Annotated in this window: 46 protein-coding genes and 3 pseudogenes; 27 read left to right on the forward strand and 22 right to left on the reverse strand. The window is 70.6% G+C overall.

Annotation, left to right across the window (positions count from 1 at the left end; all coding sequences use genetic code 11):
- A pseudogene (locus Acor_RS34560) lies at positions 1-933 on the forward strand (acetate--CoA ligase family protein); the annotation flags it as partial.
- Positions 920-1,669, forward strand: a complete 750-nt coding sequence (locus Acor_RS34565; RefSeq protein ID WP_155340982.1) for a glucose 1-dehydrogenase — start codon at positions 920-922, stop codon at positions 1,667-1,669. The pseudogene Acor_RS34560 and the gene Acor_RS34565, both read left to right, overlap by 14 nt.
- On the opposite strand, the gene Acor_RS34570 is transcribed toward Acor_RS34565, so the two are convergent.
- Complete coding sequence (locus tag Acor_RS34570; protein WP_155340983.1) at positions 1,663-2,304, reverse strand: PaaI family thioesterase; 642 nt, start codon at positions 2,302-2,304, stop codon at positions 1,663-1,665. The two genes, Acor_RS34565 and Acor_RS34570, sit on opposite strands and share 7 nt — an antisense overlap.
- A gap of 171 nt (positions 2,305-2,475) precedes the next feature.
- Between Acor_RS34570 and Acor_RS34575 the strand changes: the two genes are divergently transcribed.
- On the forward strand, positions 2,476-3,975 hold the full coding sequence (locus Acor_RS34575) for a CHAP domain-containing protein (RefSeq protein ID WP_170317226.1): 1,500 nt from the start codon (positions 2,476-2,478) through the stop codon (positions 3,973-3,975).
- A 178-nt stretch (positions 3,976-4,153) separates the two neighbouring features.
- On the opposite strand, the gene Acor_RS34580 is transcribed toward Acor_RS34575, so the two are convergent.
- The 3 genes from Acor_RS34580 to Acor_RS34590 all read right to left on the reverse strand — a co-directional run bounded on the left by Acor_RS34580 (position 4,154) and on the right by Acor_RS34590 (position 7,238).
- Entirely contained in the window at positions 4,154-4,978 is an 825-nt protein-coding gene (locus Acor_RS34580) for a TIGR03619 family F420-dependent LLM class oxidoreductase (RefSeq protein ID WP_155340985.1), read from the reverse strand.
- Positions 4,978-6,033 (reverse strand): acyl-CoA dehydrogenase family protein, encoded by a 1,056-nt coding sequence (locus Acor_RS34585; RefSeq protein WP_170317227.1) that lies wholly within the window; start codon positions 6,031-6,033, stop codon positions 4,978-4,980. The genes Acor_RS34580 and Acor_RS34585 overlap by 1 nt, the downstream gene beginning before the upstream one ends.
- A gap of 71 nt (positions 6,034-6,104) precedes the next feature.
- Positions 6,105-7,238, reverse strand: a complete 1,134-nt coding sequence (locus Acor_RS34590; RefSeq protein ID WP_155340987.1) for an acyl-CoA dehydrogenase family protein — start codon at positions 7,236-7,238, stop codon at positions 6,105-6,107.
- A gap of 99 nt (positions 7,239-7,337) precedes the next feature.
- Here Acor_RS34590 and Acor_RS34595 point away from each other — a divergent pair, with 99 nt between their 5' ends.
- The 5 genes and pseudogenes from Acor_RS34595 (at position 7,338) to Acor_RS34610 (ending at position 14,682) form a co-directional block, all read left to right on the forward strand.
- The gene (locus Acor_RS34595) at positions 7,338-8,495 is read left to right on the forward strand and encodes an alcohol dehydrogenase catalytic domain-containing protein (protein ID WP_155340988.1); all 1,158 of its coding nucleotides are present in this window, start codon (positions 7,338-7,340) and stop codon (positions 8,493-8,495) included.
- Between the two features lie 281 nt (positions 8,496-8,776).
- The gene (locus Acor_RS34600) at positions 8,777-10,345 is read left to right on the forward strand and encodes a DUF11 domain-containing protein (protein ID WP_246239532.1); all 1,569 of its coding nucleotides are present in this window, start codon (positions 8,777-8,779) and stop codon (positions 10,343-10,345) included.
- A 213-nt stretch (positions 10,346-10,558) separates the two neighbouring features.
- Positions 10,559-10,975: pseudogene (locus tag Acor_RS44990) on the forward strand (ATP-binding protein); the annotation flags it as partial.
- Positions 10,976-12,970: 1,995 nt separating this feature from the next.
- Positions 12,971-13,186 carry a response regulator transcription factor gene (locus Acor_RS45000; protein WP_246239534.1) on the forward strand — a complete coding sequence of 72 codons (216 nt, stop codon included), beginning with the start codon at positions 12,971-12,973 and terminating at the stop codon, positions 13,184-13,186.
- 170 nt (positions 13,187-13,356) lie between these two features.
- Positions 13,357-14,682: an alkyl sulfatase dimerization domain-containing protein gene (locus tag Acor_RS34610; protein WP_155340991.1), complete on the forward strand. Its 1,326-nt coding sequence runs from the start codon at positions 13,357-13,359 to the stop codon at positions 14,680-14,682.
- Here the strand turns inward: Acor_RS34610 and Acor_RS34615 are convergent, their stop codons facing one another.
- Entirely contained in the window at positions 14,683-15,498 is an 816-nt protein-coding gene (locus Acor_RS34615; protein WP_155340992.1) for an LLM class F420-dependent oxidoreductase, read from the reverse strand.
- A gap of 75 nt (positions 15,499-15,573) precedes the next feature.
- On the opposite strand from Acor_RS34615, the gene Acor_RS34620 reads away from it, so the two are divergent.
- The 3 genes from Acor_RS34620 to Acor_RS34630 are packed head-to-tail and all read left to right on the forward strand — an operon-like array spanning position 15,574 to position 18,481.
- Entirely contained in the window at positions 15,574-16,368 is a 795-nt protein-coding gene (locus tag Acor_RS34620; protein ID WP_155340993.1) for an alpha/beta fold hydrolase, read from the forward strand.
- Positions 16,365-17,615: an LLM class flavin-dependent oxidoreductase gene (locus Acor_RS34625; protein ID WP_155340994.1), complete on the forward strand. Its 1,251-nt coding sequence runs from the start codon at positions 16,365-16,367 to the stop codon at positions 17,613-17,615. The genes Acor_RS34620 and Acor_RS34625 overlap by 4 nt, the downstream gene beginning before the upstream one ends.
- Positions 17,615-18,481, forward strand: coding sequence for a TIGR03619 family F420-dependent LLM class oxidoreductase (locus Acor_RS34630; protein WP_155340995.1), 867 nt, complete (start codon positions 17,615-17,617; stop codon positions 18,479-18,481). The genes Acor_RS34625 and Acor_RS34630 overlap by 1 nt, the downstream gene beginning before the upstream one ends.
- A gap of 1 nt (position 18,482) precedes the next feature.
- On the opposite strand, the gene Acor_RS34635 is transcribed toward Acor_RS34630, so the two are convergent.
- Positions 18,483-19,325 (reverse strand): GNAT family N-acetyltransferase, encoded by an 843-nt coding sequence (locus Acor_RS34635; protein ID WP_155341026.1) that lies wholly within the window; start codon positions 19,323-19,325, stop codon positions 18,483-18,485.
- 66 nt (positions 19,326-19,391) lie between these two features.
- Positions 19,392-20,975: an alpha/beta hydrolase gene (locus tag Acor_RS34640; protein WP_155340996.1), complete on the reverse strand. Its 1,584-nt coding sequence runs from the start codon at positions 20,973-20,975 to the stop codon at positions 19,392-19,394.
- Positions 20,976-21,412: 437 nt separating this feature from the next.
- On the opposite strand from Acor_RS34640, the gene Acor_RS34645 reads away from it, so the two are divergent.
- Together Acor_RS34645 and Acor_RS34650 are read left to right on the forward strand one after the other, a co-directional pair.
- Positions 21,413-22,582 carry a lytic polysaccharide monooxygenase gene (locus tag Acor_RS34645; RefSeq protein WP_155340997.1) on the forward strand — a complete coding sequence of 390 codons (1,170 nt, stop codon included), beginning with the start codon at positions 21,413-21,415 and terminating at the stop codon, positions 22,580-22,582.
- 79 nt (positions 22,583-22,661) lie between these two features.
- Positions 22,662-23,342 carry a hypothetical protein gene (locus Acor_RS34650; protein WP_155340998.1) on the forward strand — a complete coding sequence of 227 codons (681 nt, stop codon included), beginning with the start codon at positions 22,662-22,664 and terminating at the stop codon, positions 23,340-23,342.
- Here the strand turns inward: Acor_RS34650 and ispG are convergent.
- Positions 23,339-24,505 (reverse strand): flavodoxin-dependent (E)-4-hydroxy-3-methylbut-2-enyl-diphosphate synthase, encoded by a 1,167-nt coding sequence (gene ispG / locus Acor_RS34655; protein ID WP_155340999.1) that lies wholly within the window; start codon positions 24,503-24,505, stop codon positions 23,339-23,341. The two genes, Acor_RS34650 and ispG, sit on opposite strands and share 4 nt — an antisense overlap.
- 146 nt (positions 24,506-24,651) lie before the next feature.
- Complete coding sequence (gene dxr / locus Acor_RS34660) at positions 24,652-25,797, reverse strand: 1-deoxy-D-xylulose-5-phosphate reductoisomerase (RefSeq protein WP_422664854.1); 1,146 nt, start codon at positions 25,795-25,797, stop codon at positions 24,652-24,654.
- A gap of 192 nt (positions 25,798-25,989) precedes the next feature.
- Here dxr and Acor_RS34665 point away from each other — a divergent pair, with 192 nt between their 5' ends.
- Both Acor_RS34665 and Acor_RS34670 read left to right on the forward strand, forming a co-directional pair.
- Entirely contained in the window at positions 25,990-27,024 is a 1,035-nt protein-coding gene (locus Acor_RS34665; protein WP_155341001.1) for a trypsin-like serine peptidase, read from the forward strand.
- Positions 27,025-27,075: 51 nt separating this feature from the next.
- The gene (locus Acor_RS34670; RefSeq protein WP_246239530.1) at positions 27,076-27,978 is read left to right on the forward strand and encodes a trypsin-like serine peptidase; all 903 of its coding nucleotides are present in this window, start codon (positions 27,076-27,078) and stop codon (positions 27,976-27,978) included.
- 1 nt (position 27,979) lies between these two features.
- On the opposite strand, the gene ppk2 is transcribed toward Acor_RS34670, so the two are convergent.
- Together ppk2 and Acor_RS34680 are read right to left on the reverse strand one after the other, a co-directional pair.
- Entirely contained in the window at positions 27,980-28,900 is a 921-nt protein-coding gene (gene ppk2 / locus Acor_RS34675) for a polyphosphate kinase 2 (RefSeq protein WP_155341002.1), read from the reverse strand.
- A 36-nt stretch (positions 28,901-28,936) separates the two neighbouring features.
- Complete coding sequence (locus tag Acor_RS34680) at positions 28,937-30,382, reverse strand: aldehyde dehydrogenase family protein (RefSeq protein WP_155341003.1); 1,446 nt, start codon at positions 30,380-30,382, stop codon at positions 28,937-28,939.
- Between the two features lie 228 nt (positions 30,383-30,610).
- On the opposite strand from Acor_RS34680, the gene Acor_RS34685 reads away from it, so the two are divergent.
- The gene (locus Acor_RS34685; protein ID WP_155341004.1) at positions 30,611-31,237 is read left to right on the forward strand and encodes a TetR/AcrR family transcriptional regulator; all 627 of its coding nucleotides are present in this window, start codon (positions 30,611-30,613) and stop codon (positions 31,235-31,237) included.
- On the opposite strand, the gene Acor_RS34690 is transcribed toward Acor_RS34685, so the two are convergent.
- Positions 31,224-32,666: a PucR family transcriptional regulator gene (locus Acor_RS34690; RefSeq protein WP_155341005.1), complete on the reverse strand. Its 1,443-nt coding sequence runs from the start codon at positions 32,664-32,666 to the stop codon at positions 31,224-31,226. The two genes, Acor_RS34685 and Acor_RS34690, sit on opposite strands and share 14 nt — an antisense overlap.
- 100 nt (positions 32,667-32,766) lie before the next feature.
- On the opposite strand from Acor_RS34690, the gene gabT reads away from it, so the two are divergent.
- On the forward strand, positions 32,767-34,122 hold the full coding sequence (gene gabT / locus Acor_RS34695; RefSeq protein WP_155341006.1) for a 4-aminobutyrate--2-oxoglutarate transaminase: 1,356 nt from the start codon (positions 32,767-32,769) through the stop codon (positions 34,120-34,122).
- Positions 34,123-34,297: 175 nt separating this feature from the next.
- Positions 34,298-34,510, forward strand: a complete 213-nt coding sequence (locus tag Acor_RS34700) for a hypothetical protein (protein WP_155341007.1) — start codon at positions 34,298-34,300, stop codon at positions 34,508-34,510.
- Between the two features lie 4 nt (positions 34,511-34,514).
- Here Acor_RS34700 and Acor_RS34705 read toward each other — a convergent pair whose 3' ends face one another.
- Positions 34,515-35,717 (reverse strand): saccharopine dehydrogenase family protein, encoded by a 1,203-nt coding sequence (locus Acor_RS34705; protein WP_155341008.1) that lies wholly within the window; start codon positions 35,715-35,717, stop codon positions 34,515-34,517.
- A 246-nt stretch (positions 35,718-35,963) separates the two neighbouring features.
- Positions 35,964-37,142, reverse strand: a complete 1,179-nt coding sequence (locus Acor_RS34710; RefSeq protein WP_155341009.1) for an extracellular solute-binding protein — start codon at positions 37,140-37,142, stop codon at positions 35,964-35,966.
- 98 nt (positions 37,143-37,240) lie between these two features.
- Here Acor_RS34710 and Acor_RS34715 point away from each other — a divergent pair, with 98 nt between their 5' ends.
- Both Acor_RS34715 and Acor_RS34720 read left to right on the forward strand, forming a co-directional pair.
- Positions 37,241-38,656, forward strand: coding sequence for an MFS transporter (locus Acor_RS34715; RefSeq protein WP_155341010.1), 1,416 nt, complete (start codon positions 37,241-37,243; stop codon positions 38,654-38,656).
- Positions 38,657-38,710: 54 nt separating this feature from the next.
- Entirely contained in the window at positions 38,711-42,013 is a 3,303-nt protein-coding gene (locus Acor_RS34720; RefSeq protein ID WP_155341011.1) for an ATP-binding protein, read from the forward strand.
- Here Acor_RS34720 and Acor_RS34725 read toward each other — a convergent pair.
- The 3 genes from Acor_RS34725 to Acor_RS34735 are packed head-to-tail and all read right to left on the reverse strand — an operon-like array spanning position 41,985 to position 46,256.
- Complete coding sequence (locus Acor_RS34725) at positions 41,985-43,460, reverse strand: CoA-acylating methylmalonate-semialdehyde dehydrogenase (RefSeq protein ID WP_155341012.1); 1,476 nt, start codon at positions 43,458-43,460, stop codon at positions 41,985-41,987. The genes Acor_RS34720 and Acor_RS34725 overlap by 29 nt on opposite strands.
- Complete coding sequence (locus Acor_RS34730) at positions 43,457-44,740, reverse strand: aspartate aminotransferase family protein (protein WP_155341013.1); 1,284 nt, start codon at positions 44,738-44,740, stop codon at positions 43,457-43,459. The genes Acor_RS34725 and Acor_RS34730 overlap by 4 nt, the downstream gene beginning before the upstream one ends.
- Before the next feature lie 40 nt (positions 44,741-44,780).
- A complete protein-coding gene (locus Acor_RS34735) occupies positions 44,781-46,256 on the reverse strand; it encodes an MFS transporter (protein ID WP_155341014.1) in 1,476 nt (491 codons plus the stop codon).
- A gap of 53 nt (positions 46,257-46,309) precedes the next feature.
- Here Acor_RS34735 and Acor_RS34740 point away from each other — a divergent pair, with 53 nt between their 5' ends.
- Positions 46,310-47,089 carry a TetR/AcrR family transcriptional regulator C-terminal domain-containing protein gene (locus Acor_RS34740; protein WP_155341015.1) on the forward strand — a complete coding sequence of 260 codons (780 nt, stop codon included), beginning with the start codon at positions 46,310-46,312 and terminating at the stop codon, positions 47,087-47,089.
- Here the strand turns inward: Acor_RS34740 and Acor_RS34745 are convergent.
- Genes Acor_RS34745 through Acor_RS34760 form a run of 4 tightly spaced genes read right to left on the reverse strand, consistent with a single transcriptional unit; the run spans position 46,972 to position 49,949 of the window.
- Complete coding sequence (locus Acor_RS34745; protein WP_155341016.1) at positions 46,972-47,454, reverse strand: hypothetical protein; 483 nt, start codon at positions 47,452-47,454, stop codon at positions 46,972-46,974. The two genes, Acor_RS34740 and Acor_RS34745, sit on opposite strands and share 118 nt — an antisense overlap.
- Positions 47,412-48,632, reverse strand: coding sequence for an ABC transporter ATP-binding protein (locus Acor_RS34750; RefSeq protein ID WP_155341017.1), 1,221 nt, complete (start codon positions 48,630-48,632; stop codon positions 47,412-47,414). The genes Acor_RS34745 and Acor_RS34750 overlap by 43 nt, the downstream gene beginning before the upstream one ends.
- Positions 48,633-48,687: 55 nt before the next feature.
- Entirely contained in the window at positions 48,688-49,443 is a 756-nt protein-coding gene (locus Acor_RS34755) for a cupin domain-containing protein (RefSeq protein WP_155341018.1), read from the reverse strand.
- The gene (locus tag Acor_RS34760; RefSeq protein WP_155341019.1) at positions 49,440-49,949 is read right to left on the reverse strand and encodes an RNA polymerase sigma factor; all 510 of its coding nucleotides are present in this window, start codon (positions 49,947-49,949) and stop codon (positions 49,440-49,442) included. Before Acor_RS34760 ends, Acor_RS34755 begins: the two co-directional genes overlap by 4 nt.
- Before the next feature lie 76 nt (positions 49,950-50,025).
- Between Acor_RS34760 and Acor_RS34765 the strand changes: the two genes are divergently transcribed.
- The 6 genes and pseudogenes from Acor_RS34765 (at position 50,026) to Acor_RS34790 (ending at position 55,545) form a co-directional block, all read left to right on the forward strand.
- Positions 50,026-50,307 carry a hypothetical protein gene (locus Acor_RS34765; RefSeq protein WP_155341020.1) on the forward strand — a complete coding sequence of 94 codons (282 nt, stop codon included), beginning with the start codon at positions 50,026-50,028 and terminating at the stop codon, positions 50,305-50,307.
- Positions 50,252-50,871, forward strand: a pseudogene (locus tag Acor_RS45005) (nucleoside hydrolase). Before Acor_RS34765 ends, Acor_RS45005 begins: the two are co-directional and overlap by 56 nt.
- A gap of 38 nt (positions 50,872-50,909) precedes the next feature.
- Complete coding sequence (locus tag Acor_RS34775) at positions 50,910-52,520, forward strand: PucR family transcriptional regulator (RefSeq protein WP_155341021.1); 1,611 nt, start codon at positions 50,910-50,912, stop codon at positions 52,518-52,520.
- Positions 52,517-53,581, forward strand: a complete 1,065-nt coding sequence (locus Acor_RS34780) for a DmpA family aminopeptidase (RefSeq protein ID WP_155341022.1) — start codon at positions 52,517-52,519, stop codon at positions 53,579-53,581. Before Acor_RS34775 ends, Acor_RS34780 begins: the two co-directional genes overlap by 4 nt.
- A 115-nt stretch (positions 53,582-53,696) precedes the next feature.
- Positions 53,697-53,954, forward strand: coding sequence for a hypothetical protein (locus Acor_RS34785; RefSeq protein WP_155341023.1), 258 nt, complete (start codon positions 53,697-53,699; stop codon positions 53,952-53,954).
- Between the two features lie 106 nt (positions 53,955-54,060).
- On the forward strand, positions 54,061-55,545 hold the full coding sequence (locus tag Acor_RS34790; RefSeq protein ID WP_155341024.1) for a phosphodiester glycosidase family protein: 1,485 nt from the start codon (positions 54,061-54,063) through the stop codon (positions 55,543-55,545).
- Between the two features lie 9 nt (positions 55,546-55,554).
- On the opposite strand, the gene Acor_RS34795 is transcribed toward Acor_RS34790, so the two are convergent.
- Positions 55,555-56,433 (reverse strand): phenylalanine 4-monooxygenase, encoded by an 879-nt coding sequence (locus Acor_RS34795; RefSeq protein WP_155341025.1) that lies wholly within the window; start codon positions 56,431-56,433, stop codon positions 55,555-55,557.
- Positions 56,434-56,613: the final 180 nt, after the last annotated feature.

The following is a 56,613-nucleotide window of genomic DNA, read 5'->3' on the forward strand; positions in this document are numbered from 1 at the left end:
ATTTCGCAGAGTGGGGGGTTGGCGGGAGAGGTCATTCGGGTTGGGGAGAGGCGCGGGTTGCGGTTCAGTAAGGTGGTTACGGTGGGGAATTCTATTGATGTGACGGCTGCTGAGTTGTTGCGGTACATGGCTGAGGATGGGGAGACGGAGGTGGTGGGGGTTTACTTGGAGAAGGCGGATGCTGAGTTGTTCTCTGTGTTAAGGGAAGTTCGGGTGCCGGTGGTTTTGCTGGTGGGGGGACGGAGTGTGCAGGGGCGGCAGGCCGCGGCTTCGCATACTGGGGGGATGATTAGTGATGGACGGGTTTGGGAGGCGTTAGCAGTACAGACGGGGGTGGGGCTTGTTGAGAGTCAGGATGATTTGATTGGGGTGCTTGCTTTTTATCAGGCGCATGGGAGGAAGGCGGTTGGGAGTGGGGGTGTGTTGGTGGTCGGGCCTAGTGGTGGGGCGAGTGTGCTTGCGGCTGATGTGTTCGATCGGGTGGGGGTGGAGTTGGAGTCTTTGGCTGTGCCGGCGGAAATGTTGAAAGGGCTGGGGCTGGAGGTTGGGAGTTCTTCGGCGAATCCGTTGGAGATTCCGGTTGGGCCGGTGGGGAGGCCGGAGCTGGTGCGTGACGTTATTTCGGCCATTGTCGGGGTGCAGGCGTATGCGGATGTGGTCGCGCATGTGAATGTGCAGAGTTTCTTCACGTATGGGACTGAGGCCGAGCCGCTCTACGCGTACGCGCGGGCGGTGGCCGCGACGCAGGGAGAGCTCAGCGCGACCAGGATCACCTTGGTCACACGCAATGCGGAGTGCGCACCGGCCGGCGTCGAGGACGAGGTGCGGGCGATTGTCGGTCCAGCGGGAATTCCCGTTTACCGTTCGATGGAGTCGGCTGCGGTGGCGGTGGCCGCCGGACGGCGTTCTGGAGGTAGTCATGGGCTTGCTTGACGGGAAAGTCGCACTGGTCACCGGAGGCGCACGCGGAATGGGTGCGTCGCATGTGCGCCTGTTCCTGGAGGAAGGCGCCCAGGTGGTGTTCGGCGACGTACTCGACGACGAGGGCAAGGCCTTGGCGACCGAGACCGGAGCCGTCTTCACGCATCACGACGTCACGCAGGAAGATGATTGGAACCGGGCGGTCGCCGTAGCGGTGGACACGTTCGGCAAGCTCGACGTGCTGGTGAACAACGCCGGGATTCTCAAGTACCGCCGGATCGCCGACATGTCCGTGGACGATTATCAGCGGGTGCTGGACGTCAATCTGAAGGGCACGTTCCTCGGCATCAAAGCCGTGATCGACCCGATGAAGGCCGCCGGGCGCGGTTCGATCGTGAACATCTCATCGATCGAGGGTTTCATGGCCGCCGAAGGCATGGCGGCCTACGCGGCCTCCAAGTTCGGCGTACGCGGCCTCACCAAGGCAGCGGCCCGTGAACTCGCCCAATTCAAGATCCGCGTCAATTCCGTGCACCCCGGCGCGATCAACACAGCGATGGTCCTCGACCCGGAGATGATGGCCGAGGTGGACGGAGAGGCTTTCATGCGCTCCATGGTCATCAAGCGTTTCGCCAAGCCGATCGAGGTATCGCACGTGGTCGCCTTTCTGGCGTCCGACCGCGCCTCGTACTGCACGGGAACGGAAATGCTCGTCGACGGCGGCCTGCTCACCGGCGCAGGTTACTGAGGGCGGATATTGGCGGGATCCAGCCAGCCTCTGGGCGTGATGAACAGCCCGGTGGCTTCGACCAGTGGCGTGCCCTCACGGTCGGCGATGACGGCGTCGGCCCAGGTCTTGCGGCCCTCCACGCGCGTGACCATCCCGGTGGCGACGACCGGCTCGCTGTAGGGGATGCGCCCGCGATACCGAATAGTCAGCGTCCCCGTCATGCCCGGACGCCCTGAGGCCGCGACCGCGTCACCCAGGACATGATCGAGGATCATCGCGGTAACCCCGCCGTGCACGGTTCCCGGCGGGCCTTCGTGCGTCGGACGGAAGGTCAGTTCGGCACGCGTCCCTCCGGTCGGGGGCCGCTCGGGCCGGAGCGGCAGAGCGTGCGGATTGCACGCCCCCGTGACCGCGTTGCCCAGATGCCGGAAAGTCCCATCAGGTGCGAACTCATGCGGAAGCGGAGTCTCCCGCCGTACCGCGCGTAGCCGTTCGGTCAGCGCGGCGAGTTCGCCGGTGACGGCCGCCAGTTCGGCGACGTCCACGTCGGTGAGGACGACGGCGTCGACCAGTTCCCGAGCCTGCTGCGCGAGCACCTCCAGGGCGCTGAGCTGGGCTTCCTCATCATGCGCGGCGGCAAGATCTGTGGTCATGCGCCCATTCTAGAACATGTTCTAGCTTTTCGACCGGTTTGTTCATGTTTGGGTAAAGTACGTTGACTCTATGCATAGATGTCATTGAACATCCCTTTTGCGAAGGATTCCTCCTTCGTGACGTACGTCCCCGAAGGGAACGGGAGGCCCTCCACTCTCATGAGCCCCGAAATGGCAAAACTCATCGAGCTCCTGCGCCAGGAGATCGGCTACACCGAGCGATCGAACGGGCACACGAAGTTCGGCAAGTGGTACAACAACGTCGAACAGGACGCTGACTACTCCACCCAGGCATGGTGCGACATGTTCCTGTCGTGGGGCGCGCACAAGCTCGGCTACGAGCAGTGGTTCGGCCAGTTCGCCTGGACCGTCGGCCACGCCCGCTGGTTCCGCGAAAAGGGCGCCTGGGGCAACAAAGCCAAGCCGGGCGCCGTGGTCTTCTACGACTGGAACGGTTCCGGCAGCATCGACGGCATCGACCACATCGGCCTGGTAACCGCCGTGGACGGCAAGAAGTTCACCGCCATCGAAGGCAACGTCGGCGGCAGCCGCGTCCGCGAGAAATCCCGCGACCAGAGCTACGTCGTCGGCTTCGGCTACCCCGACGAAATCCGAGAACGCCTCCAACCCACCCAAGCCAAACCAGAGCCCGCCCCCGAAACCACCACAGACAACCTCACCTCGATAGCCCCGACCACCACACCCCAGCCTGTCCCCCAACCCACCCGCGAACTCCCCCCTTCCGCACTCGCCCGAATCACCTCACACCCAACAACCCAGACACCCAGACACCCCAAGCCCCCCGCCCCCGCCTCAACAACCCTCAAGAAGCTGACAACCGAGAACCCCCTTACCAACTCACCCGAAAAAACGACCCAGACAACCGCCACCGCCAAAACCACCAACCCCACCGCCACGGGCACGGGGAAGGGGAAGGGGACGGGCACCACCACAGGCACGGGCATACGCGCGAGCACGGGCAGGGACACGAGCACTGGCACCGCCACAAGCACCGGCACCGGCACCGGCACCGGCACCGGCACCGGCACCGGCAGGGAGACAGGCGCTGGCACCGCCACAGGCACGGGGACGGGCAGGGAGACACTCACCGGCACCGGCAGTGCCACCGCTAAGACCGCCGCCAGCCCGCCGAAATCCCCCCATCATCGCCCCGAGACGGTCTCCACCCACCTGGTCGCCTCCCCCGTCTCCGCCGGACAGCAACTCCCGGCCGCCGGCATCGGGACACTCGACGCCCAAACCCTGATCACCCCATTCCTCCTCGTCGTCCTCGCCCTCACCTACGCGAAGACCCGTCGCACCTTCCGCCCCGCCGCTGGGACGCCCTCCCGGCAGCGCCGCTCCACGCCAACAACCTCCAGAACCCACACCAACACCATCGCCGCCGACAAGCCCAGTTGGTTCGACCCCGCCTCCACTCCCCCCTCCGACGAGCCCATCCCGCGCTCCTACCACCTCTACTCGGACCCAGTCTGGCCAGCCCCATCCGACCCCACCGCCCCAGCTGAGCCCGCCTACCACGGCAAACGCCGCAAGCCAGAAGCGTCCGACATCTACCGAACCGGCTCCCTGGCCGACGCCGTCAAAACCACCTGGTCCGAACACACCCCCAACGACAACCCACCCCGCGGCCGCCACCGGCAGGGCTAAGACACCAACAGAATGGGCCGCGCCTTCTTGGCGCCGACGCGGTGAGAAACGTCACATGCCTGACCTGCCGAGAGCGCGTTCTGCTCTACGCGGGCACCAACGAGATCCAGCGGACCATCATCTGGGCCCGCGGCTGGCGTACCGCCCGTAAACGCAGCCGAGTCGTGAGCGCCCGGGTTCAGGAATGTACGCCGTAGTCCGCCGCGAATTTGCTCAGCGCGGTCAACGCGTCACGGGTGCCTTTCCACGGGCGGACGATCATGCGGTCTACGCCAAGAGTGGTCCAGGAGGGGATTTCTTCCGGGGTCGTCAGCGAATAGGCGTGGACGGTGATGGAGAAGTCTGGCGGGAGATCGGTGAGGCGAGCCAGATGGGGACGAATCGTGGCGAGGGAGTGCGGCATGCTGATCCAGCCGTCGCAGCGTTGGGCGGCGCGCCGGAGGGCGGCGGGGGATTCGCCGCCGGCCAGGATCGGAAGCCGGGCCTGGATGGGTTTGGGTTCGAAGGCGACTTCGGGGAAGTCGTAGAAGCGGCCTGAGTGGGCGATGACCGGTTCCGTCCAGAGGCGGCGGGCGATGTCGATGGATTCGTCGAGGCGGGGGCCGCGGGTGGCGAAGTCAAGGCCGGCGGCCAGCCACTCGCCCTCGTACCAGCCCGCGCCGACACCGCAGATCGCGCGACCGCCGGAAACGACATCCAAAGTGGCGAAGGCGCGAGCGGACACGAATGGATGCCGCAGGGCGAACAGGTGCACGGCGGTGCCGAGACGAATCCGGCGGGTGAGCCCGGCGAGCCAACATAAATAAGCGGGAGCGTCGAACAGCGGCGTCGTAGGCGAAATACCCGGCTTCTCGGTGCCGGGATAAACCGCCAGCGACAGGTCCGTGGCGAACACAAGGTGCTCAGGCAGCCAGAGCGACTCGAACCCCAGCTCGTCAGCCGCGACCGCGACATCCGGCCAGGCCGCGGGGTGCAGCAGTCCAAGGGGAACACCGAACTTCATCAGGGATGCCGACGGAGTTCCGGGTCGCCGAGAATCGCGGCGCGCAGGCGGGCTCGATGCAGGGCGGTGTCGCCGTAAGCGGAGGTGAGCGACCAGACGCGGGCAAGCCAGAGGCGAAGGTCGAGTTCCTCGGTGTAGCCGATCGCACCGTGCACCTGGAGAGCGGCTCGGGCCGCCAGAGCGGCGGCTTCGCCCGCAGCGGCCTTGGCGGCGCTGACGGCGCGGAGAATATCGGCTTCGCCTGCGGCCTTGGCGGCGCGGAGGTTGTCGGTTTCGCCCTGGCCGTCGGAGATGGCGACGGCGGCCGCGTAGACGTGAGGGGCGGCGAAGTCGATGGCGATAGCCACGTCGGCCAGTTGGTGTTTGACGGCTTGGAAGGAGCCGATGGGCGCACCGAACTGGGTGCGGGTCTTCGCATGGGCGACCGAGGCTTCCAGCAGGTGCCGGGCCAGGCCGATGAGCTGCGCGGCGACCGCGACGGTGGCGGCTCTCAGGACGGGTACGGCTTGCGCCCGCGACCGCACCCCATCCCCCCGCGAAGAATCCCCCCGCGACGCTTTCGCGGCCACGCTGAACAGCCGGCGCACCGGATCCACCCCAGGCTGCGGCGTAAGCCGTACCTCATCGGACGACAGCACATGAATGGCACCGTCATGCTCGACGATGAGCAGATCGGCCAAGTCCGCGTCGGGCGCGTAAACCTGGTCTCCCAGCCGGACGGAGACCCGAAGCGACCCCTTGACCAGCCGGTCCTGCAGGTCATCCGGCAGCAGGCCGGGCGCGATCACCGCCGTCTCGACCACCGGCCCAGGCAGCGCGGCCCGCCCGGCTTCCTCGAAGGCGAGAATCGTGTCGGCGAGCCGCAGCCCCAGCCCGTCATGACGTTCCGCGACCAACATGCCGAACATCCCTATTCGCGCCAGCTGCGGCCATCCCGGGAGCCGCTCCCCGGTCCGGCCCGCCTCCCGTACGGCCCGAGCCGGACAGTGCTCGGCCAGCACCTGCCTGACGGTCGACCCGAGAACCAACTGGTCGTCGGTGAACGCAAAGTCCATCCTCACGCTCCGAGATGTACGGCGGGAGTTCGGTGAACGCCATGGCAGTTGCTGCCGAAGATCGGGGCCGATCATCTCGGTAGGCCGAGCACCCGCTCGGCGATGATGGTCCGCTGGATCTCGTTGGTGCCCGCGTAGATGGGCCCGGCCAGGGAGAACAGGTACCCGTGCAGCCACGCGCCGCTGTCGGGCGCGTCCGGGGCGGCGGCGTCGAGCAGGCCGCGTTCGCCCAGTAACCGCAGGGCCAGGGTGTGCATCCGGACGTCGAGTTCGGACCAGAAGACCTTGCCCATGCTGGCAGCTGGCCCGAGGTCGGCCCCGGCGGCGACGGCGTGGTAGGTGTGCAGCCGGTAGGCCTCCGCGTCCAGCCACGCGCGGGCGATCTCGTCGGCGAGCACGGGGTCGGGGTCGAGGGTGCGGGCGAGCCGGACCAGCCGGTCGGCGGTGGCCATGAAGCGGCCGGGGCTGCGCAGGGTGAGGCCGCGTTCCGAGGAGGTGGTGGCCATGGCGATCCGCCAGCCTTCGCCGGGGGCGCCGAGGACCTGGTCGTCGGGGACGAAGACGCCGTCGAGGAAGAGTTCGGCGAAGCCGTGCCTGCCGTCGAGCTGGGCGATCGGGCGGACGTCGACCTGGTCGAGCGGGAACAGGAAGTAGGTGAGGCCGTGGTGCCGGGTGGCGGCGGGGTCGGAGCGGAACAGGCCGAAGGCCCAGTCGGCGTAGCTCGCTCGGGAGCTCCAGGTTTTCTGGCCGTGCAGCCGCCAGCCGCCGTCGACGCGTTCGGCGCGGGCGCGTACGGAGGCGAGGTCGCTGCCCGCCTCGGGTTCTGACCAGGCTTGCGCCCAGATGTCGTCGCCGCACGCCATCCGGGGCAGGAACCGGTCCTGCTGGGCGGTGGTGCCATGCGCGAAGAGGGCGGGGGCGAGCAGGAAGATGCCGTTCTGCCCGAGCCGGGCGGGCGCGCCCGCGGCCCAGTACTCCTCTTCGAAGATGAGCCATTCGATCAGGCTGGCGGCGCGTCCGCCGTAGCAGTGCGGCCAGGAGACGACCGAGAGGCGGGCGCCGGCGAGGCGGCGTTCCCAGTCGCGGTGGGCGGCGAAGCCGCCGGCGGTGTCCATGGACGGCAGCCGCGCGGGGACGTGTTCGGCCAGCCAGCCGCGTACGTAGGCGCGGAAGTCCTGCTCGGCTCGGGTGAACTCCAGATTCACCCGTCCAAACTAGCACGACACCAAGCAACCGCTTGCTTAAATCAAGCCGGCTCGCTACCGTGCGCCCAAGAGCAGGTGCCTCCCGGAGGGAACCACCGGATGCTGATGCGGGCTGCCGTACTGACCGACTTCAAGGCCCCCATGGAGATCCTCGAAGTCGAGATCGCCGAGCCGGGCCCCGGCGAGGTCCGCGTCAAGATCGCCGCCTCCGGCGTGTGCGGCTCCGACCTGAAGGCCATCGACGGCAAGAGCCCCGTGGTACGGCAGCCGCCCTACGTCCTCGGCCACGAGAGCGCCGGCGTGGTGGAGAGCGTCGGCCCCGGCGTGACCACCGTCAGGCCGGGCGACCACGTGATCGTCGCCATGAACGGCCCCTGCGGCCGCTGCCGCAACTGCGGCCGGGGCAATCCGCACCTCTGCGCGGGCCCCGCCCGCCTGGCCGCCATCATGGGCACCCGGCCCGACGGCAGCACCCGCCTCACCGTGAACGGCACTCCCACGCGCACGTTCATCGGCATCGGCTCCTTCGCCGAATACGTCGTCGTGAACGAACCCATGTGCGTGAAGATCGCGAAGAACGCGCCGATGGACGTGCTGTGCCTGCTCGCCTGCGGCGTCGTCACCGGCGTCGGCGCGGTGCTCAACGTCGCCAGGGTCGAGCCCGGCTCCACCGTCCTGGTCGTCGGCTGCGGCGGCGTCGGCCTGAACGTCATCCAGGGCGCGGTCCTGGCCGGCGCGACCACGATCATCGCGGCCGACATCGCCACCGCCAAACTCCGCCTGGCCGAGAACTTCGGGGCCACCCACACCCTGCTCATCGGCACCACGACCGAGCAGATCGACGTCGAGGCCACGCCGACGGCTCCCTCGATCGAGGACCTGGCCGCCCAGGTCGGCTCGATCGTGCGCGGCGGCGTCGACTACGCGTTCGACGTGACCGGCGTCCCCGGCGTCCTGGCCGCCGCCTTCGCCGCCACCCAGCCCGGCGGCGGCACGGTCATGGTCGGCAGCCCCCCGCAGGGCCGGCCGATCACCATCGAGCCCGGCCAGCTGTTCGCCTCGCGCCGGCTCATGGGCACCCAGGGCGGCGACGCGGCCCCCCTCCGCGACCTGCCGATGCTGGTCGACCAGTACCTGCTCGGCCGCCTCGACCTGGACGGCCTGATCAGCGAACGCCTCCCGCTTGAGCGCATCAATGAGGCCGTGGACCATATCCGCCGGGGCACTGTCGCCCGCAGCGTCATCGTCTTCGATTAATCACGGCTATTAATCCGATACGCACCTACATGACCCGCGTGACACGAAGAATCGCGCAATAACTTCTCGTATCAGCCCGGTACGGCTCTTCGACTAGACGTCCGACCCGTTGTTACGCTCCGTAGTCGTGCGAGTGTGCACCGAGATCGGGGGATTTCTAGATGATCATTACTCGGAGGGGTCGGCGTTCATTTTTGCCGGTATTGCTTGGGTGCCTGCTCGTAGGGCTGGCAGTCGGCCTGGTGATGCCGGCGTCAGCCTCCCGGGAGGCGCAGTTGACGGTGCGCGTCACCGACAACAGGACCTACGTGGCCCCCTCCGCCACAGTGAACTACACGGTCACCGTCATCAACGAAGGAGGCGAGGAAGCCGGCTCCATCGAAGCCGGGATTGAGCTCGGCGCCGGACTGACCGTCGTGTCGGCCTCGGACGGCGGCACCGCCAGCGGCGCCACCGCGAAGTGGCCCGACTTCGCACTCGCCGGCGGCGCACAGCGGGTCTTCCGGGTGGTCGCCCGGGTGCCCGACCAGGCCGCTCCGGGCAACCGGTACGAGTCGAAGGCCACCGCCACCGACGACGGGACCATCGCGGAGGCCACCGACGAGAGCTTCGTCGGCGCGGCCCAGTTGAACGTGCGCAAGACCGACGGCGTGCAGGAGGCACTCCGCGGCGACACGCTCACCTACAAGATCACGGTGGGCAACCCGGGCACCCTGCCGATCGCCCAGGTCAACCTGGTCGACTCGGCCGGCAACGGGCTGGAGTTCGAGTCGGCGAACCGGGGCGGCTCCTGGAACCAGGGGCACCGCCAGATCACCTGGCCGGGCTTCGAACTCGCGGCCGGCGCGGAAGAGGTGTTCACGGTGACCGCCAAGGTGCCGTCCGACGCCAAGTCCGGCCAGGTGCTGCGTAACTCGGCGAGCGTGACCGCGCCGGGGCTGAGCGACCAGGCCATCGACGAGACGCTGGTGACGGTGGCTACCGGCCTGGCGCTGAGCAAGAGCGACGACCGCACCGACGCCAAGCCGGGCGAGGTGCTGACCTACACCATCACCGTCCGCAACACCGGCGAGACGGACCACTCCTCGGTCTCGCTGGTGGACCGCTTCGGCGACCGGCTGGAGTACGTCTCCCTCTCCCCCACCGACGGCTCCTACGCCGACCGCGAGATCAGGTGGCCCGACTTCCCGCTGAAGTCCGGCGAGCGCCGGGTGTTCTCGGTGGTGGCCCGGGTGCTGAAGACCGGTGAGACCGATCTGATCAGGAACGAGGTGATCGCCACCACGTCCGACCGCCGGATCGCCCGCGCCGAGGATGTGACCGGCCTGATCCTGCCTCCGCCGCCGCGGATCGCCCCGCCGCCCAGCCCCAGCCCCTCGCCGTCACCGACGCCGTCACCGACGCCGCCGGCCTTCGTGCCGCCGACGACCCCGCCCACGACCCCGCCGACCACCCCGCCGACCACGCCCACCCCGCCGCCCGTCCCGCCGATCGTCGTGACCCCGCCCCCGGCGCCGGCGCCGGAGATCGACCGTGGCGAAGGCGAGACTGAGACGGGCTGGCCCGGCAACCGAACTCCCGGAGGAGACATCGACCGCGACTGGTGTCGCGACCGGCCGTGCGTGCACCACCCGCGCGACCACCACATCCACCATCCCTGCGACGACGACCACGACTGTGACCACCCGGACGTCATCGAGGAGCCTCCGCACGACTGGGGCGACCTGGCCCGGCGGGTGCTGCCGTACACCGGCGCGGTCATGTTCCCGGTCCTCGGCGCGGGCGTGCTCCTGCTCTCCCTGGGCGGCGGCATCCTGCTGATCACCCGCCGCCGGCGTCGCCGGATCTGAGAACCCAAGGAAACCGAACGAGATACGGTCGAAGAGCTCCCGGAAACCCGGGAGCTCTTCGCTTTTCCCCCTGGTCACCGCCGCTTCGGCCATCTACGATTCCTAGGCCCGCTGGGTGAACGTTCAACCGGATCGCGGCGTCACTTCTGTGACACGCGTGAAAGGGGGTGACGTCAGGTCGACAGGGTCAACGGAAGCCGGGCCCGGCTCGTCGACGAGCTGGCGTCGGTCATCCGCGACACGCCGAAGACGGTCCTCATCGTCGGTGCGGCCGGCATCGGCAAGACCCATCTCCTGGGCGAGGTGACCGCCAGGGCGACGGGTTTCCGCGTGCTGCGCGGACGGGCCCGCGAGTTGGACGAAGGTCTGGCGTACGCGCCGCTGGTGGACGCGATCGAGTCGCTCGGCCGCGACAAACGCTCCCAGACCGGCCTGTGGGAGCTCTACGACGCGATCGACCGCGCCGCGCTCGGCCATCCCGCCAAGAAGGCCCCAGGCAACCCGGTGGCCGCCCCCGCCGTGCTCGCCGCCCAGCTGCTGGAGTCGCTGCCCGGCCGCACCCTGCTGGCCATCGACGACATCCACCACGCCGACGCCGACACCCTCCGCCTGCTGACCGCGCTCCCCCGCAGCGCCCCCAGCCTGGCCATCCTCTGCACGGCCAGGCACGTCCCCGCCCTCGACGTCGACCAGACCGTCCGGCTGGAGCCGCTCACCCGCCAGGAGGTGAGCGCCCTGATCACCTCGCTGCTGGACCGCACGCCCAGCGACAACATGATCGACCGGGTGCACCGGGAGAGCGGCGGCAACCCGTGGTTCGTCCGGGAGTCGGTGCTGGCCCTGGTCCAGGGCGGCGCGGTCCGCTCCCCCGACCCGGACGCCCGGCGCGGCGCGATCCTGTCCCGGGTCTTCCAGCGCGACCGGGCCGGCCGCGACCTGGCCCGGGTGCTGGCCACGCTGGGCCGGACCCGCGACACCACCGCGATCGACACCCCCGGCACCCTGGAGGCCGTCGCCCAGGTGGCCGGTCTGGACGCCCGCGCGGGCGAGCGCGCCCTGGTCGGCCTGGTCCGCGACGGCGTGCTGGTCTACACCGGCGACGGGTACGCCTTCGCCCACCCGCTGGTCGCCGAGGCTCTCTACGACGACCTGAACGCGGGCGAACGCCGCCGCCTGCACGCCCGCATCGCCGAGCTGCTGCAGCGGCAGGGCCTGAACGGCGCGCGCCGGGTGCTGGAGTGGGCCACCCACCTGGCCGAGGGCGGCCCGCCCGCCGACGCGCTGGCCGCGATGCTGCGCGCCGCCGAGCTGACCCGCTGGACCGCGCCGCTGTCGGCCGCGCACTGGTACGGCCGCGCCGCCGAGGTGGCCGACAGCGTGCCCGACGCGGCCGGGCGGCGCGGCGACCTGCTGGCCCGCCAGTCGCTGTGCTACTGGAAGGGCTCCCGCCCGGCGCTGGCCCTCAACTCCGGGCAGCGCGCACTGGCGGTGCTGCCGCCGGGGCGCCGGCACACCAGGACCGCGTACACGGTGGTGGGCGCGGCGCACGCGATGGGCTGGTACGACGTGGGCCTGACCATCGCCGCCCAGCAGATCCCGCGCGCCGACGACCCGACCGCGCTGGTCGCCCAGCGCGCCCTGCTGCTGGCCGAACTGGGCCGCCCGCTCGGCGACCATGTGGCCCGCGCCTGGGACGGCCTGCCCGGCTGCCCGCCGGAGGACCGGATCATCACCGCGGGCTGCCTGGCCCTGCGCGCGTTGATCGACGGCGACTGGGCGGAGGCGCAGCGCGCCGTCGACGACCTGCTCGGCTTCGCCGCCGCGCTGCCGCCGGGGGCCAGGCTGGCCGCGCTGGAGTCGGCCGCGCACGTGATGAGCACCGGCGGGCTGCGGACCCGTTCTGCCGCCCTGCTGGAGCAGGCCGAGCAGATCCACCGCGGCCTGGGCTGGCACGACATCGCCGGGCAGAACGTCCGGGTGACCGCGGTGGTGCGGCGGCTGGCCGGGGAGTGGGACCGCGCGCTCACCGGCATCAGGGCGGGCGCGGGCCCGCTCGCCGAGGCCGGCCTGCTGGAGAACCACGGCCTGCTGCGCAACATCGAACTGGACATCCTGCTGGACCAGGGCCGGTACGAGGAGGCGGCCGCCGTGCTGGACGATCCGCCGCCGGACTGCGCCACCCAGACCGGGCTGCGGCACACCTTCCGGGCCAGGCTCGCCCTCGGCCTGGGCGACCGGGCGGCGGCGCGGGCCTGGGTGGATCGGGCGCTGGCGACCGGGATCGCCGACGTGGCGCACCGGGCGCTGACCGTCCAGGTGCTGATCCACGCGGCGGCCCGGGACCGTGAAGGCGGGAAGCTGGCCGCCACCCGGCTGGACGAGCGGAGCGCGACCGGCACCCCGCGGGCCAGGATGGCCGCCGACCTGGCCATGGGCTGGGCCTTCGAGGACACCGACCGGGCCGGGGCCGCGCTGGACCGGGCCCGCGCCGACGGGCTGCCGTTCGAGGAGGCCAGGGCCCGGCTGGTGCTGGGCACGATCGGCGACCACGCCCAGCTGAGCCGGGCCCACAACGCGTTCAACGCGCTCGGCGCGATCCCGTGGCGAGAGCGCGCCGCCATGCTGATGCGCGAGGCGGGCCTGGCCCCGGCGGGCGCGCTGACCCCGGCCGAACGCCGCGTGATCGAACTGGTCGCCGGCGGCCTGAGCAACCCGCAGATCGCCGACGAACTCCACTACAGCCGCAAGACCGTCGAGGTCTACCTGACCCGCGTCTACGCCAAAACCGGCTTCAAATCCCGGGTAGAACTGGCGCTAGCGGTCGAGCGCGGAGAGCTGTGACATTGGCCGCGCCTCCGGCACGGCGAGCTCGGCCGCTCCTTAGCCTGTGTCTTCCCTCGTCTCTCCGGCCGCTCCGCGACCTGCGTTCCTCAGTCCAGACACAGGCGCGGCCGAGCTTTAGGGATCTCCCTACTGGGCCCGGCGGGGGCCGGAGCGACAGGATTCTCGGCATGGGGATCCTGGAGTATGCCGACAAGGTGTGGCGAGGCTCGGTGCAGGCCTACGAGGTGCCGCTCGCCGACTTACGCGCCGGCGGCGCCCAGGAGGTCGCCGAGGGTGTGGCCATGTGGCCCGCGTTCGGCAACGTGTACGCCATCCGGGGGGAAGCCGGTCTAGCACTTTTCGACACAGGTAACGCGGTGGACGCCCCGGCCATGCACCGGGCCGTACGTTCCTGGTCGGACGAGCCGGTCCGGTACGCGATTTTCTCGCACGGGCACTTCGACCATGTGGGGGGAATGGAGTGTTTCGACGAGGAGGAGGGGTCACGGCCGGTCGTCGTCGCGCACGAGGGCGTGGCGAATAGGTTCGCCCGATATGCCAGGACCGCCGGGTACAACTCGGTGATCAACCAACGGCAGTTCGGGTTCGCCCAGATGCACTGGCCGGCGACGTATCGCGTACCGGACCTGACCTACCAGGAGCGGCTCACCCTCTCGCTCGGCGACGTCACCTTCGAGCTGCGCCACGCGCGCGGCGAGACCGATGACGCCACCTGGGCGTTCGTCCCCGAGCACGGCATCCTGCTGACCGGTGACCTGTTCGTCTGGGTGACGCCCAGCGCCGGGAACCCGCAGCGGGTGCAGCGCTACCCGGACGAGTGGGCGGTCGCGCTCCGGACGATGGCCACCCTGGACGCGGAGCTGCTGCTCCCCGGCCACGGGCTGCCCATCTCCGGGTCGATCAGGGTTCGGCGCGCCCTGGTCGACACGGCCGACTACCTGGACAGTCTGGTCGAGCAGACGCTGGACCTGATGAACGCGGGCGCTCGCCTGGACGAGATCCTGCACACCGTCAAACCACCCCTGGAGCTGTCGCAGCGGCCCTATCTGCAGCCGTACTACGACGAGCCCGAGTTCATCGTGCGGAATATCTGGCGGCTCCACGGGGGCTGGCACGATGGCAACCCGGCCAACCTGAAACCCGCGCCGGACGCGGTGTTCGCGCGCGCGATCGCCGAACTGTCGGCCGGAGCGGGCCCGGTGGCCGGGCGGGCGGTGGTGGCCGCGGCGGAGGGCGATCTCCGGCTCGCCTGCCAACTGGCCGAACTGGCGGTGCAGGCGGAGCCGGACGACCACAAGATCCACGAGATCCGGGCCAGGGTGTACGCGCTGCGGGTGCAGGAGGAGCCGGGGGCGATGGCCCGGGGGGTGTACGCCTGGGCGGCGGCCGAGTCCCGGAGCAAGGTCACCGGGAGTGACCTGCTGGACGTCTACCACGAGGTGACCGACGGGCGGATGTGGTGGATCCCGGCGGGCACCGCGGACCGGAACTGATCACAGGTATCGGGCGTAGTCGTCGAGAGTGGCCCGCACGTCGCGGTCGGCCGGGACGTGCAGGATGACCTCCTCGATGCCTAGGCTCGCGAAATACTCCAGTTTCCCCGGGTCTGGGTAGGAGCCGAAGGGGATCACGGAGGCGATTGGCCGTCCCCGCTCGGCACACGCCTCGGCCAGAGCGGGGAGGGCCTTGCCGACGCCTTTGCCGCCGAACGGCATCCAGCCGTCGGCGTACTCGGCGATCTGGGCGAAGAGTCCCGGGCCGGCCGCGCCGCCCAGGTAGATCGGCACCCGGCCGACCGGCTTCGGCCAGGACCAGGACGGCTCGAAGGCGACGTGCGCGCCGTCGAAGCCGGCCTCGTCCCGCTCCCAGAGCGCCCGCATGGCCAGCACGTGCTCGCGGCCGACTGCCCGGCGGTCGGCGAACGGCACGCCGTGGTTCTCGATCTCCTCGACGTTCCAGCCGAAGCCGACGCCGAGGCTGACCCGGCCGCCGGACAGGTGGTCCAGGGTGGCGATCGCCTTGGCGGTCACGATGGGGTCCCGCTGGGCGGCCAGCAGGATGCCGGTGCCGAGGGTGATCCTGCTGGTGACGGCGGCGGCGAAGGAGAGGGCGACCAGCGGGTCGAGGGTGCGGCTGTAGTCCTCCGGGAGGGTCTGCTGTCCGGCGGCGGGGGGCGTGCGGCGGGAGACCGGGATATGGGTGTGCTCGGGGAGGTACAGCCCGGAGAACCCCCGGGCCTCGACTTCCCTGGCCAGTTCGGGGATGGGCGTGGTGAGGTCGGTCGCGAACGTCGTGACGGCCAGCCGCAAATCGACTCCTAAACAAGCGATTGCTCGGTTACCGGTTCCTAGGATAGCTTGCTCGCGAGAGGACGGGAGGGCTTCGTGGGGTTCGCGGATCTCGGCGACGTGCGGCTATTCCACACCGACGACGGCGAAGGCGACGGTGCGCTGCTGCTCGTGCACGGCTGGGGCTCCGACTCGCACGAGTGGATCCACCATATCCCCGCACTACGCGCCCGGCATCGGGTGATCGCGGTGGATCTGCGCGGCCACGGGCACTCCTCGATCCCCGAAGCAGGGAACACCCCACAGCGGATGGCGGACGATCTCGCCCGGCTCTGCGCGGCCCTCGGGGTGCCCCGGGTGATCGCGGTCGGGCACTCGATGGGCGGCCAGGTGGTGTCCCATCTCGCCGTCGAACGGCCGGAACTGGTCGCGGGGCTGGTCACCATCGATCCGGGGTACGGATTCGACGGGCCCGTGGCGGACGGCTTCCCTGCGCTCATGGCGGCGCTCCGCGACGGGGACACGCACGCGACCGCCGTACAGATGGATCAGTGGACGTACACGCCCGCCTCGCCCGGGTGGCTGCGGGAGTGGCATCGGCGGCGGATCCTGGCCACGCCGCCGCACGTGCTCGCCGAGGCGTTCTCGGCCATGTTCGGCCCGGACGGGATCGGGGTCCGGCCCCGGTCGGACGAGTATCTGGCCCGGCGGGAGTGCCCGGTGCTCGGGTTCTGGTTCGACCCGGCCAAAGCGGCCTGGGAGCGCGGCCTGTTCAAGGAGCCGAGGTCGCGGACCGTGCTCTGGGAGGGCAGCGGGCACCGGCTGCACGAGGAACGGCCCGGGGAGTTCCTGCTCGTCGTCAATAAATGGGTGAAAGAGGTCATGCGGTGAAGTTTTCGATCATGCTCAATCCGCAGATCCCGGGGTCCGGGTACAGCCAGGAGGCGAACGCGGTGGCGCGGCGGCCGATCGGCCGGGACACCGAGTCGTACCAGAGGCTGCTGGACGAGGTGCGCGAGATCGCGGTGCACGCGGACCGGCTCGGGTTCGACGCGCTGATGATGACCGAGCACCACTTCCACTCCGAGGGCTTCGAGTTCTCGGTCAACCCGCTGATGTTCCTGACCGACCTGGCCGCCAGGACCGAACGCATCCTGCTCGCGCCGCTCGGCCTGGTGTTGCCGGCCTGGGATCCCATCCGGGCGGCCGAGGATGTGGCGCTGCTCGACCAGTTCTGCAAGGGGCGCCTCCGGCTGGGGGTGGCGCGGGGTTACCAGAACCGGTGGATGAACGTGCTCGGGCAGCGCTGGAAGGCGTCGGCGGCCCGGTCGGACGGCTCCTCCGCCGACAACCGGAACTTCGACGTGTTCGGCGAGGTCCTGCACATCATGAAGATGGCCTGGACGCAGGAGACCCTCCGCTACAAGTCCGACGTCATCGACTACGAGGTGCCCTCGCCGTACGAGGGGATCGAGGGCTGGCCCGCGCAGGAGTGGACCAAGACCTTCGGCGCGCCCGGCGAGCTGGACGCGGACGGCAGGATCCAGGCGGTGTCGGTCTGCCCGCGGCCCTACCAGAATCCGTATCCGGAGCTCTGGCAGCCGTTCACGATCTCCGACCGGTCGGTGCTGCGGGCCGCGCAGGAGGACATCCTGCCGTGGATGTTCACCCCGAACCCCGATGAGCACGCCGCCAAGGCCCGGCTCTACCAGGAGGAGTCCGCCAAGTGCGGGCGGGACTACAAGCTGGGCGAGCACACCGGCATCCTGAAGATCGTCGGCATGGCCGACACCCGCGAGGAGGCCATCGCCACCTACGGCAAGGCCATGGCGAAGGACTTCGCGGCCTTCTTCGGGCCGTTCGGCTATCTGGAAGTGCTCCGCCAGAAAGAGGACGATCGCAAAAAGCCAATTTCTCCGGAAAAGGGCGACTACAAGCGGATGAACGAGGTCGAGATGGCCCTGCTCGGCGGGCCCGACGACGTCAAGCGCGGTATTCAGCGGCTACTCGACCGGATGCCCGACCTGGAATGGTTCGGCCTGTTCATGCAGGGTCAGCAGGGCGTGCTCCCCCTCGACACGGTCAAACGGAACCTGGAGCTGTTCGCCACCAAGGTCATCCCGGAATTCGCGGACTGATGGAATTCTGGCTGGGCGCGTCCTTCACGGACACGGGCGAGTTCCTGGAGCTCGCCCGCGCGTCAGAACGCTGCGGGATCCACACCCTCACCCTCTCCGACCACATCTTCTACACCGACTTCGCCACCCCGTACCCGTACGGCCGGATGCGCTGGACCGAGACGACCCACTGGCCCGACCCCTGGGTGACCATCGGCGCCATGTCGGCCGTCACCACCACCCTGCGCTTCGCCCCGAACGTCTACGTGGCCCCGGCCCGAGACCTGTTCACCGTCGCCAAACAGGTCTCCACAGCCGCCGTGCTCTCCGGCGACCGGGTCACCTTCGGCGTCGGCGTCGGCTGGTGCGCCGAGGAGTTTGCCCAGACCGGGCAGGACTTCCACACTCGGGGGAAACGCCTGGACGAGATGATTCCGGTGCTCCGCGATCTGTGGGGCGGCGGCCGGGTCGAACACCACGGCCGGTTCTACGACTTCGCCCCGCTCTCGATCGCCCCGACCCCCGCCGCCCCGATCCCCGTCTACATCGGCGGCGACAGCGACGCGGCCCTGCGCCGCGCGGCCCGGCTGGGCGACGGCTGGGTCGGCAACCGGATCTACACCGAAGCCCAGCTGGACGAGGTCCTCGGCCGCCTGAGCGGCTACCTCAAGGAGGAGTCCAGGGGCCCGATCGAGATCGTCGCCCCGCTCGCCGTCATGCCCGACGCCTCGGTCTACCGCCGTTTCGCCGACAAGGGGGTCACCGGCACGTTCACCGCGCCCTGGTGGCTGGCCACGCCCGAGGAGAAGGCTCTCCACGGGGACGGCCTCGAACTCAAGCTCGCCACCATGGAGCGCTTCGCCGAGGAGATCATCGCCAAGATGTGAGTCAGAACAGCACCGAGGTGAAGGTGTCGACCTCGCGGAAGCCGACCTTCTTGTAGGCGGCGCGGGCCGGGAGGTTGTAGTCGTTCACGTACAGGGTGACGATCGGCGCGAAGTACTTGAGCGCCTGCTCGACGACGGTGGCCATGCCGGCGGCGGCGTGGCCGCGGCCCCGGTAGAGCGGGTCCACCCAGACGCCCTGGATCTGGCAGGCCTGCGGCGTCACCGCGCCGATCTCGGCCTTGAAGATGACCTGGCCGTCCTCGATGTGGGCGTAGGAGCGGCCGATCCGGATGAGTTCCGCCACGCGGGAGCGGTAGAGCGCGCCGCCGTCCCCGTTGTCGGGCGAGACGCCGACCTCCTCGGTGAACATGGCGACGCAGGCGGGCAGCAGGGTGCCGAACTCTTCGGGCCTGACCCGGCGCACCTCGGGGTCTGGGGCGACCAGGGGGGCCGAGGAGGTGGCCATCACGGGCTGGGCCCAGCGGATCGCCCTCGCCCGCCCCCAGTGGGGTTCCAGGCGCTCCCAGAGCAGTTCCACCGCGGCCGACGGGCCGACGATGGACGAGCAGCGGCGGCCCTGCTTGCGGGCACGGTCGGCGAACGCGTGCACGGCCTCGCGACCGGCGTTGACGGGGACCAGGTTGGCTCCCGCGTAGCACAGGGAAATCAGCCCGCCGCGCGGGCCGTATCCCCACATCTGACCGCCGAGCCGGGCGGGGTTGAGGCCGACGGCTCTGACCCGTGAGGCGACGAAGACGTTGGCGACCGGATCGGAATCGAGGAGCCCCAGCACCTCATCTCGATCGTTGTCGTCCAGCACGCGCGACGCCGAAGTGCGCAGCATCACGGGCCCAAGCCTACGCGACGACCTCGATTTTGGTAGTCACCCCGGAAGCTGGGAGTTATCCCCTCAACTCGGCACAGGACTCCCGTACAGCACGGTGGCCAGCGAACCGCGCCGGACCGAGCTCCCGTCCGCCATCTTGGCCATCGGGCGCGGCGCCGGCAGCGCCGGGCAGCTCAGATCGGCCTGCCGGCCGGCCCGCCGCTGCGGCGCCAGCGTGCCCTCCCGCAGATACGTGATGACCTGCCGGTCCACGCACGCGTTCCCGTTGAAGGCGACCCCGTGGTTCCCGCCGGGCTCGGCCACCAGCCGCGCCGTCGGGAACGCCTCCCGCAGGCTCAGCGCCCCGTTGTACGGCGTCGCCGCGTCCTTCTCCGCCTGCACCAGCAGCACCGGCGGCAGATCCTTGGCCCCCACCTGGACCGGTTTGCCGCCCGGCTCGCCCCAGAAGGCGCACGGCGCGTTGTACATCGTGTTCGGCCAGGCCATGAACGGCGCCTTGGCGTGCACCCGGGCCGCGTCGGCGTGCCAGCGGGCCCAGCTCCGGGGCCAGGCCGCGTCCCGGCACTGCACGCCCAGATACACGGCGTAGCCGTTCTCGTCGGCGGCGTCCTTCTCTCCGTGCTGGTGGTAGGCCTGGATCAGGCCGGTCGTGTCGCCCGCGCGGACGTAGTCGGAGAAGGCCTGGGCCAGCTGCGGCCAGACGGTGTCGGTGTAGCCGCCGACCGTGTAGATGTCGTCGAGCTCGCTCGGGCCGACGATCCCGCCGGCCGGGCGGCCGCTCAGCCGCTCGCGCATGGCATACCAGGCGTATTCCACGGCCTTGCGGGTGTCGCCGATCCGATAGACGGAGTGGTTGCTCGCTATCCACGTCATGAAGTCGCGGTGCCGCCGGTTGAAGGCGTAGTTCTGGGCGAGGTTCGCGTCATACCAGACGCCCTTCGGGTCCACCACGCTGTCCAGCACCAGCCGCCGGATCCGCTGCGGGAACAGGCTGGCGTAGACGGCGCCGAGGTAGGTGCCATACGAGTAGCCCAGGTAGCTGATCTTCTCTTCGCCCAGGGCCTGACGGACCACGTCCAGGTCGCGGGCGGTGTTCTCGGTGGTGAGATACGGCAGGAACCAGGCCCAGCGGTGGGCGCAGCCCTCCGCGTATTCCTGGGCCCGGCCGAGCAGCGCGCTCTCCTCTGCGGCGTTGAGCGGGATGCTGTCCGGGCGCGGCGCCGCGTAGTAGCGCTTCACGTCCAGGCAGGTGAGCGCGGGCTCGCTGGCCCCGACGCCGCGCGGGTCGAAGCCGATCACGTCGAACCGGGCGGACACCTCCTTCGGCAGCTTCGCCGCGATGAACTCGGCCAGGTTCAGCCCGGACGCGCCGGGCCCGCCCGGGTTCACCAGCAGCACCCCGAGATGGTTGTGATCCCGCAGGGCCGTGCCCTTGATCCGATTCACCGCGATGTTGATCTGCTGCCCGTACGGCGAGGCCGGATCGAGCGGCACCCGCACGGTCCCGCACTCGGCCTTGCTCGCGGTGCCGCAAGCCCGCCAGACGATCGACTGCGGCCGGGCCGACGCCCCCTCCGGCCCGAGCCCCACGACCAGCCCGGTGCAGAGCACCGCCACCCCTGCGACCGCCCCGACGACCCGCTTCACCCGCCCACTCCCTCTGTTCGCACAGTAACGACCAGCTTCTCCTCTGTGACGGCTCGAATACCACCCACCCCGCGCGATCACTAACACCATGTAGTCAAAACATTGCTCTGTGTAATCAGATTCACCGTGTCCGCGCCGGTGAAAGTGATGAATGTTTCAACGGGTTCACCAGCCAATATTCCCCCGGGGCGCGATCTTCGCCGGGGTGTCTGCGCACGTTGTCCCGGGCTCACGCCCCCTGCGCGCCACGCCCGACCTGTCCGATTTGGGCGGCCCGCAGGGGCCTGTCCTGTACGCCCCCGAAAATCACCCGCACCATCAAGGCACTGCAGGGGAGTCGGCGTCGCGGCCGGGGCCCGCAGCGAATCCAGACGCCCGCTTCTCAGGCTGGACTACGACCAACCCCCGCTACACCCGGGCTGGCCGGAAGGGAATTCATGGTGAACTCGACAGGCAACGTGGCTCTGCGAGCCCCGCTGGAACAAGGAAAGAGAATCAGGAGACGTCTGACCGTCTGGGCCGCCGCGCTGCTCCTGGCGCTCGGTACTGGCCTCGTGGTCACCCCCACCCAGGCGACGGCACACGGCGTCAACATGTTCCCCGGCGCTCGGACGTTCCTGTGCTGGCAGGACGGACTCCGTGACAACGGGCAGATCCAGGCGTACAACCCGGCATGTGGCCAGGCCATCGCCGCCAACGGCACCACCCCGCTGTACAACTGGTTCGCCGTGCTCCGCTCGGACGCCGGCGGCCGGACCACCGGTTTCATCCCCGACGGTCAGATCTGCAGCGGCGGCAGCGGCGGCCCCTACAACTTCTCGGGCTACAACGCGGCCCGCACCGACTGGCCCACCACGCACCTGACCTCGGGCGCCAGCTACCAGTTCCGGTACAGCAACTGGGCGGCCCACCCGGGCACCTTCCAGCTGTACATCACCAGGAACGGCTGGAACCCGAGCGCGCCGCTGGCCTGGAGCGACCTCCAGTCCTTCGGCAGCGTCACCAACCCGCCGATGAACGGCGGCCCCGGCGCGCTGAACTACTACTTCTGGAACCAGCAGCTGCCCACCGGCAAGACCGGCCGGCACATCATCTACATCCAGTGGGTGCGCTCGGACAGCCAGGAGAACTTCTTCAGCTGCTCGGACGTCGTCTTCGACGGCGGCACCGGCCAGGTCACCGGCGTCGGCCCGAACCAGAGCTCGCCGTCCAACCCCGGCAGCCCGTCGCCGAACAGCCCGAGCCCCAACAGCCCGAGCCCGAACAGCCCGTCGCCGAACAGCCCGTCGCCGGGCAACGGCGCGTGCACCGCGACGTACGCCAACAACCCGATCAACTGGCCGGGACACTTCCAGGGCACGGTGACCGTGCGCAACAACAGCGGCAGCACGCTGAACGGCTGGACGGTGCGCTGGAACTTCAGCGGCGGCCAGACGTTCGAAGGCCAGCCATGGAATGCGACGGTGACCACCGGGCCACCCAATGTGGTGGTGCGTAACGCGCCCTACAACGGCAATGTGGCAGCCAACGGGACAACCTCGTTCGGCTTCAACGGCGCCGGTAACACGCCCAGCCCGATTCCGACGCTGACCTGCACCAGCCCGTAACCGGATAAATCCCTGGGGCCCGGCGCGACGCGCCGGGCCCCTTCCGGCTGACATCCGCCGTCTCGGTCAGGAGGACCCGATGCTCGAAACCCCGGCATCCGAGCAGCTCAGCGAGGACCGCCCAGCGGAGACCGGCGTGCGTGACGTCGCCCGCGAGCGCCTGCTCTGGACGATCGGCGCGACGACCCTGGTCGTGGTGATGGTCTTCCTGTTCCTGCGCGGCGTGAACTCCTCGACCGGCCCGGGGAACGGGTCGGCCTACGGGCTGCCCCAGACCCGGCCGTCCCCCGTCTACGACCTCTCCGAGGAGCTGCGCGCCCGGCTCTCGATCGAGGTGACCGCCATCCTGGAGAAGTCCTCCCCCGCCCAGCACCACGCCCACGGCCACGACTTCGGCGACGAGTACGAGAAGCAGGAACTCCGGGTCGTCTGCGCCGTCGACCCGTTCGGCGTCGAACCGGTCACCGCCACCACCCTGGCCGAGGTGAAGACCGTCTACGCCCAGCACATGTGCGCCGTCGACGAACTGGGCGACCCCTGGGCCAAGTCGATCCGGGTGGCAGGCCCGCTCGCCGTCACCCTCACCGGCAAGGAGCCCAAGGTCGAGGTCCCGCTGTCCGGCGAGGGCTACCCGGAACACGTCCGCGAACTGATCCCGCCCTACTTCCTGGAATCCGCCTTCAGCAACTACTTCGACCCGGACACCCTGGAGAAGGCCCGCCAACGCTTCGAGGACGGCCAGCAGCCGGTGCAGGGCTAGCCGACGACCACCTGGGGGCCGGGCGCGTCGTCGTCGTCGAGGTCCACGTCGAAGCCCATCTCCTCGGCGAGGCGCAGGGCCTCCTCGATCAGGGTCTCGACGATCTGGGATTCCGGCACGGTCTTGATGACCTGGCCCTTCACGAAGATCTGGCCCTTGCCGTTGCCGGAGGCGACGCCCAGGTCGGCCTCGCGGGCCTCGCCGGGGCCGTTGACGACGCAGCCCATGACCGCGACCCGGAGCGGGACCTTCAGGCCGTCGAGCCCGGCGTGCACCTGCTCGGCCAGCGTGTAGACGTCCACCTGGGCGCGCCCGCAGGACGGGCAGGAGACGATCTCCAGGCCGCGCTTGCGCAGGTTGAGCGACTCCAGGATCTGGATGCCGACCTTGATCTCCTCGACGGGGGGCGCGGACAGCGAGACCCGGATGGTGTCCCCGATGCCGTCGGCGAGCAGCGACCCGAAGGCCACCGCCGACTTGATCGTGCCCTGGAAGGCGGGGCCGGCCTCGGTCACGCCCAGGTGCAGCGGGTAGTCGCACTGCTGGGCCAGCAGCCGGTACGCCTTGATCATGACGACCGGGTCGTTGTGCTTGACCGAGATCTTGATGTCCCTGAAGTCGTGCTCCTCGAACAGCGAGCACTCCCACAGGGCCGACTCGACCAGCGCCTCCGGGGTGGCCTTGCCGTATTTCTGGAGCAGCCGGGGGTCGAGCGAGCCCGCGTTGACGCCGATCCTGATCGGGACGCCGTGGTCCTTGGCCGCCCGCGCGATCTCGCCCACCTTGTCATCGAATTTCTTGATGTTTCCGGGGTTCACGCGGACGGCCGCGCACCCGGCCTCAATGGCGGCGAACACGTATTTGGGCTGGAAGTGAATGTCGGCGATCACCGGGATCTGCGACTTCCTGGCGATGATCGGCAACGCGTCGGCGTCGTCCTGGGACGGCACCGCCACCCGCACGATCTGGCAGCCGGAGGCCGTCAGCTCGGCGATCTGCTGCAAGGTCGCGTTCACGTCTGAGGTCACCGTGGTGGTCATGGACTGGACCGAGACGGGGGCGTCGCCGCCCACCGGCACCGAGCCGACCTGGATCCGCCGCGACACCCGCCGCGTGGCGATCGGCTTCATCGGAATGGACGGAATACCAAGATCAACAGACATTTCAGCACCTTGCGCTCATGGCATGTTCCCGACAGGGCCAAGTCTAGGCAGTGCCATGAACACGCCAACCCGAGCGCCCACCAGTCACTCCAGCTTCATCACCGAGCGTACGCGACCGGTGCGCGGCGATGTCGTCGATAGGCCGGCTAACGGGTGAGTTCGCGGGCCCGTGCCCTGGCCCACTCGTCGGCGCCGAGCACCTCGGCCACCGATTCGGCCTGGCCGGGGATGTGCTCGCTGACCACCCTGGCCACCGTGTCGACGATGCCGAGAAACGGCAGGAAGCCCTTCATGAAGGCGTCCACGCAGACCTCGTTGGCGGCGTTGTAGACGGCGGGCGCCGTGCCGCCCTGCTCGCCGACCTGGCGGGCCAGCGCGACCGAGGGGAAGGCCTGGTCGTCGAGGGGCTCGAAGGTCCAGGTGTGGGCCCGGGTCCAGTCCACGGCCGGGGAGACCTCCGGCAGCCGGGACGGATGGCCCAGAGCGAGGGCGATGGGCAGCCGCATGTCGGGCGGGCTGGCCTGGGCGACGGTCGAGCCGTCCACGAACTCGACCATGGAGTGGATGATCGACTGCGGGTGCACGACCACCTCGATGCGGTCGAACGGGATGTCGAACAGCAGGTGCGCCTCGATCACCTCCAGGCCCTTGTTGACCAGGGTGGCCGAGTTGATGGTGATCACCGGGCCCATCGACCAGGTGGGGTGGTTGAGCGCCATCTCCGGCGTGACGTCGACCAGATCCGCCCGGTCGCGCCCGCGGAACGGCCCGCCGCTGGCGGTCACCACCAGCCGCCGGACCACCCGCAGGTCGGCCCCGGACGGCCCGGACGCCCACAGGCACTGGGCCAGCGCGGAGTGCTCGGAGTCCACCGGCAGCAGCTGACCCGGCTTGGCCAGGCGTTTGACCAGCGGGCCACCGATGATCAGCGACTCCTTGTTGGCCAGCGCGAGCACCCGCCCGGCCTCCAGCGCGGCCAGCGTGGAGGTGAGCCCGAGCGCGCCGGTGATCCCGTTGAGCACGATGTCGCAGGGCCAGACGGCCACTTCGGCGACGCCTTCCGGCCCGGCCAGCACGACCGGGTCGGCCCCGTGCGCCGCCAGCGCCTCCTTCAGGGCCGGTACGGCCAGCGGATCGGCCACCGCCACCGCGGCCACCTCGAACTGCGCGGCCTGCCGCGCCAGCAGGTCGACCCGCCCCCCTCCGGCGGCCAGCGCGGCCACCCGGAACCGGTTACGGGCGATGACATCGAGCGCCTGAGTGCCGATCGATCCGGTCGAGCCGAGCAGCACGACCGATCGCGGGGTTTCGGAATCCACCCGCCCATTGTCATGCACCAACCCGGAACCCCCACCACTGGGACCCACGAGAAAACAGAACATCTGTGTCCGAGTCCCGCCATATCCGTATCTGCATGTGAAGAGAAATAGCGGACCAGTGCTCGCTAATTTCGCACGTCAGGACATCCGACTCGGAGGTACGCAATGCACCGCTCGGCGCGTCGCCACTTCGCCCGCCTGGCTCCTCTTCTCGCCTTACCCGCCCTCGCCGTCGCACTGCTGCCCGCCTCCCCCGCGCACAGCGCGACAGCCGCCGCGCCCAAGCCGATCACCTACGGCGCGGCCGACACCAAGACCGAGCAGCGCTCGGTCGCCACCTACTGGACCGCGGCCAGGATGGCGGCGGCCAAGCCGCTGGACGCCCCCGCCGCGACCACGCACCGGTTCGTCAGCTCCACCCTGCTGGACCTGCCCGACGGCGCCCCCACCACCGTCAAGCCCACCCAGACCCTCACCGCGGCGGCGGCCGTCTCGCCGCGCAGCACCGGCGAGGCGTGGGACTCCGACGGCGCGGTGGTCAAAACCGTCGGCCGGGTCTTCTTCACCCTCACCGGCGGTTCCAGCGCCGGCCGGAACGCCTCCTGCTCCGGCAGCGCCGTGACCAGCTCCAACCGGAGCGTGGTGATGACCGCGGGGCACTGCGTGAAGAACGGCGGCTCCTTCCACAGCAACTGGGTCTTCGTGCCCGGCTACGACCAGGGCAACCGGCCGAACGGCACCTGGGTGGCCACCAGCCTGCTCACCACGCCGCAGTGGAACGCCCGCGAGGACATGAACTTCGACCTGGGCGCCGCCGTGGTCGCGCCGCTGGACGGGCGGCTGCTCACCGAGGCGGTCGGCGGGCAGGGCATCGCGTTCAACCAGAGCCGGGGCCGGCAGATGTACTCGTTCGGGTATCCGGCGGCTTCGCCGTACAACGGATCGAGGCTGATCTACTGCAGCGGGCGGGCCTTCGACGACTTCCTGATGTCGGAAGATGTCGGGCTCAACTGCGACATGACCGGTGGGTCCAGCGGCGGGCCGTGGTTCATCAACTTCAACGAGAACAGCGGGCTCGGGCTGCTGAACTCGGTGAACAGCTTCAAGTACAACTTCGCGAACTACTGGATGTTCGGGCCCTACTTCGGTTCCGAGGCGCAGGCGCTCTACAACGCGGCGCAGCGCACCTCGCTCACATGATTTACCCAAAGTAGCCACTGGAACACGTTTAGTGGTCCAGACTCGGATGTCATGACCCCGAGCATCCCCCTGCTTGCCGTTTCGCTCGCACTCCTCGGGCCGTCCGGCCCGGCCAAACTGCCTGACGTGATCGAGCACACGGCGGCCGTGGCCCCCGTCCGCTACTGGACGGCGGAGCGCATGGCCGCCGCGCTGCCGATCGACCCGCGGCCGGTGCTCTCCCTGGCGAGCGGCCCGGCCCGGCCGACGGCGGCGCACCAGCGGAAGGCGAGCACCAGCGGGGCGCGGTGGAGTTCGGGGGGCGTGGTGGCCAGGACCACCGGGCGGGTGTTCCTGACCATGGACGGCGTCGACTTCGTCTGCTCGGCCGGGTCGGTGCAGGCGGCGAACAAGGATCTGGTGGTCACCGCCGGTCACTGCGTCAAGGACGGCACCGGGTCATGGGCCGAGAACTGGACGTTCGTCCCGGGATACGACACGGGCCGGGAGCCGTTCGGGACCTACCCGGCGCGGCGGATGTTCGTGGCCGGGCCCTGGTCGCGGAGTTCGGACGACAGCTACGACGTCGGCATGGTGGCGGTGGCCAAGCAGGGCGGCAAACACCTGGCCGAGGTGGTCGGCGCCCAGGAGATCGGCTTCAACGCGCCGCGCGGCAAGGCCGCCCACGGTTTCGGGTTCCCGGCGGATCCGCCGTACGACGGGGAGAAGCTCATGTACTGCGCGGGCGGCACGAAACCCGACCCGAACGAGCTGACCTACGACCAGGGCCTGCGCTGCGACCTGACGGCGGGGGCCAGCGGCGGCCCGTGGCTGTCGGGATTCGACCAGGCGACCGGCAGGGGCACGGTGACCTCGGTGAGCAGCTTCAAGTACAGCAACGACCACAACACCATGTACGGCCCGTATTTCGGCAGCGCCACCAAGACGCTGTACCAGACCGCGGAGCGCGCCTGACCTACAGCTCGTAGGCGTGGCCGCTGTGGTCCTCTTCCATGCTCTCCGCGGCCGACAGCACGATCTGCGGGTCGGGCGTGCCGACGACCTGATTGTCCTTGTTCTCGTAGTCGAACAGGGACAGCACGTGGCGCATCGCCTCGACCCTGGCGCGCTTCTTGTCGTTGCTCTTGATCACTGTCCAGGGCGCTATGTCGGTGCTGGTGTTGAGGAACACGTCCTCCTTGGCCGCGGTGTAGTCGTCCCAGCGGTCCAGCGAGGCGATGTCCATCGGCGACAGCTTCCAGCGCCGGACCGGATCGACCTGGCGGATGATGAACCGGGTGCGCTGCTCCGAGCGCGACACCGAGAACCAGAACTTGATCAGCGTGATGCCGTCCCGGACCAGCATGCGCTCGAACAGCGGCGCCTGGAACATGAACTCCTCGTACTCGGCCTGGGTGCAGAAGCCCATCACCCGCTCGACACCGGCCCGGTTGTACCAGGACCGGTCGAACATCACGATCTCCCCGGCGGCCGGCAGGTGTGCGGTGTAGCGCTGGAAGTACCACTGGGTGCTCTCGCGCTCACTGGGCTTCTCCAGCGCGACCACGGTGGCGCCGCGCGGGTTGAGGTGCTCCATGAACCGTTTGATGGTGCCGCCTTTACCGGCCGCGTCCCGCCCTTCGAACAGGATCACGACGCGGGCGCGCGAACGCTTGACCCAGTACTGAAGCTTCAGCAACTCGATCTGGAGCAGCCGTTTATCCCGGTCATACCGGGGACGGTCCATCCGGTCGTGGTACGGGTAGTGCTCGCGCCAGGTGTCGACCGGCCGGCCGTCGGCCCGGACCAGGACGGGGTCGTCGTCATCGTCATCGTCGACCCAGAGTCCAGGAGTATGGCCCAGAAGGTCCACCACATCATCCGGTTTCGGGATCATTAGTCCAGGATTGCACACCTAAATGAACGGGCCAGATCAGAGGGATAGTCCTGTGATGACCATGACCTTTTCATAGGTCAAATCAGCCATCGCGGAGCGCAGACCCTCCCGTCCGACGCCGGATTCCTTCACCCCGCCGTACGGCATCTGGTCGGCCCGGTAGGACGGCACGTCGCCGATGATCACGCCGCCGACCTCCAGTTCGCGGTTGGCCCGGAAGGCGGTGTCGAGGCTGCGGGTGAACACCCCGGCCTGCAGGCCGTAGCGGGAGTCGTTGACGGCGGCGAACGCCTCGTCCACGCCGGAGACCCGCTGGATCACCAGCACCGGCCCGAAAACCTCCTCGCAGACGACCTTGGCGCCAGCCGGCACGTCGGCCAGGACGGTGGGGGCGACGGTCGCGCCGTCCCTGGTCCCACCGGCCAGCACCCGGGCCCCCGCGTCCACGGCCTCGGCCACCCAGGCTTCCACCCGCTCGGCGGCCTGCACCGAGACCAGCGGCCCGACCTGCGTCTTCTCGTCGCCGGGGTCGCCGGTGACCAGGCCGCCGACGGCGGCGACCAGCTTGCCGGTGAAGGCGTCGGCGATCGTGTCCTCGACGATCACCCGCTGCACGGCGATGCAGCTCTGCCCGGCCTGGTAGTTGGAGAACAGCGCGATCCGCCCGGCCGCCCAGTCCAGGTCGGCGTCGGCCAGCACGACCGCGGCCGCGTTGCCGCCGAGTTCCAGCGTGACGTGCTTGCGCGGCACCCGGTCGATGATCGCGTACCCGACCGGCCCAGAGCCGGTGAACGAGACGACGGGCAGGCGCGGGTCCTCCACCAGCGACCCGGCGCGGTCGTTGGGCACCGGCAGGATCGAGAACATGCCCTCGGGCAGGTCGGTCTCGGCCAGGATCTCGCCCAGCAGCAGCGCCGACAGCGGGGTCGCGGGGGCGGGCTTCACGATGATCGGCGCGCCGACCGCGATGGCGGGGGCGACCTTGTGCGCGACCAGGTTGAGCGGGAAGTTGAACGGCGTGATCGCCAGCACCGGCCCGTACGGCACCCGGGTGACATAGGCCAGCCGCCCCTGCGCGGCCGGTTCGGTGTCCAGCCGCTGCACGTCGCCGCTGAACCGGCGGGTCTCCTCGGCCGCGAACCGGAAGGTGGCCACCGCCCGGCTCACCTCGCCACGGGCCCAGAAGATCGGCTTCCCGTTCTCACCGCTGATCACCCGGGCGATCTCGTCGGACCGCTCGGCGAGCCGGCGCGACACGTGCGCGAGCGCCTCGGCCCGCACGTGGATCGGCAGCGCCGCCGCCTGCTTACGCACCGCGTGGGCCGCGTCGAGCGCCTCCTCCACCTGCTCCTCGGTGGGTACGGCGTGCACCCCGACGACCCGCCCGTCATGCGAGTTGGTGACGGTCAGCTCGGTCTCACCGGTCGCCGGACGGCCGGCCAGCCAGAAGGGGCGAATGGGGTTATCCGGCGAAATAGTCATACTTTCAAGCTATGCCAACCCACCCGGACGCCTCTTACTCCGGGCCGCACAATCTCCTGTCCCAGACCTGCCACGCTGGACAACTTCCGATGTGTCAGATTGATGTCACGGATGCGCAGCAATTTCAGGATGTTTTCCGTTGCGAGACAGTTTGAAGCGTTCGTGGCGTGGTTAAGTCAAGACGCGGGTCCATGCCAGGGCCCACTCGACCAGAAGGGCTAGTGGCTCATGGGGACCCCGGCGCCGCTCGGACTTCAAGGTGCCTACGCCCTCGGCCAGCGGAGCGGATACGACGAGCTCCGCACCCGGCTTCTCGACGTGGCCAGTGAGCTGCTGATGGCCTCAGGACCGGAGAGCCTCACCGTCCGGCGGATCGCCGCGGAGGCGGGCTGCGCCACCACCGTCATCTACACGATGTTCGGCAGCAAAGAAGGCCTCGCCGAAGCGCTCTACCTGGAGGGTTTCGAGCGGTTCCGGCGGCGGCTGGCCTCGGTCACACCCCGGCCCGATCCGTACGAGTACCTGGTCGCGCTCCAGCCGATCTACCGCGAGGCGGCACTGGCCGAGCCCGGCTACTACAGCCTGATGTTCGAGCGCGCCATCCCCGGCTTCGTGCCGAGCGAACGGGCCAGAACCCTGGCCAGGGCGGCGCTGAACATCATCGACCGGGTGATCGCGGACTGCATCTCGGCCGGCTACCTGACGCCGACGCAGCCCCGGAAAGTGGCGGACGCGCTGTGGGCGGCGGCCCAGGGCGCCATCAGTCTGGAACGTGCCGGGCACCTGTCCGACAGCAGCACCTACGACGCCGTCACGCTCGCGACGATCAGCCATTACCGCCTCAAGCGGGATTGAACATCAGCGCGATCCACAGTTCGGCCCGTACGGCCGGATCGTCCAGGTCCCGGCCAAGGAGCTCACTGACCCGCCGCATCCGGTAACGCAGCGTGTGCCGATGCACGCCCAGGCGCTGCGCGGCCGCGTCCCAGTGGCCGTTGCAGGCCAGGTAGGCGTGGAGCGAGGTGACCAGGTCGGCGCGGGAGCCGTACGCGTGCAGCGGGGCGAGCAGGGCGGCGGCGAAGGCGCGGGCGGCCTCGGGGTCCACCAGGGAGAGCAGGCCCTGCCCGGCCAGGTCGGCGAACCTGGCCACCGGAGCGGCCGTGACCAGCGCCTGACCGGCCTGGTCGAGGGCGGCGCGCAGGTCGTCGGCGGCGGTGCTCGCGGGGTTGCTCAGCCCGACCCGGCCGTGCGCGGCGGCCAGCGCGGCCAGCTCCTCGGCTTCTGCGGCCGGTGCGAGGGCGACCGTCAGCTCCTCGTGCGGCGCGGTGAAACAGGGCAGCCGGGCGACCAGCGCGTCGGGGTCGGCGGTGTCGCAGGCGAGGACGACCAGCGGTCCTTCGGGGAGTTGCGCGCCGAGTTCGGCCACTGTCTCATTCGCACCACGGAGTTCGCCGGCCAGCAGCAGGCGCAGCACGGCGGCGCGGACGCGACGGCCGCCCGCCTTTGGAGCGCTCCCCTGCTCCAGGCCGAGCGTCAGCAGCGAGGTGGCGGCGTTGATGATGGTGTGCCCGATGGCGGTGAACGGCCGGGCCGAGCCGACCGCGACGAAGCCGCGCCGCCCGAGCGGCTGCACGACCACGTGCTCGTCGGGGGCGGCGAGGGACAGACTCGCGGGCGCGCCGGCCGCGCGCAGCCGGGCGACCTCGGGGGCCAGCGTGGCGGCGCGTTCCGCGGCGCCATTCCCCCCAGCCGCATGCCGGATATTTCCGGCTTCGTCGAGGAGTAACACCCAGCCGCCCAGTTCGCGGGCCAGCCGGTCCACGACCGCGTCCATGCCCTCCGGCTGGAGCGCCGCCCGGGTCAACCGGCCCTGCGCGGCGAAAGCACCCCTGATCTGCTCGTACCGCTCCGCCGCCAGCAGGTCGCTGACCGCTTTGCCGATCGCGATGAACGGCGTGTCGCGCGGCACCTCCACCAGCGGCAGCCCGGCCTCCTCGGCCGCCTGCACGAACCCGGCCGGGATCTGCGCGTGCGTCAGCCCGACCCCGAACCCGAGCCCCGCCACCCCCCGGGTGACCAGCCGCGACACATACGCCTTCGCGTCGTCGGAGCCCAGCCGCATGCCCGTGGTCAGCACCAGCTCGTCGCCTTCGAGGAACGGCGTCGGATCCTCCAGCTCGCTGACCGCGACCCAGCGCACCGGGCGTTCCAGCGCGCCCGCGCCGGCCAGCAGCCGCAGGCGCAGCGCGTCCAGCCCCGCCACCCTGCGCAGACTCGGCGCCACCCGCCACCTCCGGTGTTGTGCATTCCGGCCAAGCCGGGAGCCCCAATTGTTCCATGGCGGAGCATCGGCAGTCGGGAGCGGGAGCCGTACGGTCGAAAGTATGACCACCACCACAGCTGAGGGCGGCCCCGGGCTTCCGCAGGAGCGCCGCCTCGTCACCCAGATCCCCGGGCCGCGCTCGCGCGAGCTGTTCGCGCGCAAGCAGGCCGCCGTGCCACCGGGCATCGGCACCACCCTGCCGGTCTTCGTGACCCACGCGGGCGGCGGGGTCGTGGTGGACGCGGACGGCAACTCGCTGATCGACTTCGGCTCCGGCATCGCGGTGACCAGCGTCGGCAACGCCGCGCCGCGGGTGGTCGAGCGGGTGCGGCGGCAGGCGGGCGAGTTCACCCACACCTGCTTCATGGTCACGCCGTACGAGTCGTATGTGACGGTCTGCGAGAAGCTCAACGCGCTCACCCCCGGCGACCACGAGAAGCGCACGTTCCTGGTGAACAGCGGCGCGGAGGCCGTGGAGAACGCGGTCAAGGTGGCCAGGAGCGCCACCGGGCGGCAGGCCGTGGTGGTGTTCGACCACGGCTACCACGGGCGCACGCTGCTGACGATGACGCTGACCGCCAAGAACATGCCCTACAAGCAGGGGTTCGGGCCGTTCGCGCCGGAGGTGTACCGGGTGCCGCTGGCCTACCCGTACCGCTGGCCGACCGGGCCGGAGCACTGCGCGGAGGAGGCCGCCGAACAGGCCATCGACATGATCAGCAAGCAGGTGGGGGCGGCGAACGTGGCCGCCGTGGTGATCGAGCCGATCGCGGGCGAGGGTGGGTTCATCGTGCCGGCCCGCGGGTTCCTGCCCAGGATCCTGGAGTTCTGCAAGGCCAACGGGATCGTGTTCATCGCCGACGAGGTGCAGACGGGCTTCGCCCGTACCGGGTCGTTGTTCGCGTGTGAGGACGAGGGGCTGGTGCCCGACATCATCACCACGGCCAAGGGCATCGCGGGCGGGCTGCCGCTCGCGGCCGTGACCGGGCGCGCCGACCTGCTGGACGCGGTGCACGTGGGCGGGCTCGGCGGCACCTACGGCGGCAACCCGCTGGCCTGCGAGGCGGCGCTGGGCGTGCTGGAGACGATCGAGGCCGAGGACCTGGTCGGCAAGGCCGCCAGGATCGGCGAGATCATGCTGCCCCGGCTGCGGTCGCTCCAGGAGCGTTTCGAGATCATCGGCGATGTCCGCGGGCGCGGCGCGATGACCGCGATCGAGCTGGTGACGCCCGGGACCAAGGACCCGCACCCGACCGCCGCCGCTGAGATCGCCAAGCGCTGCCACGCGGAGGGCCTGGTCGTGCTGACCGCGGGGACCTACGGCAACGTGCTGCGGTTCCTGCCGCCGCTGGTGATGCCCGAGCACCTGCTCGAGGAGGGTCTCGGCATCCTCGAAAAGGCGGTCTCCGAGCTCTGAGAAGCACGAAGGGGCACCCGGCTTGCGGTCGGGTGCCCCTTTTGTTGTTGCGCGTTCCCGTCATTTAACCGCCCCTTGACACCTCGCTAGTCGATCACGCGAGGTAACCGCGTTATAACGGTTCCGGTATACGACCGAAGGGGTGGCCACGGATGGACCGGGAAGCGGGCGGATCATGTTGACATTCGATCCCGTCGGCCTCACTCCGATTCAGCGTGACGGCGACGCCTGCGTGGTCTGCCACAAGAAGTGGCCCCGGCCGCGCGTGCTGGTCGGGCGGCTGCCCAACTCGGCCCCCGTGCACGCCTGCGACGAGTGCGCCGAGGCGCTGCTGCCGCCGCAGGACGGGCCGGTCCCGGTGCCCCGGCACTTCCGCGCGTTCTCGTGACCGGCTACTGGTCCCGCATGCTCCACGGCGAGCCGTACGCGGTGAGCAGTTCCAAAAACGGCACCGAGTCGAACGCCTCCGGGCCGAGCACCCCGGTGCCGCGCCAGACCCCGGTCGCGACCAGTTCCAGCGCCACCACCGGGTGCACGGCGGTCTGCCAGACGACGGCCTGGCAGCCGTACTCGCGCATCGACCACTCGTTGTCGACCACGTGGTACAGGTACACCTCGCGGGGCGCGCCGTCCTTGCCGACGCCCTTGACCCAGGTGCCGGCGCAGGTCTTGCCGGTCATCCGGGAGCCGAGCGTGGACGGGTCGGGCAGGCTGGCCGCCACCACGTCGCGCGGCGAGACCTGGACGCCCTTCACGGTGAGCGTCTCCGCCGAGTCCAGGCCGAGCTTGTGCAGCGTCTTGAGCACCTCGATGAACTCGTTGCCGAGGCCGTACTTGAAGGTGACCCGCCGGGCGTCCACCCAGCGCGGCACCAGCAGCACCTCCTCGTGCTCCACGTTCACGCACTCCACCGGGCCGATGCCGGCCGGGAAGTCGAACACCTCAGGCTCGCTGAACGGCTCGGTGGTGTGCCAGTCGCCGTCCTCCCAGACGATGGGCGGGTTGAGGCACTCCTCGATGGTGGTCCAGATGGAGAACGTGGGCGCGAAGGCGTAGCCGTCGACGGTGAGGTTGCCGCCGTCCCTGATGCCGATCTCGTCGATGCTCTGGAACAGGTGGTCGGCCGCGTACCGGGCGAACACGTCGGCCAGGCCGGGCTCCACGCCCATCCCGACCAGCGCCAGCCGGTCCTTGGCCCGCCACTGCTCGGCCAGCGCGAACTGCTCGTCGCCGAGCTTCACCCCCGGCAGCTCGTACGGCCTGGCCGGATGTTTCACCGACAGCGACATGGCCATGTCCAGGTAGTGCGCCCCCGCGTTCAGGGCGGCCCGGAACAGCGGCATGTCGAAGCGCGGATCGACGGCGTTGAAGAGCACGTCGCACCGGTGGTCGCGGAGCGCGGCGGCCACGGCGTCGGCGTCCGAGGCGTCAAGCGCGATCGCGCTGAACCTCGGGTCTGCCACCTTCTCGACCACGGCGGCCGCCCGGTCCTTGTCGTAATCGGCGACGACGATGTGCTCGAAGAAGTCACGACGAGCGGCGATGGGGACCACGGCGGAGCCCACGCCACCTGCGCCGACCAGCAGGATTCGCATGCGTGTGACGGTATCAGTTGACTGACTGACCATTCAATAAAGGAACCAGTCTCGACTGGTCGTTCAATCAACGAAATCCGTCGTGCGGGTGGGGTCCCGACATGCGGCGGGGCGTTCCGAGGTCGGGGGGAGCACTCGAAACGCCCCTGTTGGCAAGCGCCTCCCCGCGGGGGACGGGCGCGCTCGCAGCCCAGAGAGGGCCCGTCGCGGGGGCCCTTCGGACAGCCGTATTAAGGGTTCGCGCGGTCAGTTCACCAGCTGTGTCCAGCGTTCGACCCACTGCGCGTAGTCAGTGCATTCCCCGTCCCGGCCCGGGCAATCCTTTGCCGGGTAATCAGCAAAGGAAAGCCCCTTGAAGGCGCGGGAGGTGCCGACGCCGTACAGGCCGCAAATCCGGTCGGCCCGGTCCGCCACCGCCGGCTCCACGTCCTCCGGCGCGCCCTCGCACACATCCGGGTTGGCCGGGGCCAGGCCGGTCCAGGCGACCACCTTGCGCTGCGTCTCCGCCGAGGTCATCCAGTTCAGCCACTGGTAGGCGCACTCCGGATGGGCGGCCTCCGCCGACACCTGCCAGACGTCCACCCACCCGGTGACCCGCGACTCGGCGACCGCCCTGACCGGCTTGCCCGCCCGGTCGAGCACGTCCAGCAGATACGGCGAGCCCTGCCCGAACCGCGCCGACCCGGCCGCGAGCCCGGTCACCACCCGCAGCGGATCCCGCCAGTACACCCGCTCAGACTCCGCCGCCAGCAGCTTCACCGCGTCGTCGAGCTGCGCCGGCGTCAACTGGAACGGCTCCTCGACCCCCTGCCGGAGCGCCGCGTCCGCGATGCTCAACGGCGTGTCCCGCAGGAACACCGGACCCTCGTCCGCGTACATCGCCGCCGCGTCCTTCGGCTTCGGCAGCCCGCTGTCGTAGAGCAGCACGTTCCGCTCCCACAGGAACGGCACGCCGTGCGTGCCCGCCGCGTCGCGGAGCCGCTTCGGAATGTCGTGATAGAGCGCCACCCGGTCGGTGTCGACGGGCGCCACCCGCTTCTCGGCGCGCAGCCGCCCGGCCAGGTCCGGCGGGGCCGCGATCACGTCGAACGCCTCCGGGTCCAGGTCCTCGCTCTGGTCGGCGGCGGGGCTGTAGCTGAACGGCCGGTAGTTGACCTTGCAGCCGCTCGCCGACTCGAACGCGGCCACCCAGTTGACCTGCGGATCGGTGCCGCCCCACTCCACCTGGCCGACGGGCGCCCGCACGACGAGCGCGCCTTCGCCGGCGCCGGTGGGAGTGGGAGTGGGACTGGGACTGGGGCTCGGGGACGGGGATGGGCTCGGCGTTTTACTCGCCGAAGCCGAAGGTGACGCGCTTCCGGCCGCCTGGCCGCAGCCGGTGGCGAGCACCACCGAGACGACGGCCACCAGGCGCGCGATCCGCACGGCACCCTCCCTGAGCTAGACGCTCAGAGCCTACTGGTGGCGGCCGGGGCCCAAAACCCGGCGGCGGATTGTCGCCGGGCCTGCGTACAGTCGTGGCCATGACCGCCCAGCTCCCCCGGCCTTCGCTTGCCCCCACTCCCCCGCCACCCCTCAGCCGTAAAGCGACCGCCGTCCTCGTGCTCGCCTGTTTAGGCCAGTTCGTGGGGGTTCTGGACGCGTCGATCGTGAACCTGGCGCTGCCGTCCATGGGCGCGGAACTGGGCCTGTCCAGCACCGGCCTGCAGTGGGTCGTCAACGCCTACGTGCTGGCCTTCGGCGGTCTGCTGCTGCTCGGCGGCCGGGCCTCCGACCTCTACGGCGAGCGGCGGGTCTTCGTCGTCGGCGCCTCGCTGTTCACGGTGGCCAGCCTGCTGGGCGGGATCGCCACCACCCCCACCGCGCTGATCATCGCGCGGGCGGTGCAGGGCATGGGCGTGGCCGTGCTGGCCCCGACCACGCTGACCATCCTCACCACCACCTTCCCGAAGGGCCGCCGACGGACGAAGGCGATCGCCAGCTGGACGGCCGTCGGCGCCGCGGGCGGCGCGGTCGGGGCCGCGCTGGGCGGGCTGATCACCCAGTACCTGTCCTGGCGCTGGACCCTGCTGGTCAACGTGCCGATCGGCGTCGCGCTGGTGATCACCGCGCTGGTGGTGATCGGCCGCAGGCTGCCCGGCGAGACCCGGCGGCTCGACGTGCTCGGCACCATCCTGGTCACCACCGGGCTCACCGCGCTGGCATACGGGACCGTGCAGACCCACGAGCACGGCTGGGTGTCGGTCCCTGCGCTGCTGCCGCTGGGGTCGGGCGCGCTGGCGCTGGCCGCGTTCCTGCTGGTGCAGTCCCGCACCGCGCAGCCGCTGGTGCCGCTCGGGCTGCTCCGCAACCGGCTGGTGGCCGGGAGCAGCATCGCGACCTTCCTGATGGGCGCGATCTTCATGTCGATGTGGTACTTCCTCACCCTGCACATGCAGGACGACCTGGGCTACAGCCCGGTGCAGGCCGGGTTCGCCTTCGTGCCGCACGCGCTGATGCTGGTCGCCGCGTCCAGGGCCGCGCCGTGGCTGCTGCACCGGATGGGGAACCGGACCCTGATCGTGGCCGGGGCGGTGCTCGGCCTGGCCGGCCTGCTCTGGCAGGCCAGGATGACCGAGGACTACGTCGGCGGCATCCTCATCCCCGGCCTGCTGATGTGCGCGGGCGCGGCCGTCTCCCAGCCGCCGATCGCCATCGTCGGCACGGCCGGCATCGACCGCGCCGACTCCGGCCTCGTGTCCGGCCTGCTCACCGCCTCGCGCACGGTCGGCGGCTCGCTCGGCCTGGCGGCCCTGGTCACCTTGGCGGCCACCCAGGCGAACCCCGTCCAGGGGGCCAGCGCCGCCTTCCTGGTGGGCGCCGGCCTGATGGTCGTCACGATCGCCGTGGTGCTCCTGGTGCTGCCCCGAGGAGCGGGCGGCACCCCCGCCACCGCCTAGGGACGCGACCCGCCACCCGGCGGTACGCTGACCCGGACGATCAGAGGGAGAGTCATGGATTTCCGGCTCTTCGGGCCTTTCACGGTGATCGGCGACGACGGCGCGCCCGTGGATCTCGGCCCCCGCCAGCAGCGTGCCGTGCTGGCCATGCTGGCGACCGAGCCGGGCCGGATCATGTCGCTGGACCGGATCATCGACGAACTGTGGACGGGCGAGCCGCCGTCCGGCGCGACCGGAACACTCCAGTCCTACATCTCCCATCTGCGCCGCTCGCTGGAGCCCGGCCGCGCCCCGCGCACCCCGGCGCGCGTGCTGCTCACCCGGGAGCCCGGCTACCTGCTGGCGATCGCGCCCGGCCAGGTGGACCTGGGCAGGTTCGCGGCCTGGGCCGAGGACGGCCGCCGGGCGCTGGCCCGGGGCGCGCACGCGGAGGCGCTGGAGGCGCTGGACCAGGCGCTCGCGCTGTGGCGCGGCCGTCCACTGCCGGAGTTCGCCGGGTACGCCTTCGCCGAGCAGACCGTCGGGCACCTGACCGAGGTGCACGGCTCGGCCACCGAGGACCGGTTCGACGCCAGGCTCGCGCTGGGCGACAGCGCGTCCTGCGTGGCCGACCTGGAGCGGGTGATCGCCGTCTATCCGTACCGGGAGCGGCTGTGGAGTCTGCTGGTGCTGGCGCTCTACCGGTCCGGGCGGCAGGCGGACGCGCTCGGGGCGCTGCGCCGGGTCAGGAGGCTGCTCGCCGACGAACTGGGCCTGGAGCCGGGGCCTGAGCTGCGCCGGATCGAGCAGGCCGTGTTCGACCAGTCCGCCGACCTGCCGGGGCCGCCGGTGCCGGCGGCGGCCCCGGTCGTGCCCGGTCCGCCGGTGCCGGCCGGGCGGCTGATCGCGCGTGCGCCGCAGCTGGCGCGGGTGGCGGCCCGGCTGGGCGAGGTGCGCCGGGGACGGGGCGGGGTACTGCTGTTCACCGGGGAGGCCGGGATCGGCAAGACCCGGCTGGCGCAGGCCGCGGCCGAGGAGGCCGAGGCGCAGGGGGTGATCGCCGTGTGGGCGCGCTGCCTGGAGAGCGAGGGCGCGCCGGCGTTCTGGCCGTGGCTTCAGGTGATGCGCGCGCTGGGGCGTACCGAGGCGGGGAGCCTGCTCGCCGGTGAGCGGGCCGATCCTGGCGTGGATCCGGGGGCGGCGCTGTTCGCGCTGCACGAGCGGGTGCTGGACGCGATCGGCGCCGGCGACCCCATCCTGATCGTCCTGGACGACCTGCACTGGGCCGACGCGGCCTCGCTGCGGCTGCTGTCGTTCGCGGCAGGGGAGCTGGGGCGGCGGCCGGTCCTGGTGCTGGCCACGCTGCGGCCGGAACCCGGCCGTGACCCGGAGCAGCTCCGCGACACGCTGGCGGCGCTCACCCGGGAGCCGGGCACCGAGCGGCTCGCGCTCCCGCCCTTCACCCCCGGCGAGGTGCACGCCTTCCTGGGCCAGCGGGACGTGGCCGGCCAGGAGCTGGCCGAGGCGCTCTACCGGCGCACCGGCGGCAACCCGTTCTATCTGGGCGAGCTGCTCCGCCTGCTGGACAGCGAGCACCGGCTGGGCGCGGCGGCGGCCTGGGTCGCCGCCGCCGTACCGGAAGGGGTGCGCGAGGTGATCGAACGGCGGGTGGCCCGGCTGCCTGAGCAGACCAGGGAGCTGCTCAGCACGGCGGCCGTGCTCGGCCGCGACGTCAGCCTGGACGTGCTGGCGGCGGCCACCGCCGTCCCCGCGGAAGAGGTCATGTCCGCGCTGGAACCGGCCATCGCCACCGGCCTGCTGGTCGAGCCGCCGGACGGCCACGACTACCGGTTCTCGCACGCCCTGGTCAGGGACGCCCTCTACGCCGGGCTCGGCCGGCTCAGGGCGGCCCGACTGCACCTGAAGGCGGGCGAGGCGCTGGAGTCGCTGCCCGGCGAGGACGCGACGCTGCGGCTGCCGCTGCTGGCCCACCACTTCGGCATGGCGGCCCGGGTCGGCGGGGCCGCCCGCGCGGTGGAGTACGCCACGGCGGCGGCCCGCCAGGCCGGCGCGCAGCGCGCCTACGACGAGGCCGTGGAGCTGTGGCGCAGGGCGCTGGCCGTGCTCGGCGGACACGATCCCGGCCGCCGCTGCGACCTGCTGGTGGAACTGGGTCTGGCGCACCGCGATGTCGGCTCCATCGACGGCGCGCTGGCCGCGGTCGAGGAGGCGATCGAGCTGGCCTCCTCGAACGGCCTGCGGGACCGGCTGGTCGCGGCCGTCACCGTGTTCGGCGGGCTCAGCGTCTGGTTCGTCCGCGCGCACGGCGTCGTCGACGGCCGGCTGGTGACGATCCTGGAGGAGCTGCTCGCCGGTCCGCTCAAGGACGAGGAGCGGGCCGCCCTGCTCGGCACGCTCGGCGTCGAGCTGGTCTTCGGCCCGCGCCGGGAGGAGGGCGAGCGGCTGGCCGCCGAGGGCGTCGAACTCGCCCGCAGGATCGGCGACCCCGCCCTGCTGGTCCGGCTGCTCAACAACTACGTGCTCACCGCGTGGGTGCCGTGGCGGCACCGGGAGCGTGCGGCGGCCGGCGACGAGATGCTGTCCACCCCCGGCATCCGGCCCGCGGCCGAGATCGTCGGCCTGGTGATGCGGATGGACGAACGGCTGAAGAACGGCGAACTCGCCGAGTGGGCGGCCCACCAGGCGCGGGCCGAGGCCCTCGCCCGGGAGGTCAGGCGGCCGGAGCTGACCGCCATGCTGCGAGTCGCCCAGGCGGCGCACGCCAGCATGCACGGCCGGTGGGACGCCGCGGAACGGCTGGCCGCGGAGGCGACCGCGCTGCTCAGCGCTACCACGATCTGGGGGTACGCCGCCCCGGAGATGATCACCGTGTACAGCTGCCGGCGGGCTCAGGGCCGGGTCGGCGAGATCCTCGACCGGCTGGTGAGCTGGGCCGGCGAGCCCGACATGTACCTGCTGCGGGCCATCGCCGTGCTGGGCGCGCTCGACGTCGGCGACGAGGCGCTGGCCAGGGAGCTGATCGCCCGCTGGGGCACCGAGATCAGGGACGACTGGTCGGTGGAGTTCAACATGGTCGTCTGGGGCTACGTGGCCGCCCGGCTCGGCACCCCGGACCGGGCCGAACTGTACCGGCGGATCGCCCCGTTCGGGGACCGGCTGATCAGCATCGGCACCGGCATGACCTGCTGGGGCTCCACCCATCAGGTGCTGGCCGCGCTGGCCGAGGCGATGGGCGACCGCGTGCGCGCGCTCGACCACGCCGAGCGCGCGCACGCCTGCCACGAACGCCTGGGGCTGACCTACTGGTCGGCCCGGAGCGCCGAACTGCTCAGCGGTTGGTCGGGAAGCCCAGGTTGACGCCGCCGTGCGAGGGGTCCGGCCAGCGTGAGGTGACGACCTTGCCCCGGGTGTAGAAGTGCACGCCTTCCGCGCCGTGCACGTGGGTGTCGCCGAACAGGGATGACTTCCAGCCGCCGAAGCTGTAGAAGGCCATCGGCACCGGGATGGGCACGTTCACGCCGACCATGCCGACCTCGACCTCGTTCTGGAAGCGCCGGGCGGCGCCGCCGTCGTTGGTGAAGATCGCGGTGCCGTTGCCGTACTCGCCGGTGTTGATCAGGTGCAGGCCCTCCTCGTACGAGGCGACCCTGACGATCGACAGCACCGGCCCGAAGATCTCCTCGCGGTGCACCCGCGACCCGGCCGGGACGTGGTCGAGCACGGTCGGCCCGAGCCAGAACCCGTCCCCCTCCGGCAGGTCCTCGCGCCCGTCCACGACGAGTTTGCCCTCGCCGAGGTCCAGGTAGGAGGCGACCTTGTCGCGGTGCTCGCGGGTGACCAGCGCGCCCATCTCGGCGGCGGGGTCGTCCCCGGGCCCGACCTTGATGGCGCGGGTCCGCGCAACGATCTTCTCGACCAGTTCGTCCCCGATCGGGTCGACCGCCAGCACGACCGAGATGGCCATGCAGCGTTCGCCCGCCGAGCCGAACCCCGCCGACACGGCCGAGTCTGCGACCAGGTCCAGGTCCGCGTCCGGCAGCACCAGCATGTGGTTCTTGGCGCCGCCGAGGGCCTGCACCCGCTTGCCGTGCGCGGTGCCGGTCTCGTAGACGTACCGGGCGATGGGGGTGGAGCCGACGAAGCTGACCGCCTTGACGTCCGGGTGGGCGAGCAGCCGGTCGACGGCGACCTTGTCGCCCTGGACGACGTTGAACACGCCGTCCGGCAGGCCCGCCCGCCGCCACAGGTCGGCGATCAGCAGCGACGCCGACGGGTCCTTCTCCGACGGCTTCAGCACGAAGGTGTTGCCGCAGGCGATCGCGACCGGGAACATCCACATCGGCACCATGGCCGGGAAGTTGAACGGGGTGATCCCGGCGACCACGCCGAGCGGCTGGCGGATGCTGAAGGAGTCCACACTGGTGGAGACGTTCTCGGAGAAGCCGCCCTTGAGCAGGTGCGGGATGCCGCAGGCGAACTCCACCACCTCCAGGCCGCGGGCCACCTCGCCGAGCGCGTCGGCGTGCACCTTGCCGTGCTCGGCGCTGATCAGCGCGGCGATCTCGTCCTTGTGGCCGGCCAGCAGTTCGCGGAACCGGAACAGCACCTGGGCGCGCTTGACCAGGGACGCGTCCCGCCAGGCGGGGAAGGCGGCGAAGGCGGCGGCCACCGCTGCGTCGACCTGGCCGATGTCGGCCAGCGCGACCCGGCCGGTCTCCGCGCCGGTGGCGGGGTTGAAGATCGGGGCCGTGCTCCCCGCGCTGTCCGCGGGGGCGCCGTTGATCCAGTGGGTGACGTGCTTCACGAGATGTTCTCCAGGGCGGTCACCAGGATGGCGAGGCCTTCGCGGGCCTCGTCCTCGGTGAGGGTGAGCGGCGGGGCCATCCGCATGGCGTGGCCGTACAGGCCGCCCTTGCCGGCCAGCAGGCCGAGGCTTCTGGTCTCCTCCATGTAGCGGGCGGCGAGGGCGGGCGACGGCGCGCCGGAGGCCGGGTCGACGAGTTCGATGGCGAACATCAGGCCCTTGCCGCGGACGTCGCCGACGATCGGGAAGCGGGGGGCGGCTTCGCGCAGGCCGTCCAGGATGATCGCGCCGGTCCTGGCCGCGTTGGCCTGCAGGTCGTGGCTGAGCACGTAGTCGAGGGTGGCGTTGGCGGCGGCCATCGAGATCGGGTTGCCGCCGAAGGTGGCCAGGCCGACCGCGTGCGGGGCGTCCATCAGGTCGCCGCGGGCGACCACGCCGCCGACCGCGAAGCCGTTGCCGAGGCCCTTGGCGAAGGTCATCATGTCCGGCGTGACGCCGTGGTTCTGGATGCCGAAGAAGGCGGAGCCGGTCCGGCCCCAGCCGGTCTGCACCTCGTCGGAGATGAACAGGACGCCCTGCTCGGCGAGGACTTCCTGGTAGGCGGCGAACAGCCCGTCGGGGGCCATGGTGAACCCGCCGACGCCCTGGATCGGCTCCGCGATCAGCGCGGCCACATCGTTGGAGACCACGGTGGCCAGCACGTGCCGCAGGTCGTCCACGCAGGCGGCGATGTAGTCGGCGTCCGACAGGCCCCTGAACTGGACCAGCTGCCGGTCCGCGCCGTGCAGGAAGTGCACGTTCAGCGGGGAGAGCGAGTTGTTCTTCCAGGACCGGTTGGAGGTCACCGAGATGGCGCCGAACGAGCGGCCGTGGTAGCTCTGCCGCATCGCCAGGACCTGGTCGGACTTGCGGGCGTAGGTGGCCAGCAGCAGCGCGGTCTCGTTGGCCTCGGTGCCGGAGTTGGTGAAGAACACCTTGGCGTCGGGGATGCCGGACAGCCGGGCGATCTTCTCCGCGAGCTCGATCTGCCCGCGGAGCAGGTAGACGGTGGAGGTGTGCACCACGCCGGTGGCCAGCTGCCGCTCCACCGCCTCCCTGACCTCGGCGACGTCGTACCCGATCATGTTGGTCAGGATGCCCGCGAAGAAGTCGAGGTAGCTCTTCCCGGCCGCGTCGACGACGCGGTTGCCCTTGCCGCTGACGATCTCGATGGGGTCGTTGTAGTACAGAGCGAGCCAGTTGGGCATCACCGCACGATGGCGGGCAAGAAGGTCCGACATACTTCCGAGTATCGCGGCTGCCCCGCCGGACTCCTACCAATCAATGTGTCGGCATAGGCGAAACTTCCGTTACACGCTGACGGGGGAGGACGAGCAGCGCGACGACCGCGGCGGCGACCGCGAAGCCGAGCCCGACCAGCGAACCCACCGACATCGCGGACAGGAACGCCTCCTTGCCCGCCTCGGCCAGCGCCGGCACGCCGCTGTCCAGGGCCACGTTCACCGACTCGCGGGCCGCGGCGGGGGCCGACTCCGGCATCGCGGCGGTGTACCCGCTGGCCAGCACACTGCCCAGGATGGCGATCGACAGCGCCATGCCGACCTGCTGCACGGTGTCGTTGAGCGCAGAGCCGACGCCCGCGTGCTCCGGCGGCACCGCCCCCATCAGGGTCGTGTACGCCGAAGGTCCGGCCAGCCCACCGCCCACGCCCATCACGATCAGGCTGGACACCAGCAGCAGATACCCATCCGAACTGTCCAGCGTGGACAGCAGCCCGAAGCCGCCCGCCATCACGGCCAGCCCGGTGGTGATGAGCGCCCGGTTGCTGACCTTCTTGCCCAGCCCCGCGCCGACGCCGTTGAAGACCATCGCGGCGAACACGTACGGCAGCAGCGCGATCCCGGCCCGCAACGGGTCGTACCCGAGCACGAACTGCAGATACTGCGTGAGCGCCAGCATCAGCGCCCCCGACCCGAAGGCCAGCAGCACGATCGACGCGCAGGCCCCGCTGAACGCCCGATCCCGGAACAGCGCCAGCGGCAGCATCGGGTGCGCGGTCCGCAGCTCCCACACCACGAAGCCGCCCAGCCCGAGCACGGCCGCCGCGACCAGGCCGAGGTTCCAGCCGTCCGCGGGGAAGGTGATGACCGCCCAGACCAGCGAGCTCATCCCGACGACGGACAGCACCACGCCGACCGGGTCCAGGCGGCGGCTCGACCCGTAGGTCTCCGGCATCAGCACCAGCGCGGCGATCACGGCCACGATCGCGACCGGCACGTTCAGCAGGAAGACCGAACCCCAGTAGTAGTGCTCCAGCAGCACCCCGCCCAGGGTCGGCCCGGCGATCACGCCGACCATGGCCACCGAACTCCACGCGGCGATGGCCTTGCGGCGTTCGTCCTCGTCGAAGACGGTGATCAGGATCGACAGGGTGGACGGCATCAGCACCGAGCCGCCGACGCCCATCAGCGCGCGGGCGCCGATCAGCTGCCAGGGCTCGGTGGCCAGCGTGGCCAGCCCGGAGGCCAGGCCGAACACGACCAGGCCGGCGATGAGGGCACGGCGGCGGCCGTACCGGTCGGAGAGGGAGCCGACGGTGAGCAGCAGACCGGCGAAGACCAGGACGTAGGAGTCCAGGATCCACTGGATGTCGGCGGGGGTGGCGCCCAGGTCGCGCATGAGCGCGGGGATCGCCAGATTGAGCACCGTGCTGTCCACGACGAGCACGAGCAGAGTCAGACAGAGAACGAGAAGAATCCACCAACGACGGGGGTCTCGTACGGTGTTCGAGGTCACCCGCACACTGTACGGGACTCCTCGTACGCCGTGCGAGCCAATATGGTGGAAGCGTGTCCGACAAGGAGTTCACCTCGGTCTGGACCCGGAAACCGCGCGTCCGCCGGGAGCCGGGCCTCAGCCGCGACCAGATCGTCAAAGCCGCCATCGACCTCCTGGACGCCGACGGCCTCGACGCCCTGAGCATGCGCAAACTCGGCGCCAAACTGGGCTCAGGAGCCACCAGCGTCTACTGGTACGTGGCGAACAAGGACGAACTCCTCGAACTAGCGATGGACGAGGCGTACGCGGACGTGGTCCTGCACCGGGATCGCCAATGGCGGGAGACGGCCAGCGACTACTCCTACGGCCTGCGCGGCACGATCCTGCGGCACACCTGGCTGGCCCAGCTGATCGGCGTGGTCCCCAGCCTGGGCCCGGAGGCGCTGCGCTGCTCGACGATCCTGCTGGACGCCTTCGCCCGCGGCGGGTTCCGGGGCCTGGACATCGACTACGCGGTGTCCGCGGTGATGTCGTACACGCTGGGCTCGACCCTGCCGGAAGCCTCCTGGCGCAACGCGGGCGCCAAGGCGCAGTCCACCGAGAAGGCCCAGGTGGACGGCATGTCCCGGGTGATCGAGCAGGTCACCCAGGAACATCCGGCGCTGCAGGAGCGCTACCGGCTCTACAACACCCCCGGCTTCGACCCGCGACTGGCCAGGCAGATCGGCTTCGACTACGGCCTGGTGGCGATGCTGGACGGCTTGGCCGTCCGCCTGCGCCAGGCCGAATCGCGGGAGGCCCAGGCCAGCCCGGCCACCCCGGCGACGAGCAGCACCGACCAGCGGACGTGAGCGACCGTCCAGTCGACGGTCCGCAGTCCCAGCAGGGTCCACTCGCCGGGCGCCGCCAGCGCGCCCAGCGTGAGCACCACCAGCTCCGTGGCCGCGAGCACCCCCGGCTCGGGCCCGCCCCTGCCCCGGCCGAGCAACGCCGCGAACGCCAGCCCGCCGATGAACAAAGCGGCGAACTCCAGGCTGAGCCAGAGCAGCCACACGCCGGGCAGCCGCGACCGTTCCACCAGAAGCGAGACGATCCACACCGGCAACGCCACCAGCGACGCCAGCCCGGCCCGGGTTCCGACCCTGACCCACCGCGGAGCCGGAACCGGCGCGGTCACCTCGGCGGAGGCGTCGTCCAGGAAGAACAGCGCCCCCATCGTGAGCACCAGCGCGACCGCCCGCAGCGACCAGAGACTCCCCTTCCAGTCCCCATCCGGGACATCGGCAGCGCGCCGAACAGCTTGTCGCCGCCGGCCCGCCGGGACGCGCTCGCGACCAGCTCGGCGGCGAAGAACACCGGCACCCCCGGCCACATGACCATCCCGTTGGTGAGCAGGCTGAACGGCGGCCGTGGCCCCCAGTAGTCACGCAACTCCACCACCGACGCGACCACGAACAGCGCGAACCCGGCCAGCACCAGCGGATGCCGCAGCAGCCGCCACGCCTCGGCCACCGCCAGCGCGGGCACGTCGGTTTCACCACGCCGACGGTCATGACCCCACCCCACGGCGGCGTCCCCGAGCAGCAGCAGATACCCGTCCTCGATGGTCGGCTCGACCAGCCGCGCCGCCTCCGGCGCGGGCCCGATGTTGCGGAACAGCCCCTTCCCGGTACGCCACGACAACATCCCCGAACGTTCCGGCGACAACCACACCTGCCCTTCTGCGACCCGCCGCAACTCCTCCGGCGTGCCCTCGAACGCGGCCCGGCCCTCGTCGAACACCACGACCCGCCCGCACAGCGCGGCCACGTCCTCGGTCTGGTGGGTGGACAGCACCACCGTCCGGCTCTCCCCGTTCCGGGAGATCAGCTCGCGAAACCGCAGCCGCTGCTCGGGATCGAGCCCGGCCGTCGGCTCGTCAAGCAGGACCAGCTCCGGCTGCCCCAGCAGCGCCTGGGCGATCCCCACCCTCCTCCGCATGCCACCGGAGAGCGCGCGGATCCGCTTACCGCCCAGCTCCGTCAGCCCGACCTCGGCGAGCACCCGGCGCACATCGTCGTGGCGTTCCCGGCGATCCACCATCTCCTTCAGGATCGCCACGTAGTCCACGAACTCGAACACGGTGAAAGCCCGATGGAAGCCTGGCTCCTGCGGCAGATAGCCGAGCCGCCGCCGGATCCGCAGCCGCTCGGCAGCCGGATCACACCCGAGCAGCCGCAGTGTGCCGGAGTCGGCGGCGAGCACGGTGGCCAGCATCCGGATCAGCGTAGTCTTGCCGGCTCCGTTCGGCCCGAGCAGCCCGGTCACCCCCGGCCCCGCCGTGAACGACAGGCCGTCCAGAGCTCGATGCCGACCATACGATTTCACGACATCGGTGACGACGACGGTGTTCATCGTGATCCCTCGTTCTGGTAGCGGTCGCGGCGCAGGAACAGCAGGGCCGCCGAGATCAGGACCACGGCCAGCGCGGTGACCTGCCCGGCCGTGCCGAACAGGGCCAGCGGCTGGTCCCTGACCGCGAACGCCGAGACGCCGCCAGCCAGAGCAGCGTGAGCGCCGCCCCGCCGTACGCGGGCTCGAACCGGCTGGGCAGCAGCGTGAGCGCGGTCAGCGCCAGCGCCGGCAGCAGCCACGCCACCACCGCCCAGTCCCGGCCGAGCGCCGCGAACCCGGCCACGAACGCCAGCCCGGCCGAGGTGACCAGCACCGCCGCCGCCCGCGCCAGCATCAGCCGGAACGCCGAATAGGGCGCGGCCAGCCCGATCTCATGCGCCGGATCGGCCCCCCGCCCGAACGCCAGCGCCACCCCCGCCACCGGCAGCACCGGCGCCAGCCCGAGGAACCAGAGCATCCCCCACCGGTCGTCCACCCCCGCCGCCAGCACCGCGAACAGCAGCGCGACCGCGTTGGCCGCCAGCCACGGCAACCGCAGCGAGTGCGCCGCCGCCAGCAGCCGCGCGGTCGGCTCGTCGATCCCGGCCCACCGCGGCAGCCGCTCGAACGGCCCCGGCCCCGGCGCGTCCACCGCGTCCGCGACCTCCCGCCACAGCCGCCCCAGCCGATCGGCCGGTACGGCTCCCGCCACCGAACCCCGGCAGCGCTCGCAGGCCAGCAGATGCGCCTCCACCGACGCCGCGGCGGTCCCGCCCAGGTCACCCCCGGAGTACCGGGTGGCCAGCTCGTCGTCGACATGCCAGTCCGTCATGCCAGTCCCTCCCGCAGTTGGGCCTTCGCCCGCATCATCCGGGTCTTCACCGTTCCCGAGGGGAGGCCGAGCAGCTTCCCGGCCTCCCTGGTGGTCAGGCCGTCCAGCACCGTGGCCTGGACGACCGCGCGCAGCTCCGGCGACAGGCGAGCGAGCGCGCCGCCCAGGTCGCCGTACTCGATGCCGAGCAGCACCTGCTCCTCGGCCGACACCACCACCTGCTCGTAGGCGGGCAGCACCGCCAGCGGGCGGCGGCGCAGCTGGTCGAGCAGGCGGCGGATGCCGATGCCCCAGATCCAGGCGGCCACCTCGCCCTTGGCGTTCCAGCGGGCGGCCGTGCGCCAGACCGCGACGAAGGTGTCCTGGACCGCCTCGTCCACCAGGGTGGCGTCGGCGCAGCGGCGGGTCAGGCGGAGGATGAGCCAGGGGGCGTGCCTGGCGTAGAGGATCTCCAGGGCGCGCCGGTCTCCCTCGGCGATCGGCCCAGCAGTCGGGCGTCCGGCCACGCCTCGTGCTCATTCATACCCCTCTGTCGGGGGCCGGGCGGGAACCGGTTCACGGTGAGCGCCCGACAGAGAGGGCATGAAGCGCATCCTCCCCCTGCTCCTGGCCGGCACGTTGACGGCGTGCGCCCCGGCCACGCACCCACCCGAAGCACGAAAAATCATTGTTGATACGGACATGGGGCACCTGAATGACGATGCGCTCGCCACGCTGCTGGTCGCCGGTTCCGGCGCGGAGATCCTGGGGGTGACCATCGTGGGGGGGCAACACCTGGCCGGAGGACGGCCTGGAACACACCCGCCGCCTGCTCGCCACCCGCCCGGACATTCCGGTCATTCTTGGCGATACCACTACACCTGAACGCCGTGCCGGATATTCGGGGGCGGTCGAACACCGGCGGACGAATCCCCGCCGGGGCCCGGCCGCCGGCTTCATCGCCGAGCAGGTCACCGCGCATCCGGGCGAGGTGACGATTCTCGCGCTCGGCCCGGCGACCAATCTGGCGAAGGCAGTACAGACCACCCTGGCATGGTCCCGCTGGTTGAACAGGTCGTCTATCTGGGCGGAGGCACCGGCGGCGAACAGGAGTTCAACTGGTGGTTCGACCCCGAAGCCGCTCAGATCGCCGTCAACACCCCATTTCCACATAGGACGGTCGTTCCCTTGGATGTGGGGATCTCGGTGCTCAAAACGGACCTGAAGCCCAGCCTGGGCCGTTTCTTCGCCCGGAGCCCGGAACTCCCGGCCTGGGACGCGGTCGCCGCCGCCATCGCCCTCGATCCGGCCCTGGCGACCGACCGCGCGGACGTCGGCGTCACCGTCGGCGGATCCGGCACGATGAACCTCGGCCCCGGTTCGATCTCCCTCGTGCTGGCCCTAGACCAGGAACGATTCCGGCAAACCCTGCAAAGTGTCAGGGATTGATGCCTCATACTTACACCCTGATCCGGTAGCCTCCCTACATGCTCCCCACGGTCGCGGACGTGCTCTCGCTTGATGCCGTCCGGCGCGGAAATCCGCGCGTCGTCGCGGGCGCCGATCGGCTCGACACCCGGGTTCGCTGGGTGCATGTAGGGGAAATCAGCGACATCGCCCACCTGCTCAGAGGTGGCGAACTGGTGCTGACCACCGGCGTGGCCTTGCCGTCGGAGCCCGACAAACTCGCAGAATACGTCGCCGACCTCGCCGCGGTCGGCGCCTCCGGGCTGGTCGTCGAGCTGGGCCGCAGGTTCGTCAAGGAGCTGCCGGGGGCCGTGATCCGGGCCGCCGAAGAGCACGGGCTGCCGCTGGTGACGCTCACCAGGGAGACCCCGTTCGTCCAGATCACCGAATCCGTGCACGCCCGCATCATCGACATCCAGCTGGAGGAGCTCCGCGCCTCCGAGCAGCTGCACGAGGTCTTCACCGAACTCTCGGTCGAGGGCGCCTCCCCCGCCGAAGTGCTCGGCCAGGTGGTCCGCTTCTCCGGCCGGCCCGCGCTGCTGGAGAACCTGGCCCACCAGGTGCTCGCCTGCGACGCCGCCGGGCAGGACACCGGCGTGCTGCTGGCCAGCTGGGAGAGCCGCTCCCGGGCGGTCGCCACCGAGGGCCGCACCGCCTACGACAGCACGTCCGGCTGGCTGGTCACCACCGTGGGCGCGCGCGGCCAGGACTGGGGGCGGCTGATCCTGCTCTGCGACGGGACGCCCAGCCCGCGTGACATCGTGCTGGCCGAACGCGCGGCCACCACGCTCGCCCTCGGCCGCCTGCTCGAACGCCACCAGGAGTCGCTGGAACGCCAGGCCCACGGCACGATCATCACCGGCATCCTCACCCACGCCTACGCCGACCCCGACGAGGCCGCCGCCCGCGCCCGCGCCGTCGGCGTGCCGCTCACCGGCCGCAAGTTGATCAGCGTCGTGCTGCGGCCGATCGCCGAGGGCGACACCGCGCTGGACGAGCAGGTCCGCCTCGGCGACCTGGCCGAGGCCACCGCCTCCGCCTGCCGCGACGCCCGCCTGCCCGCCCTCGTCGGCGCCCTCGACCAGGCCCGCGTCGGAGTGCTGCTGCCGCTCCCGCCGCGCACCACCGCCGAGACCGCGCTGGCCGCCCTCGCCGACCGGCTGCGCGCGTCCTTCCCCAACCCGTTCGTGCTGGCCGCCGGTTCGATCGTGGAATCGGTCCGGGACGTACGGCGCAGCTTCCTGGAAGCCGAGCAGGTCGCCGACGTGGCCGTCCGCCAGCCTGACGGCCGGCCCTACTACCGCCTCCCCGACCTGCGCCTGCGCGGCCTGCTCCACCTGCTCAGGGACGACGCCCGGCTGCAGACCTTCGCCGAACGCGAGCTGAGCCCGCTGCTGGCGCACGACGCCCAGCGCAACGGCGACCTCACCCGCATCCTCGGCATCTACCTCGACGCCGGCCGCAACAAGGCGGTCGCCGCGCAACGGGCGCACCTGTCCAGGCCCGCCTTCTACGACCGCCTCCGCCGCCTGGAGCGCATCCTCGACACCGACCTCGACGACGTCGAATCGTGCCTGTCCCTGCACGTCGCGCTGCTCGCGCTGGAGTCGTTCCGAAGGGAGACGCGGTGAGAGCGCGCGACCACGGCATCATCGTCGGCTCCGGCACCCCTGGCCCGCACAACGCGATCACCGACGTCCCCGGCGTCCGGGTCGGGCACACCACACTGATCAGCGGCGAGGGACCCCGCGTGGTCGGCGTCGGCCCGGTGCGCACCGGCGTCACCGTGGTGCTCCCGCACGAGGGCTCCGCCTTCGACGAGCCGGTCTACGCCGGGCTGCACTGGCTCAACGGCAACGGCGAGATCACCGGCATGGCCTTCCTGCGCGAGTACGGCATCCTCGGCTCGCCCATCGGGCTGACCAACACCGGCTCGGTCGGCGTGGTCAGGGACGCGCTCGTCGAGATCGAGGTCGGCGCGCTGCGCAAGGGCTCGGTGTCCTGGTCGCTGCCGGTGGTCGGGGAGACCTGGGACGGCTCGCTCAACGACATCGACGGCCAGCACGTGACGGCCGCGCACGTCCGGGAGGCGTACGCGCGCGCCGGCGGCGGCCCGGTCGAGGAGGGCGCGGTCGGCGGCGGCACCGGCATGATCTGCCACGGCTTCAAGGGCGGCATCGGCACCGCCTCCAGGACCGTCGACGGGTACACGGTCGGGGTGCTCGTCCAGGCCAACCACGGCGCGCGGGAGCGGCTCACCGTCAACGGCGTCAACGTCGGGCGGCACCTGCCCGAATCGCTTGCGCCGTACGAAGGGGCCGGGTCGATCATCGGGATCGTGGCCACCGACGCGCCGCTGCTGCCGCACCAGTGCCGGCGGCTCGCCCAGCGGGCCGGGCTCGGCGTGGCCAGGACCGGCGGAGCCGGGGAGAACTCCAGCGGCGACGGCTTCCTCTGCTTCGCCACCGGCAACCGCAACCTGCCCGCCAACGCGCTGGACGCCGTTCCCCCCAGGACCTACCAGGTAACCGTGCTCGCCGACGAGTACATCGACCCGCTCTACTACGCGGTGATCGAGGCCACCGAGGAGGCCATCGTCAACGTGCTGGTCGCCGCCGAGACCATGACCGGCGCGGACGGGCTGACCATCCCGGGGCTGGACGGTTCCACGCTGGCAAACCTGCTCACCTGAGCCCGCAGGTCACAAGGGCGGGGGAGAAATCACCCCCCTCCGGGTGTAACACCAACCCCACCCGAATACTCTCCGTATGCTCGCCATCACGGATACGACGTGCTTGGCTACACGGGTGACCCCAACCGAGCAAGAGATCACGAATGGGATCGCCCGCCGCTCGATCCCCGCGCCCGACCCGGCCCTCACGGTCCGCGCGCTCTCCTGCCGCTTCCCGCGCTGGACGATCTGGTGGGGGGAGTCCACCACCCGCTACTGGGGCATGTCCCGCCGAGCCGGGGGCGCGTTCGTCTACGTAGAGGCACAATCCGCCCAGGAATTCGTACAAAAGGCGCGAGACATCGAATACCGCGCACCGCAAAACAACCCTTAAAAGGCAGACAACGCCGAATTCTCATACTCTTTGGCGTGTTTCGCTCTCCTTGATCGAACATTCTCGACACGATGGTCTCTTAGGCCATTAATCGGGAGAGAACCTCATGCGACGCCGCCTGACCGTCGGGACCGCCGCGATGATCGTCACAGTCACCGCTGTGTCGGCACCGGCCCTGTCCGCGACAGCCGCATCAGCGGAATCCATACCGGCTGGACTGCCCTCGACCAAGTTCCCACTAGGGGTCCCGGGCATCCCCAAATCAGCCGGCAAAATACTCGGCGCCGGAATCGAGTACTTCACCCTCAAGCACGGCACCTCGGAGGACGGCTACACCGTCAGCCTGCTCTCCGCCGGCAAGGACGCCATGTCCGCCACCACCGCCCAGAACCTCGCCGTCGCCGCCCAGACGGCCGGCTTCGAGCCGACCGTCGTGCAGTTCACCCGCCCCGCCATCGCCGACTACCCCGCCCAGGACTACTGGATGGTACGGATCGGCAACTGGACCCTCAAGCAGAAGGGCGACGCGGCCAAGGTCGTCGACGAACTCAAGGACGCCCAGCTCAGCGCCAAGGTCGACTACCTCGGCGACGACGGCTTCCTGACCTCGGGGCCCTGGTCGATGCGGGTCGTCACGGTCGACCCGCGCAGCTTCCGCGGCACCTTCGCCTCCTCGCTCGGCGCCAGCACCGCCAAGCGGGAGAAGGTGTCCGCGATGGCGAAGGCCGGCGGCGCGTCGATCGCGGTCAACGGCGGCTTCTTCGACATCCACACCTCCGCCGCCTACCGCGGCGACCCGACCGGCATCTCGGTCGTCGGCGGCAAACTGCTCAGCGAGGCCGTCGCCGGACGCACCGCCGTGGTGATGAAGGGGCGCACCGCGCGCATCACCGAACTGTCCTCGAAGGTGACCGCCTCCGCCGGCGGTCAGAACGCGCCCGTCGCCGGGGTGAACCGGGTGGCCAAGCCCGACGAACTCGTCCTCTACACCGAGGAGTTCGGCACCAAGACCCCCTCCACCGGCGGCGCCGAAGCCGTGCTCGACGCGACGGGCAAGGTGCTGGGCGTGCGGACGGCCGGCGGCAAGGTCACCAAGGGCCGGCGCGTCCTGCACGGCGTCGGCGCGGCCGCCGACTGGCTGCGCGCCTACGCCGCGAAAGGGCAGACCGTCAGCGTCAAGACCACCGTCAGCGACCTGCGCAAGAAGCGCACCATCCCGCTCACCCCCGACACCTACATCGTCGGCGGCGGGGTCGGCCTGGTCCGCAACGGCAAGACCTGGATCACCGCGTCGGCCGACGGCATGGCGAACGTCAACATGATCCTGCGCCGCCACCCGCGCACCCTGGTCGGGGTGACCAAGACCGGGAAGCTGATCCTCGCGGTGGTCGACGGACGCGCTCCCGGCGTCACGGTCGGGGCCTCCTTCCTGGAGGCGGCGCAGGTGATGCGCTGGCTCGGCGCCCGCGACGCGATCAACCTGGACGGCGGCGGGTCGAGCGCCATGATCGTCGGCGGCAAGGTCGTGAACAAGCCGTCCGACGGTTCGGAGCGCGCGGTCGGTGACGCCCTGCTGGTGAAGCTCGGCTGACCGGGCGGGCTAGGCGCGGAGGTTCGCGATCGTGTCGTCGTCGCAGGTGGCCCAGAAGGAGCCGACCACGTCTTCGAGATGGTCCAGCGAGGCCGCCGCGAACAGCACGTCCTGATATTTCGTGATGTCGTACTGCGTGGCGCCCATCGCGGCGAGGTCGAGGGGACGGATGTCCATCCCCCGGAACTCCTCGATCTCGCCGTACGAGCTGAGGATCCCGGCGCCGTACACCTTGAGTTCGTCGTTCTCGTGCATGACGCCGAACTCCATGGTGAACCAGAAGATCTTGGAGACGAACTCCAGCGCCTCTTCCGTCTCGACGTGCTGGGCGGCGCGGCCGGCCAGGCGGTAGAGGTCGGCGAAGCGGCGGGACGCGAGCGTGTTGCCGTGGCCGATGACCTCGTGGATGACGTCGGGCTCAGGCGTGTAGAACGGGACCGAGTGGTGGCGGATGTACTGGGTCGAGTGGAAATATCCGTCGGCCAGGACGCCGTAGAACTCGCGGAGCGGGACCAGGCCCGCGGCCGGGAGGTAGCGGAAGCCGGTCAGCGGGGCGAGCAGGTCGCCGACCTCCTCCAGCTGGGGGATGTGGTCGGCCGGCAGGCCCAGTTCCTCGGTGGCGTTGACATACTCGGTTACCGCGTACTTGTGGTGTTTGGCGGCCAGTTCCCTGGTCACCAGCGCCCAGACCTGGTGCTCCTCATCGGTGTACTCGGCGTGCGGGATCGGATCGCCCTTGTGGTGACCGATGGCCAGGGCGGCGATCGCGTTGCGTCGGGCGCGGTAGACCGGATCAGCGAAGCCGGGATGATTGGCCGCGAGCTGCACGACGACGGAACCGTCCTCGTTGGCCGCGACCGGAGCGAAATACTGAGCTTCCTCGAACATCTACAAATGACATCAACTCGGGTGCGGTACTGGCAAGTGTGCCCAGCTCAGGCTGGGCAATCCGTCCATCCGGGCGGGGGTTCGCGGCGTGCGGGTGGGCAATCTGCCCAGCGTCGTTGCCAGGTCTGGAACAAGCCCTGAAAACACGAAAGCCCCAGCCGAATGGCTGGGGCTTTCGAT

The sequence above is a fragment of the Acrocarpospora corrugata genome (assembly GCF_009687845.1).
GTDB classification, from domain to species: Bacteria; Actinomycetota; Actinomycetes; order Streptosporangiales; family Streptosporangiaceae; genus Acrocarpospora; species Acrocarpospora corrugata.

What these genes read in the sequence shown, in the direction of transcription:
- Acor_RS34650 (WP_155340998.1), top strand. Translation starts at nt 22,662, where the DNA reads ATGCTCGAAACCCCGGCATCCGAGCAGCTCAGCGAGGACCGCCCAGCG.
- Acor_RS34730 (WP_155341013.1), bottom strand. Translation starts at nt 44,740, where the DNA reads ATGTCGGACCTTCTTGCCCGCCATCGTGCGGTGATGCCCAACTGGCTC.
- ppk2 (WP_155341002.1), bottom strand. Translation starts at nt 28,900, where the DNA reads ATGATCCCGAAACCGGATGATGTGGTGGACCTTCTGGGCCATACTCCT.
- Acor_RS34715 (WP_155341010.1), top strand. Translation starts at nt 37,241, where the DNA reads ATGACCGCCCAGCTCCCCCGGCCTTCGCTTGCCCCCACTCCCCCGCCA.
- ispG (WP_155340999.1), bottom strand. Translation starts at nt 24,505, where the DNA reads ATGTCTGTTGATCTTGGTATTCCGTCCATTCCGATGAAGCCGATCGCC.
- Acor_RS34645 (WP_155340997.1), top strand. Translation starts at nt 21,413, where the DNA reads ATGGTGAACTCGACAGGCAACGTGGCTCTGCGAGCCCCGCTGGAACAA.
- Acor_RS34755 (WP_155341018.1), bottom strand. Translation starts at nt 49,443, where the DNA reads ATGACGGACTGGCATGTCGACGACGAGCTGGCCACCCGGTACTCCGGG.
- Acor_RS34700 (WP_155341007.1), top strand. Translation starts at nt 34,298, where the DNA reads ATGTTGACATTCGATCCCGTCGGCCTCACTCCGATTCAGCGTGACGGC.
- Acor_RS34665 (WP_155341001.1), top strand. Translation starts at nt 25,990, where the DNA reads ATGCACCGCTCGGCGCGTCGCCACTTCGCCCGCCTGGCTCCTCTTCTC.
- Acor_RS34575 (WP_170317226.1), top strand. Translation starts at nt 2,476, where the DNA reads ATGGCAAAACTCATCGAGCTCCTGCGCCAGGAGATCGGCTACACCGAG.
- Acor_RS34685 (WP_155341004.1), top strand. Translation starts at nt 30,611, where the DNA reads ATGGGGACCCCGGCGCCGCTCGGACTTCAAGGTGCCTACGCCCTCGGC.
- Acor_RS34585 (WP_170317227.1), bottom strand. Translation starts at nt 6,033, where the DNA reads ATGGACTTTGCGTTCACCGACGACCAGTTGGTTCTCGGGTCGACCGTC.
- Acor_RS34775 (WP_155341021.1), top strand. Translation starts at nt 50,910, where the DNA reads ATGCTCCCCACGGTCGCGGACGTGCTCTCGCTTGATGCCGTCCGGCGC.
- Acor_RS45000 (WP_246239534.1), top strand. Translation starts at nt 12,971, where the DNA reads ATGCGCGAGGCGGGCCTGGCCCCGGCGGGCGCGCTGACCCCGGCCGAA.
- Acor_RS34795 (WP_155341025.1), bottom strand. Translation starts at nt 56,433, where the DNA reads ATGTTCGAGGAAGCTCAGTATTTCGCTCCGGTCGCGGCCAACGAGGAC.
- Acor_RS34745 (WP_155341016.1), bottom strand. Translation starts at nt 47,454, where the DNA reads ATGGGGGCGCTGTTCTTCCTGGACGACGCCTCCGCCGAGGTGACCGCG.
- Acor_RS34680 (WP_155341003.1), bottom strand. Translation starts at nt 30,382, where the DNA reads ATGACTATTTCGCCGGATAACCCCATTCGCCCCTTCTGGCTGGCCGGC.
- Acor_RS34670 (WP_246239530.1), top strand. Translation starts at nt 27,076, where the DNA reads ATGACCCCGAGCATCCCCCTGCTTGCCGTTTCGCTCGCACTCCTCGGG.
- Acor_RS34720 (WP_155341011.1), top strand. Translation starts at nt 38,711, where the DNA reads ATGGATTTCCGGCTCTTCGGGCCTTTCACGGTGATCGGCGACGACGGC.
- Acor_RS34610 (WP_155340991.1), top strand. Translation starts at nt 13,357, where the DNA reads ATGGGGATCCTGGAGTATGCCGACAAGGTGTGGCGAGGCTCGGTGCAG.
- Acor_RS34765 (WP_155341020.1), top strand. Translation starts at nt 50,026, where the DNA reads ATGAAGCGCATCCTCCCCCTGCTCCTGGCCGGCACGTTGACGGCGTGC.
- Acor_RS34580 (WP_155340985.1), bottom strand. Translation starts at nt 4,978, where the DNA reads ATGAAGTTCGGTGTTCCCCTTGGACTGCTGCACCCCGCGGCCTGGCCG.
- Acor_RS34635 (WP_155341026.1), bottom strand. Translation starts at nt 19,325, where the DNA reads ATGCTGCGCACTTCGGCGTCGCGCGTGCTGGACGACAACGATCGAGAT.
- Acor_RS34705 (WP_155341008.1), bottom strand. Translation starts at nt 35,717, where the DNA reads ATGCGAATCCTGCTGGTCGGCGCAGGTGGCGTGGGCTCCGCCGTGGTC.
- Acor_RS34595 (WP_155340988.1), top strand. Translation starts at nt 7,338, where the DNA reads ATGCTGATGCGGGCTGCCGTACTGACCGACTTCAAGGCCCCCATGGAG.
- Acor_RS34750 (WP_155341017.1), bottom strand. Translation starts at nt 48,632, where the DNA reads ATGAACACCGTCGTCGTCACCGATGTCGTGAAATCGTATGGTCGGCAT.
- Acor_RS34790 (WP_155341024.1), top strand. Translation starts at nt 54,061, where the DNA reads ATGCGACGCCGCCTGACCGTCGGGACCGCCGCGATGATCGTCACAGTC.
- Acor_RS34565 (WP_155340982.1), top strand. Translation starts at nt 920, where the DNA reads ATGGGCTTGCTTGACGGGAAAGTCGCACTGGTCACCGGAGGCGCACGC.
- Acor_RS34570 (WP_155340983.1), bottom strand. Translation starts at nt 2,304, where the DNA reads ATGACCACAGATCTTGCCGCCGCGCATGATGAGGAAGCCCAGCTCAGC.
- Acor_RS34630 (WP_155340995.1), top strand. Translation starts at nt 17,615, where the DNA reads ATGGAATTCTGGCTGGGCGCGTCCTTCACGGACACGGGCGAGTTCCTG.
- gabT (WP_155341006.1), top strand. Translation starts at nt 32,767, where the DNA reads ATGACCACCACCACAGCTGAGGGCGGCCCCGGGCTTCCGCAGGAGCGC.